Source organism: Allobosea sp. Root670, assembly GCF_001429415.1.
Classification (GTDB): domain Bacteria; phylum Pseudomonadota; class Alphaproteobacteria; order Rhizobiales; family Beijerinckiaceae; genus Allobosea; species Allobosea robiniae.
On sequence record NZ_LMJU01000001.1, the window covers coordinates 793,419 to 848,403 of the forward strand.

At 67.3% G+C, this 54,985-nt stretch carries 57 protein-coding genes (2 of these 57 only partly in view); 18 read left to right on the forward strand and 39 right to left on the reverse strand.

Annotated features, from left to right (window positions below):
- Together ASE61_RS03605 and ASE61_RS03610 are read right to left on the reverse strand one after the other, a co-directional pair.
- Window positions 1–293, reverse strand: the 5' portion of a protein-coding gene (locus tag ASE61_RS03605) for an MDR family oxidoreductase (protein WP_061964677.1). It extends 694 nt beyond the left edge of the window; 293 of the gene's 987 nt are visible here — the first part of the coding sequence; the start codon lies at window positions 291–293; its stop codon lies off the left edge, out of view.
- A gap of 97 nt (window positions 294–390) precedes the next feature.
- Window positions 391–1,623 carry an MFS transporter gene (locus ASE61_RS03610; protein WP_061964679.1) on the reverse strand — a complete coding sequence of 411 codons (1,233 nt, stop codon included), beginning with the start codon at window positions 1,621–1,623 and terminating at the stop codon, window positions 391–393.
- A gap of 330 nt (window positions 1,624–1,953) precedes the next feature.
- Between ASE61_RS03610 and ASE61_RS03615 the strand changes: the two genes are divergently transcribed.
- Window positions 1,954–3,159, forward strand: coding sequence for a cell wall hydrolase (locus tag ASE61_RS03615; protein WP_413813518.1), 1,206 nt, complete (start codon window positions 1,954–1,956; stop codon window positions 3,157–3,159).
- Between the two features lie 592 nt (window positions 3,160–3,751).
- Window positions 3,752–4,345: a hypothetical protein gene (locus tag ASE61_RS03620; RefSeq protein WP_061964683.1), complete on the forward strand. Its 594-nt coding sequence runs from the start codon at window positions 3,752–3,754 to the stop codon at window positions 4,343–4,345.
- A 230-nt stretch (window positions 4,346–4,575) separates the two neighbouring features.
- Here the strand turns inward: ASE61_RS03620 and ASE61_RS03625 are convergent, their stop codons facing one another.
- The 4 genes from ASE61_RS03625 to ASE61_RS03640 all read right to left on the reverse strand — a co-directional run bounded on the left by ASE61_RS03625 (window position 4,576) and on the right by ASE61_RS03640 (window position 7,103).
- Entirely contained in the window at window positions 4,576–4,842 is a 267-nt protein-coding gene (locus tag ASE61_RS03625) for a hypothetical protein (protein ID WP_061964685.1), read from the reverse strand.
- A 4-nt stretch (window positions 4,843–4,846) separates the two neighbouring features.
- Entirely contained in the window at window positions 4,847–5,116 is a 270-nt protein-coding gene (infA, locus tag ASE61_RS03630) for a translation initiation factor IF-1 (RefSeq protein ID WP_061964687.1), read from the reverse strand.
- A 78-nt stretch (window positions 5,117–5,194) separates the two neighbouring features.
- Complete coding sequence (locus ASE61_RS03635; protein ID WP_082617058.1) at window positions 5,195–6,712, reverse strand: DEAD/DEAH box helicase; 1,518 nt, start codon at window positions 6,710–6,712, stop codon at window positions 5,195–5,197.
- A 181-nt stretch (window positions 6,713–6,893) separates the two neighbouring features.
- The gene (locus ASE61_RS03640) at window positions 6,894–7,103 is read right to left on the reverse strand and encodes a cold-shock protein (protein ID WP_061964689.1); all 210 of its coding nucleotides are present in this window, start codon (window positions 7,101–7,103) and stop codon (window positions 6,894–6,896) included.
- Between the two features lie 272 nt (window positions 7,104–7,375).
- Here ASE61_RS03640 and ASE61_RS03645 point away from each other — a divergent pair, with 272 nt between their 5' ends.
- Window positions 7,376–7,870 carry a GFA family protein gene (locus ASE61_RS03645; protein ID WP_061964694.1) on the forward strand — a complete coding sequence of 165 codons (495 nt, stop codon included), beginning with the start codon at window positions 7,376–7,378 and terminating at the stop codon, window positions 7,868–7,870.
- A 36-nt stretch (window positions 7,871–7,906) separates the two neighbouring features.
- Here ASE61_RS03645 and ASE61_RS03650 read toward each other — a convergent pair whose 3' ends face one another.
- From ASE61_RS03650 to ASE61_RS03665, 4 genes are all read right to left on the reverse strand, one after another.
- Window positions 7,907–8,608, reverse strand: coding sequence for an HAD family hydrolase (locus ASE61_RS03650; RefSeq protein WP_061964695.1), 702 nt, complete (start codon window positions 8,606–8,608; stop codon window positions 7,907–7,909).
- A gap of 11 nt (window positions 8,609–8,619) precedes the next feature.
- A complete protein-coding gene (locus tag ASE61_RS03655; RefSeq protein WP_061964697.1) occupies window positions 8,620–9,174 on the reverse strand; it encodes a hypothetical protein in 555 nt (184 codons plus the stop codon).
- 3 nt (window positions 9,175–9,177) lie between these two features.
- Complete coding sequence (ppdK, locus tag ASE61_RS03660; RefSeq protein ID WP_061964699.1) at window positions 9,178–11,862, reverse strand: pyruvate, phosphate dikinase; 2,685 nt, start codon at window positions 11,860–11,862, stop codon at window positions 9,178–9,180.
- A 187-nt stretch (window positions 11,863–12,049) separates the two neighbouring features.
- A complete protein-coding gene (locus tag ASE61_RS03665) occupies window positions 12,050–12,544 on the reverse strand; it encodes a YcgN family cysteine cluster protein (RefSeq protein WP_061964701.1) in 495 nt (164 codons plus the stop codon).
- 239 nt (window positions 12,545–12,783) lie between these two features.
- Here ASE61_RS03665 and ASE61_RS03670 point away from each other — a divergent pair, with 239 nt between their 5' ends.
- The 3 genes from ASE61_RS03670 to ASE61_RS03680 all read left to right on the forward strand — a co-directional run bounded on the left by ASE61_RS03670 (window position 12,784) and on the right by ASE61_RS03680 (window position 16,274).
- Window positions 12,784–14,994 carry a transglycosylase domain-containing protein gene (locus ASE61_RS03670; RefSeq protein WP_061964703.1) on the forward strand — a complete coding sequence of 737 codons (2,211 nt, stop codon included), beginning with the start codon at window positions 12,784–12,786 and terminating at the stop codon, window positions 14,992–14,994.
- Window positions 14,995–15,069: 75 nt separating this feature from the next.
- Entirely contained in the window at window positions 15,070–15,645 is a 576-nt protein-coding gene (locus tag ASE61_RS03675; RefSeq protein WP_061964704.1) for a DUF1214 domain-containing protein, read from the forward strand.
- Window positions 15,642–16,274: a hypothetical protein gene (locus tag ASE61_RS03680; RefSeq protein WP_061964705.1), complete on the forward strand. Its 633-nt coding sequence runs from the start codon at window positions 15,642–15,644 to the stop codon at window positions 16,272–16,274. The genes ASE61_RS03675 and ASE61_RS03680 overlap by 4 nt, the downstream gene beginning before the upstream one ends.
- 1 nt (window position 16,275) lies before the next feature.
- Here ASE61_RS03680 and ASE61_RS03685 read toward each other — a convergent pair whose 3' ends face one another.
- Entirely contained in the window at window positions 16,276–17,040 is a 765-nt protein-coding gene (locus ASE61_RS03685) for a hypothetical protein (RefSeq protein WP_061964707.1), read from the reverse strand.
- On the reverse strand, window positions 17,037–17,246 hold the full coding sequence (locus ASE61_RS03690) for a hypothetical protein (RefSeq protein WP_061964709.1): 210 nt from the start codon (window positions 17,244–17,246) through the stop codon (window positions 17,037–17,039). The genes ASE61_RS03685 and ASE61_RS03690 overlap by 4 nt, the downstream gene beginning before the upstream one ends.
- Before the next feature lie 172 nt (window positions 17,247–17,418).
- On the opposite strand from ASE61_RS03690, the gene ASE61_RS03695 reads away from it, so the two are divergent.
- A complete protein-coding gene (locus ASE61_RS03695) occupies window positions 17,419–18,552 on the forward strand; it encodes a DUF2336 domain-containing protein (protein ID WP_061964711.1) in 1,134 nt (377 codons plus the stop codon).
- A 24-nt stretch (window positions 18,553–18,576) separates the two neighbouring features.
- On the opposite strand, the gene ASE61_RS03700 is transcribed toward ASE61_RS03695, so the two are convergent.
- From ASE61_RS03700 to ASE61_RS03710, 3 genes are read right to left on the reverse strand one after another with little or no spacing between them, the layout of a single operon-like run.
- Entirely contained in the window at window positions 18,577–18,912 is a 336-nt protein-coding gene (locus ASE61_RS03700; RefSeq protein WP_061964713.1) for a DUF1491 family protein, read from the reverse strand.
- Between the two features lie 15 nt (window positions 18,913–18,927).
- Window positions 18,928–19,482, reverse strand: coding sequence for a hypothetical protein (locus tag ASE61_RS03705; RefSeq protein ID WP_061964715.1), 555 nt, complete (start codon window positions 19,480–19,482; stop codon window positions 18,928–18,930).
- 14 nt (window positions 19,483–19,496) lie between these two features.
- Window positions 19,497–21,305, reverse strand: coding sequence for a sensor histidine kinase (locus ASE61_RS03710; RefSeq protein WP_082617060.1), 1,809 nt, complete (start codon window positions 21,303–21,305; stop codon window positions 19,497–19,499).
- Window positions 21,306–21,631: 326 nt separating this feature from the next.
- Here ASE61_RS03710 and ASE61_RS03715 point away from each other — a divergent pair, with 326 nt between their 5' ends.
- Together ASE61_RS03715 and ASE61_RS03720 are read left to right on the forward strand one after the other, a co-directional pair.
- Entirely contained in the window at window positions 21,632–21,901 is a 270-nt protein-coding gene (locus ASE61_RS03715) for a hypothetical protein (protein ID WP_061964719.1), read from the forward strand.
- A 40-nt stretch (window positions 21,902–21,941) separates the two neighbouring features.
- On the forward strand, window positions 21,942–22,370 hold the full coding sequence (locus ASE61_RS03720; RefSeq protein ID WP_061965578.1) for a SufE family protein: 429 nt from the start codon (window positions 21,942–21,944) through the stop codon (window positions 22,368–22,370).
- Window positions 22,371–22,376: 6 nt separating this feature from the next.
- On the opposite strand, the gene ASE61_RS03725 is transcribed toward ASE61_RS03720, so the two are convergent.
- The 3 genes from ASE61_RS03725 to ASE61_RS03735 all read right to left on the reverse strand — a co-directional run bounded on the left by ASE61_RS03725 (window position 22,377) and on the right by ASE61_RS03735 (window position 24,191).
- Entirely contained in the window at window positions 22,377–23,171 is a 795-nt protein-coding gene (locus ASE61_RS03725) for a DUF6456 domain-containing protein (protein ID WP_061964721.1), read from the reverse strand.
- Window positions 23,168–23,536: a helix-turn-helix domain-containing protein gene (locus ASE61_RS03730; protein WP_061964723.1), complete on the reverse strand. Its 369-nt coding sequence runs from the start codon at window positions 23,534–23,536 to the stop codon at window positions 23,168–23,170. Before ASE61_RS03730 ends, ASE61_RS03725 begins: the two co-directional genes overlap by 4 nt.
- Window positions 23,537–23,774: 238 nt before the next feature.
- Window positions 23,775–24,191, reverse strand: coding sequence for a MucR family transcriptional regulator (locus ASE61_RS03735; RefSeq protein WP_061964725.1), 417 nt, complete (start codon window positions 24,189–24,191; stop codon window positions 23,775–23,777).
- A 330-nt stretch (window positions 24,192–24,521) separates the two neighbouring features.
- Between ASE61_RS03735 and ASE61_RS03740 the strand changes: the two genes are divergently transcribed.
- On the forward strand, window positions 24,522–26,693 hold the full coding sequence (locus tag ASE61_RS03740; RefSeq protein ID WP_082617061.1) for a S9 family peptidase: 2,172 nt from the start codon (window positions 24,522–24,524) through the stop codon (window positions 26,691–26,693).
- Here the strand turns inward: ASE61_RS03740 and ASE61_RS03745 are convergent, their stop codons facing one another.
- Window positions 26,694–28,088, reverse strand: a complete 1,395-nt coding sequence (locus tag ASE61_RS03745) for a hypothetical protein (protein ID WP_061964727.1) — start codon at window positions 28,086–28,088, stop codon at window positions 26,694–26,696.
- Between the two features lie 278 nt (window positions 28,089–28,366).
- Here ASE61_RS03745 and ASE61_RS03750 point away from each other — a divergent pair, with 278 nt between their 5' ends.
- Window positions 28,367–28,963, forward strand: a complete 597-nt coding sequence (locus tag ASE61_RS03750; RefSeq protein WP_061964729.1) for a superoxide dismutase — start codon at window positions 28,367–28,369, stop codon at window positions 28,961–28,963.
- Window positions 28,964–29,080: 117 nt separating this feature from the next.
- Here ASE61_RS03750 and ASE61_RS03755 read toward each other — a convergent pair whose 3' ends face one another.
- Both ASE61_RS03755 and ASE61_RS03760 read right to left on the reverse strand, forming a co-directional pair.
- Complete coding sequence (locus tag ASE61_RS03755; RefSeq protein ID WP_162260060.1) at window positions 29,081–30,766, reverse strand: methyl-accepting chemotaxis protein; 1,686 nt, start codon at window positions 30,764–30,766, stop codon at window positions 29,081–29,083.
- A gap of 114 nt (window positions 30,767–30,880) precedes the next feature.
- On the reverse strand, window positions 30,881–31,714 hold the full coding sequence (locus ASE61_RS03760; protein ID WP_061964733.1) for a ChbG/HpnK family deacetylase: 834 nt from the start codon (window positions 31,712–31,714) through the stop codon (window positions 30,881–30,883).
- A 194-nt stretch (window positions 31,715–31,908) separates the two neighbouring features.
- Between ASE61_RS03760 and ASE61_RS03765 the strand changes: the two genes are divergently transcribed.
- Together ASE61_RS03765 and murJ are read left to right on the forward strand one after the other, a co-directional pair.
- Window positions 31,909–32,940, forward strand: coding sequence for a glycosyltransferase family 2 protein (locus ASE61_RS03765; protein ID WP_244492697.1), 1,032 nt, complete (start codon window positions 31,909–31,911; stop codon window positions 32,938–32,940).
- 6 nt (window positions 32,941–32,946) lie between these two features.
- Window positions 32,947–34,473 (forward strand): murein biosynthesis integral membrane protein MurJ, encoded by a 1,527-nt coding sequence (gene murJ, locus ASE61_RS03770; RefSeq protein ID WP_061964735.1) that lies wholly within the window; start codon window positions 32,947–32,949, stop codon window positions 34,471–34,473.
- Here murJ and ASE61_RS03775 read toward each other — a convergent pair whose 3' ends face one another.
- The 4 genes from ASE61_RS03775 to ASE61_RS03790 form a co-directional block, all read right to left on the reverse strand.
- A complete protein-coding gene (locus ASE61_RS03775; RefSeq protein ID WP_061964737.1) occupies window positions 34,474–35,451 on the reverse strand; it encodes an NAD(P)H-dependent flavin oxidoreductase in 978 nt (325 codons plus the stop codon).
- 17 nt (window positions 35,452–35,468) lie between these two features.
- Complete coding sequence (locus ASE61_RS03780) at window positions 35,469–36,341, reverse strand: branched-chain amino acid aminotransferase (RefSeq protein ID WP_061964739.1); 873 nt, start codon at window positions 36,339–36,341, stop codon at window positions 35,469–35,471.
- 126 nt (window positions 36,342–36,467) lie between these two features.
- Window positions 36,468–36,785, reverse strand: coding sequence for an AzlD family protein (locus ASE61_RS03785; protein WP_061964741.1), 318 nt, complete (start codon window positions 36,783–36,785; stop codon window positions 36,468–36,470).
- The gene (locus tag ASE61_RS03790; RefSeq protein WP_061964743.1) at window positions 36,772–37,503 is read right to left on the reverse strand and encodes an AzlC family ABC transporter permease; all 732 of its coding nucleotides are present in this window, start codon (window positions 37,501–37,503) and stop codon (window positions 36,772–36,774) included. Before ASE61_RS03790 ends, ASE61_RS03785 begins: the two co-directional genes overlap by 14 nt.
- Window positions 37,504–37,614: 111 nt before the next feature.
- Here ASE61_RS03790 and ASE61_RS03795 point away from each other — a divergent pair, with 111 nt between their 5' ends.
- Window positions 37,615–38,223 (forward strand): 4'-phosphopantetheinyl transferase family protein, encoded by a 609-nt coding sequence (locus ASE61_RS03795; protein WP_061964745.1) that lies wholly within the window; start codon window positions 37,615–37,617, stop codon window positions 38,221–38,223.
- A gap of 9 nt (window positions 38,224–38,232) precedes the next feature.
- Here ASE61_RS03795 and ASE61_RS03800 read toward each other — a convergent pair whose 3' ends face one another.
- The 8 genes from ASE61_RS03800 to pheS form a co-directional block, all read right to left on the reverse strand.
- Window positions 38,233–38,973, reverse strand: a complete 741-nt coding sequence (locus tag ASE61_RS03800; RefSeq protein WP_061964747.1) for a TerC family protein — start codon at window positions 38,971–38,973, stop codon at window positions 38,233–38,235.
- A 27-nt stretch (window positions 38,974–39,000) separates the two neighbouring features.
- The gene (locus tag ASE61_RS03805; RefSeq protein ID WP_061964749.1) at window positions 39,001–39,705 is read right to left on the reverse strand and encodes a TerC family protein; all 705 of its coding nucleotides are present in this window, start codon (window positions 39,703–39,705) and stop codon (window positions 39,001–39,003) included.
- A gap of 30 nt (window positions 39,706–39,735) precedes the next feature.
- Window positions 39,736–40,812, reverse strand: a complete 1,077-nt coding sequence (locus ASE61_RS03810) for a tartrate dehydrogenase (RefSeq protein WP_061964751.1) — start codon at window positions 40,810–40,812, stop codon at window positions 39,736–39,738.
- Window positions 40,809–41,711 (reverse strand): alpha/beta fold hydrolase, encoded by a 903-nt coding sequence (locus ASE61_RS03815; RefSeq protein WP_061964753.1) that lies wholly within the window; start codon window positions 41,709–41,711, stop codon window positions 40,809–40,811. The genes ASE61_RS03810 and ASE61_RS03815 overlap by 4 nt, the downstream gene beginning before the upstream one ends.
- 236 nt (window positions 41,712–41,947) lie before the next feature.
- Window positions 41,948–44,371, reverse strand: coding sequence for a phenylalanine--tRNA ligase subunit beta (gene pheT / locus ASE61_RS03820; RefSeq protein ID WP_061964755.1), 2,424 nt, complete (start codon window positions 44,369–44,371; stop codon window positions 41,948–41,950).
- Entirely contained in the window at window positions 44,368–44,793 is a 426-nt protein-coding gene (locus ASE61_RS03825; protein ID WP_061964757.1) for an ASCH domain-containing protein, read from the reverse strand. The genes pheT and ASE61_RS03825 overlap by 4 nt, the downstream gene beginning before the upstream one ends.
- On the reverse strand, window positions 44,783–45,964 hold the full coding sequence (locus ASE61_RS03830) for a ceramide glucosyltransferase (protein WP_061964759.1): 1,182 nt from the start codon (window positions 45,962–45,964) through the stop codon (window positions 44,783–44,785). The genes ASE61_RS03825 and ASE61_RS03830 overlap by 11 nt, the downstream gene beginning before the upstream one ends.
- Before the next feature lie 28 nt (window positions 45,965–45,992).
- Window positions 45,993–47,075 carry a phenylalanine--tRNA ligase subunit alpha gene (gene pheS, locus ASE61_RS03835; protein WP_061964761.1) on the reverse strand — a complete coding sequence of 361 codons (1,083 nt, stop codon included), beginning with the start codon at window positions 47,073–47,075 and terminating at the stop codon, window positions 45,993–45,995.
- Window positions 47,076–47,174: 99 nt separating this feature from the next.
- Between pheS and ASE61_RS03840 the strand changes: the two genes are divergently transcribed.
- The gene (locus ASE61_RS03840) at window positions 47,175–47,936 is read left to right on the forward strand and encodes a TIGR00730 family Rossman fold protein (RefSeq protein WP_061964763.1); all 762 of its coding nucleotides are present in this window, start codon (window positions 47,175–47,177) and stop codon (window positions 47,934–47,936) included.
- A gap of 167 nt (window positions 47,937–48,103) precedes the next feature.
- Here the strand turns inward: ASE61_RS03840 and rplT are convergent, their stop codons facing one another.
- Complete coding sequence (gene rplT / locus ASE61_RS03845; protein WP_061964765.1) at window positions 48,104–48,478, reverse strand: 50S ribosomal protein L20; 375 nt, start codon at window positions 48,476–48,478, stop codon at window positions 48,104–48,106.
- 28 nt (window positions 48,479–48,506) lie between these two features.
- A complete protein-coding gene (gene rpmI, locus ASE61_RS03850) occupies window positions 48,507–48,707 on the reverse strand; it encodes a 50S ribosomal protein L35 (RefSeq protein ID WP_061964767.1) in 201 nt (66 codons plus the stop codon).
- Window positions 48,708–48,976: 269 nt separating this feature from the next.
- Here rpmI and ASE61_RS03855 point away from each other — a divergent pair, with 269 nt between their 5' ends.
- A complete protein-coding gene (locus ASE61_RS03855) occupies window positions 48,977–50,002 on the forward strand; it encodes an amino acid ABC transporter substrate-binding protein (protein WP_061964769.1) in 1,026 nt (341 codons plus the stop codon).
- A 65-nt stretch (window positions 50,003–50,067) separates the two neighbouring features.
- Here ASE61_RS03855 and ASE61_RS03860 read toward each other — a convergent pair whose 3' ends face one another.
- Window positions 50,068–51,276: an MFS transporter gene (locus ASE61_RS03860; RefSeq protein WP_061964771.1), complete on the reverse strand. Its 1,209-nt coding sequence runs from the start codon at window positions 51,274–51,276 to the stop codon at window positions 50,068–50,070.
- A gap of 102 nt (window positions 51,277–51,378) precedes the next feature.
- Here ASE61_RS03860 and ASE61_RS03865 point away from each other — a divergent pair, with 102 nt between their 5' ends.
- Window positions 51,379–51,975 carry a TetR/AcrR family transcriptional regulator gene (locus ASE61_RS03865; RefSeq protein ID WP_061965584.1) on the forward strand — a complete coding sequence of 199 codons (597 nt, stop codon included), beginning with the start codon at window positions 51,379–51,381 and terminating at the stop codon, window positions 51,973–51,975.
- Window positions 51,976–52,034: 59 nt separating this feature from the next.
- Here ASE61_RS03865 and infC read toward each other — a convergent pair whose 3' ends face one another.
- Complete coding sequence (gene infC, locus ASE61_RS03870) at window positions 52,035–52,577, reverse strand: translation initiation factor IF-3 (RefSeq protein WP_061965586.1); 543 nt, start codon at window positions 52,575–52,577, stop codon at window positions 52,035–52,037.
- A 108-nt stretch (window positions 52,578–52,685) separates the two neighbouring features.
- Window positions 52,686–53,903, reverse strand: coding sequence for a glycosyltransferase family 4 protein (locus ASE61_RS03875; RefSeq protein ID WP_061964773.1), 1,218 nt, complete (start codon window positions 53,901–53,903; stop codon window positions 52,686–52,688).
- A gap of 107 nt (window positions 53,904–54,010) precedes the next feature.
- On the opposite strand from ASE61_RS03875, the gene ASE61_RS03880 reads away from it, so the two are divergent.
- Entirely contained in the window at window positions 54,011–54,787 is a 777-nt protein-coding gene (locus ASE61_RS03880; RefSeq protein ID WP_061964775.1) for an alpha/beta hydrolase, read from the forward strand.
- Window positions 54,788–54,805: 18 nt separating this feature from the next.
- On the opposite strand, the gene ASE61_RS03885 is transcribed toward ASE61_RS03880, so the two are convergent.
- Window positions 54,806–54,985 carry the 3' portion of a DUF1150 family protein gene (locus ASE61_RS03885; protein ID WP_061965588.1) on the reverse strand. The gene runs 87 nt beyond the window's last position, so the window shows 180 of its 267 coding nt (coding positions 88–267); its start codon lies beyond the right edge, outside the window; the stop codon is at window positions 54,806–54,808.

Consider the following 54,985-nt stretch of genomic DNA (forward strand, 5'->3'; position numbering starts at 1 on the left):
AGATGCGTCTCGCCGGTACCCCAGCCATTGAGCACGACGAGGTCGCCCGGCTTGAAATCGGGATGGTCGGACGCTTCGACCCGGCCGGCAAAGTCGATGCCGGGGATCATCGGCCAGCGGCGCACCACCGGGGCCTTGCCGGTAATGGCGAGGCCGTCCTTGTAGTTCACCGTCGAATGCGTGACGCGGACGGTGACGTCGCCCTCCATCAGGTCACTCTCAGCGAAATCAGTGAAGGCGAGATTGGTCCCCGTCTCGCCCTTGGTCGCCACGAGAGCCTTGAACGTCGTCATCACCATCTCCGAAATGCACAGACACGAAGGCCGACAAGGTTGCAGCGGCGTGGCGCCACCGCAACCCCATCGGCCGTGTGTAGGTCCGTCTTCCCGATCAGGCCGGCTGCGCCTCCGGCCTGTTCACCGGCTTCTCGACGATCGGCAGGTTGATCAGGGCCGAGGCGACACCGAGCGCAACCGAGAGCCACCAGACGAACTGATAATTGCCCATCGATTCGTAGAGCACGCCGCCGAGCCAGACGCCGAGGAACCCACCAACCTGGTGCGAGAAGAAGGCGAAGCCATAAAGCATCGCCATGTATTTCGTGCCGAACATCAGCATGACCAGCGAGGAGGTCGGCGGCACGGTCGAGAGCCAGAACAGGCCGATCACGACGCCGAAGGTGATCGCCGTCGTCGGACTGGGCGGCAACAGGATGAAGGCGGCGATCGCCACCGCCCGGCCGAGATAGATCCAGGCGAGGAGATGGCGCTTCGGCATCCGTGTCGAGAGCCAGCCCGAGGAGAGCGAGCCGACGGCGTTCGCAAGGCCGATCACGGCCAAGGTCCAGCCACCGACCCAGGCCGGCAGGCCGGCATCCTTGAGATAGGCCGGCATGTGCACGGTGATGAAGGCGAGCTGGAAGCCGCAGGTGAAGAAGCCGAGCACGAGCAGCACGTAGCTGCGATGCTTGAAGGCCTCGCCCAGCGCCTGAACGATGGTCTGGTTGGGCAGATTGGCCGCGGCGGCACCGGCCGCAGCGCCGGTCTTGCGCGTCGCCATGACGATCGAGATCGGCAGGATCGGCAGCAGCGTGAAGGCGAAGACGACGAGCGCCTGCTGCCAGCCCAGCGTGTCGATCAGGATGTTGCCGATCGGCGGGAACAGGAACTGGCCGAAGGAGCCGGCGGCCGTGCCGGCGCCGAAGGCCATCGGCCGCCACTGTTCCGGCAGGAGCTTGCCGAAGGCAGCGAGCACGAGGTTGAACGAACAGGCCGAGAGGCCGAAGCCGATCAGCACGCCGGCGCCGAGATGGAGCTCCAGCGGCGTCGTCGCATAGGCCATCATGACGAGACCGCCGGCATAGAGCAGCGCGCCGACGCAGAGCACACGCACTGTGCCGTAACGGTCCGCGATCGCACCGGCAAACGGGGCTCCGAGGCCCCAGAGCAGGTTCTGGATCGCCAGTGCCAGGCTGAACGTATCGCGGCCCCAGTTGAACTGGACCGTCATCGGAATCTGGAACAGGCCGGCGCTGGCCCGCGGGCCGAAGGTGATCAGGGCGATCAGGCAGCCGGCAGCGACGATGATCTCCGGAGCATAGCTGCGCGCTGGAGTGGACGTCATGGATGTCTCCGAAGCATCGAATGTGTGCCTACACGTTAGCGCCCTGCCCGCACGGCAACCAGCGCGATTTCGTGAAATCTCGCATCACGGCGACAGATGAAAGGCAAGAGGCGCGGCGGCCGTTAACCGGCGCTCAACCTTACCGAGGCGATAACGGAATCCAACGAAGGCGCGCGGGTTCGGCTGCGCTTTTCGTTCCGTGCGATCGGGACGGGTTTTGTCGCTTTGAGTCATTGGCGTGTCCACAGGCATGGGCGGAATGCGCGCCCCCTCGGCATCAGATGGGCCGCGAGCACCGTCGCGCCCTGGGCCCTGTCCGTCGGCATGCTCGTGTCCTTCACCGCCTCCGCCGGCCAGAATTTCGGGCCCAACGGCATGCCGTCGAGCGCCATTGCCCGGGTCGCGCCCGGCCCCGTCTCGGAACTGGCCGAAGGTCCGTCCATGCTGGTTGCCGCCAGCGCGTTCCGGCTGCCCGGTCTCGCCCTGACCTCGGCCGTGACGCAGGCGAAACTCTCCTTCGAAGATCCGGAGCGCCGCATCGTCGTCGACCCGCGCGCGCCGCGCGAGGACATGAAGCGCTCCGCCGCAGCGACCTTCCCCGAGGTCGACCGCACCGCCAAGGGCGACATGCTGCCGAGCCTGCGGCCGGGCCTCACCGAACATCCTTCCGTCGAGCTGGAGCGCGTGGTCTTCGGCGAGACCCAGCCGAAACTGATCTCGGGCGGCTTCTCGATCGACGCGATGCGCGCCGCCGAAGCCATCGACGGCCCTCAGATCGGCTTCGAGCTCGACGCCAATGACGAGGGATTGACCGATCCGGCCCTGTCGGATTCGTCGCCGGTATCGCCATTGAAGCCGAAGATCCATTCGGCGCGGCAGGCCGAGCTGCATCTGGAAAGCATCGACGGTTCCTCGCCCCTGGTGCCGACGGCAAGCCAGGTCTCGTCGTCGACGCCGCTCGTCGGCTCCGTCATGGGCACGCTCACGCCGCCGGCCCTGCCCGCTCATTCCGCACCCCAGCAGCAGCGCGCACGCATCGCGCTCGCCTCGGCGCCGGCCGGCCGCGACCTGCGCCTGGCCGAGCCCGGCGTGAAGCAGGACTATACCCAGTTGATCGCGCCGGAGAGCATGGCGAAGGAGCAGCGCTGCCTCGCGGAAGCCGTCTATTTCGAGGCCCGCTCGGAATCGCTCCTCGGCCAGGCGGCCGTGGCGCAGGTCGTGCTGAACCGGGTCAAGAGCGGGCTCTATCCGAGCAGCGTCTGCGGGGTGGTCTACCAGAACAGCAACCGCTATCTCGCCTGCCAGTTCACCTTCACCTGCGAGGGCAAGTCGCTGCGCATCACCGAGCCCGCCTCCTGGCGCGATGCGGTCAGGATCGCGCGCGAGGTCTATGACGGCACGACCTACCTGCCGGATGTCGGGGCCTCGACCCATTACCACGCGAACTACGTGCGTCCGTACTGGGCGAAGAAGCTCAAGAAGATGGACACCATCGGCCAGCACGTCTTCTATCAGCTGCGGCCGGGGCAGACCTGATCGCCCCGAACGGCCGCTGCCAGCCATTGGCGGGCCCGGACCATCGCCTTCCCTGAAACGGCACGGCAGGCGATGAGCTATCCGAACAGGAAATGCCAGACGCCGTAACCGACCACACCGATCCAAGCGAGCGTCACGACCCCAGCCAGGCCGAGGCAGAGCGCGACGAACGCGTTGTCCTTGAGATCGTCCATGTGACCTTCCGGCAAAAGCGACGCAGCGACCTTTTCCCTCAACGAGCCAGCCCGAGGCTGCGGCATGCGTTCGAGCCATGCCTTTCGGGTGTCATAGCGGGACGATCACGGGCTCGGCATCCTTCGTTCGAAGGGCACGGGATCGAGCAGGCCGCAGGCCGCTTCGATCGCCGCCGTTAATACCGGGAGCGCCTCCAGCCGCCCCGCGGGCTGCCCTCCGGATCCCTAAAAAGCAAGCGTTTCCCTTTACTTGAACGCAATCTGCATGAATGCGCGGGCCGCGCCGAACTGGTTAATTTTACCTTGTTTTAGCGTTTACCTTGCGTTCATCACTTCGAGCGGGCTTCCTGTCCTCAACGAACGGCGCCTGGCGCCGAAACCGACAGGTCAGGTCCAACATGGTGCGCTCGCTTTCCTCAGGGTTCATCGCCGCTTCCAGCCTCGCGACGGCGCTTCTGCTCGGCACCTCGGTCGCCCAGGCCGGTGGCGGCTGCCGCGGCTCCGCCTGCTACAACCTGGTTACCGCGCCGCCGGTCTATGGCTCGATCAACGAGACCTACCAGGTTCGCCCGGCACAGGTGCAGCGCCGCGTCGTCCCGGCCGAATACGAGACCGTGACCGACAATGTGATGATCGCTCCCGAGCGCCGCATCCCGCATCACCGCGCCGCCGTCTACGAGACCGTGACGGAGAAGGTGCTGATCTCGGCTGCCGGCCGCCGCTGGGAAGTGACCCGCGACGCCTATGGCAATACGGTCGGCTGCTGGGTCGATGTACCCGCCCGCTACGGCTACCAGAGCCGCCGCGTCGAGGTATCGCCGGCTACCATCGATTACGAGACGGTCCCCGCCGTCTATACGCAACGTCAGCGCCAGGTGATGGTGCGTCCGACCCAAGTCGTGCGGGAAGAGATCCCCGCCGTCTACGAGACGAGGCAGCGCCAGGTGATGGTCAGCCCCGGCTCGCAGTATTGGTCCCGCTCCCGCTACTGAGCGGATCGGGACAGAGTTTCACGCAGACCCTTTTTACCACGGAACGACCACTTTCACCCCGGCCCTCGCGCCGGGGTTTTTTCTTGAGCGGCTTTGCGGGGAAGGGGCCGTCATTCTCGGGCGGAGCGAAGCGCAGACCCGAGAATCTCTCGCAGGGTCGGGGGCCTTTTGGCCAGAGATGCTCGGGTCAAGCCCGAGCATGACGCAAGGACGCCTCGCGCCCTGCCCGCTCAGGCGAACTTGCCGCCGAGCAGGACGACGCAGACGCCGACGACGAAGGCAAGGAAGCGGGCGGGCATGCCGACCAGCGTTCCGGGCGAACGGCCCGTTGCATAGCCGACGAGCAACTCGACGAAGCCCAGCCCGAGCAGCACGATGGCGAAGGGCGGCAGGGCTCCGTCGGATGCAACGAAGCCGGCCTTGACCCCATAGGCGACCACGGCGCCGAGGGCAGCGCCCAGCGCGACGAACAGCAGCTCGTTTCGCGACGGGCGCATGGTGTCAGCGCCGGCGGAAGTTCTGGCGCGGCGGGCCGCCCGGAGCGGGACCAGCCGTCTTCTGACGGAAATTGATGCGGCCACGATCGAGGTCGTAAGGCGACATCTCGACGATGACGCGGTCACCCGCGATGGTGCGGATGCGGTTCTTCTTCATCTTGCCGGCTGCATAGGCCAGGATGATGTGCTCGTTATCGAGCTTCACCCGATAGTTGCCGTCCGGAAGCACCTCGACCACGGTGCCGTCGAATTCAAGCAGTTCTTCTTTCGCCATCTGTCGTCCTTCGTGAGCCCTAGGGCGCGTGGGCGAGCCGTCGTCAAAGAGGCTCGCCCTGTTCTGGCCGATCGCGCGTCAGCGCGCGCGCCGCCGGGCGCCGTTGGTGCGTGGTTGCTGTGTTCTTTGCTGCAAGAACGCGACGCCGCCAAGCCCTTCTTTTGCCGAAACGCCGTCTTTTCGCTGTGCGGCCTGCTCAGGGCGCGGCGCACGCTCGGGATGACGCGGGCGTTCGTGACGCTCCTGGCGCGGACCGCCATTGGCAGGCTGGCTACGCTGGCCGCCCTCGCCGGGCTTGCCGCCGCGCGGCTGCTGTCCTTGCGGACGAGCCTGCTGCTGGCCCTGCGGGCGGGCACCTTGCTGGCCCTGCGGGCGGCCTGGACCGCCACGTCCGCCGCCGTTCTGCTGCTGGCCGCGCCCACCGCCGCGCTGGTTCTGCGGCGGCTTCTTCGGCGTACGGCCGTCCCAGTAGGGAACCTCGCCGATCGGGGTGATCGCGACCTTGGTCAGCTTTTCGATCGCAGCGAGATCGCCGCGCTCTTCCGGGGTGCAGAAGGCGATGGCGATGCCCGCCGCACCGGCACGCGCCGTGCGGCCGATCCGGTGGACATAGGTCTCCGACACGTTCGGCAGGTCGAAATTCACGACATGGCTGATGCCGTCGACATCGATGCCGCGGGCGGCGATGTCGGTGGCGACGAGGATGCGCAAGCTACCGTCGCGGAAGGCGCCGAGCGCCCGTTCGCGCTGGCTCTGGCTTTTGTTGCCGTGGATAGCGGCCGCCTCGATGCCGGACGCGCCGAGCTGGCGCACGACCTTGTCGGCACCGTGCTTGGTGCGGGTGAAGACGATGGCGCGCTCGAGTTCGGGCACGTTCAGCGTCTTCGCCAGCAGCGCCGGCTTGTCGTGGGCTTCCGTGAAGATGACGCGCTGGTCGATCTTCTCGGCGGTGGTCGCGACCGGCGCCACCGCGACCTCGACCGGGTCGGTGAGATAGGCGGAGGCGATCTCGCGGATCGGCTTCGGCATGGTCGCCGAGAAGAGCAGCGTGTGGCGCTCCTTCGGAATCAGGGTCGCGATACGGCGCAGCGCGTGGATGAAGCCGAGATCGAGCATCTGGTCGGCCTCGTCGAGGACGAGGAACTCGATCTCGCGCAGCGAGACGGCACGCTGGTCGACGAGGTCGAGCAGGCGGCCGGGCGTGGCGACGAGGATGTCGACCTTGTCGCCGAGCGCGCGGATCTGTTTGCCGACGGGCACGCCGCCGAAGATCACCGTCGAGCGCAGCGTGGTGAACTGGCCGTAGGTGCGGATGCTCGCCTCGATCTGGGCGGCGAGTTCACGCGTCGGCGACAGGATGAGCGCCCGCACGGCGCGGGCCGGCATCTGGCGCGGCTTGCCGAGCAGCCGATGCAGCATCGGCAGCGAGAAGGCAGCGGTCTTGCCGGTGCCGGTCTGGGCGGCGCCGAGCAGGTCGCGGCCCTGGAGAATGGGGGGGATGGCCTGCGCCTGGATGGGCGTGGGCGTCTCATAACCTTCGGCTGCGAGCGCCTTGAGAAGGGGCTCGGCAAGGCCGAGATCGGTAAACTTGGTCAAGAAAGGGCTTTCTGGGCGCCGTGATCGCGGGGGGCGCATGTGGAATCGGCTGCGCCGCAGGCCCGCATCCGGCCTGAATTCAAAGATAGTCGGACCTGCCGGCGAACCGCTAGCCACAGCGCCGGCAGGCTTGTCGTGGACCGGGATGGCTCAAGGCCCGCCCGGTCGATCAGGTATTGGCTCAGGCGACGACGAGGTTGCCGGCCGAGGTCTTGCCGGTCTTGCGATCGGCAACGAGTTCGAAGGAGACGACCTGGCCGTCATGCAGCTCGCGCAGGCCGGCGCGCTCGACGGCGGAGATGTGGACGAACACGTCCTGGCCGCCGTTCTCAGGGGTGATGAAGCCGTAGCCCTTGGTGGCGTTGAACCACTTCACGGTGCCTTTTTCCATGGCGTAGAATCCTTACGTTTCAGATCCGCGTATCGTTGCGACCCAGAGCTCGACGCGCGGACGCCTTGCAATGGTCTTGTAGCGATGTGTGGTGGATCTGAATCGTGCCCGCCGACCGGATTGCCCGCGCGGAGGATTGGCCAGAACCCGGCCGCATCTCGTCATACATCGGCATGGGTAGCACGAAATGCAAGAACCGTCCAGCAAGGGGGCCATCGCCGCTTGGAACCGAGCCGGCAGGCAGATGGTTGGCAGGAAAAGGAGGCCACATCATGCCGATCACGCTCAAGGGCTCCTGCCGCTGCGGAGCCGTGCATTTCTCGGTCGAAAGCCATGCCCCGGTCCCCTACCAGCTCTGCTACTGCTCGATCTGCCGCAAGACGGCGGGCGGCGGCGGCTTCGCGATCAACCTCTCGGCCGACGCCGCGACGCTGAAGGTCGAAGGCGAGGACAAGATCGGCAGCTTCAGCGCGGAGATCGAGAGCGATGACGGGGCTTGCGAGCGCTCGCAGGCGGAGCGCCGCTTCTGCACCAGCTGCGGCACCGCTCTCTGGCTGTTCGACCCGCGCTGGCCGGAGCTGCTCCACCCCTTCGCTTCCGCAATCGACAGCCATCTGCCGCGCGCACCCGAAAAGACCCACCTGATGCTGCGCTTCAAGGCCGGCTGGGTCGAGCCGGCGATCGGGCCGAACGACCAGAGCTTCGACGAGTATCCCGAGGAATCGATCGAGGACTGGCACCGCAAACGCGGCCTGTGGGTCGATTGATCCCGCGGCCCGCGGAGGTAGCTTGCTACGAACAGATTAGCGAACGAGCTGTTCGATGAGACTGCGCAGCGGGCCGAGATCCGGGATCGCGCGGTAGCGGCCATGTCCCACGGGCTCCGCGGCATGTTCCAACACCCAGGTCAGTTCATGCGGCACATGCACCGCCCATGACCCGGCCTCCAGCGCCGGCAGGATATCGGACTTCAGCGAATTGCCGACCATCATCGCCTGCCCCGCCCCATCGCCATGGCGAGCGAAGATGCGATCGTAGGTATCCGGCTTCTTGTCGCTGACGATCTCGACCGCGTGGAAGAAATCGCCGAGGCCGGACTGGGCGAGCTTGCGCTCCTGGTCGAAGAGGTCGCCCTTGGTGATCAGGACCAACCGGTAATCGCCGGAGAGTGCCGCCAGCGTCTCACGGGCATGCGGCAAGGTCTCGACCGGATGGGCCGCCATCTCGCGGCCGGCGGCGAGGATCTCGCCGATGACGGAAGCCGGCACCTGCCCTCGCGTGACCTCGATCGCCGTTTCGACCATCGAGAGCACGAAGCCCTTGATGCCGAAACCGTAGAACCCGAGATTGCGCTTCTCGGCTTCCAGAAGGCGCCCAGAAATCTCGGCCGCCTCGCCGTGCTCGCCGAGCAGCGCGACGAAGCGATCCTCCGTCATCCGGAAGAACTGCTCATTCTGCCAGAGAGTGTCGTCGGCGTCGAAGCCGATGGTGGTGAGCTTCGGCATCGCTCGCGCCCTCAGCCGGAGGCAAAGCAGGACGGAGGGAGCGTTTGCCCCTCCCATTCGGCATAGGCATCGGGCGGCAGCACCCGAACCGCCACCGGCTTCTCATCGCCCGCGGGCGCCGCGGCCTGGTCGCCGACCTCACCCGGCGGCAGCTTGATGATCTTGTCCTCGATCCGGCCGGGAATCCCGGTCAGGTCCAGATCGAACTGCGGCAGCCGCCACGGGCGGATGATATCGCTCGCCGTCACCGAGAGACGCACGGCCGTGTCGGCCGGAAGCACCAGCGCTCCGCTGACGACACACTCATCGTCGGAGCCCACTCCGCCCGGCTGAAGATAGTCATAGCGCCAGCCTTCCGGAGTACCGGTCGCCAGAATGCGGCGCGCCGGTTCCGGCTCCGGCCTGCCGCCCTGGACAAGCAGCTCCAACGCTTCGCGGCAAGATTTCTGCATCGCGGCAGGCTGCCCGCTGCAGAGATCCGGCGCCTGCGCCTGGGACGGGACGGGAAAGCCACAGCTCAAAGCGAGCAGCAGCCCGCCGAAGCCGATGAACCGCCCGCCCGTCACGGCTCAGCCGTCCTTCGGCTTGATCGCGCCCAGCGCCGCCTGCGCGGCGGCAAGGCGGGCGATCGGCACGCGGAAGGGCGAGCAGGAGACGTAATCGAGCCCGACGCTCTCGCAGAAGCCGATCGAGGCCGGGTCGCCGCCATGCTCGCCGCAGATGCCGAGCTTGATACCGGAGCGGGTCTTGCGGCCGCGCTCGGCGGCGAGCTTCACCAGTTCGCCGACGCCGTCCTGATCGATGGTGACGAAGGGATCGGCGTCGAGCAGGCCCTTGGCGGTGTAGGAGCCGAGGAAGGAGGAGGCGTCGTCGCGGCTGATGCCGAGCGTCGTCTGGGTCAGGTCGTTGGTGCCGAAGGAGAAGAACTCGGCACTCTCGGCGATCTCGGCGGCGCGTAGCGCGGCGCGCGGCAGTTCGATCATCGTACCGACCTGATAGTCGATCTTCGTGCCGCTTTCCTCGATCACCGCTTTAGCCATGGCGTCGATACGAGCCTTGACCAGGTCGAGCTCCGGCTTGCCCATGACGAGCGGCACCATCACCTCGGGGATCACCGGCTTGCCGGTCTCCTTGGCGGCAATGACCGCCGCCTCGAAGATGGCGCGGGCCTGCATCTCGGCGATCTCGGGGAAGGCCACCGCCAGACGGCAGCCGCGGAAGCCGAGCATCGGGTTGAACTCGTGCAGTTCGGCGGCGCGGTGCTTCAGCGCCTCGGGCGTGACGCCGAGCGCGGCTGCGACCTCGCCGATCTCCTTCTCGCCATGCGGCAGGAATTCGTGCAGCGGCGGATCGAGCAGGCGGATTGTCACCGGCAGGCCGCTCATGATGCTGAAGAGCTGGACGAAGTCCTGGCGCTGCACCGGCAGGAGCTTGGCGAGCGCAGCCCGCCTGCCCTTGTCGTCCTGCGCGAGGATCATCTCGCGCACCGCCTGGATGCGATCCCCTTCGAAGAACATGTGCTCGGTCCGGCAAAGACCGATGCCCTCGGCGCCGAATTCACGCGCGGTCCTGGCGTCCTCCGGCGTCTCGGCATTGGCGCGGACCTTGAGGCGGCGGACCTTGTCGGCCCAGCCCATCAGCGTCGCGAACTCGCCGGACAACTCCGGCTTCTGCATCTTGATCTCGCCGAGCAGGACCTGGCCGGTACCGCCGTCGATGGTGACGAAATCGCCGGCCTTCAGCGTGTTCGGGCCGACGGAGAGCGTGCCCTTGGCATAGTCGATGCGGAGCTGGCCGGCGCCGGAAACGCAGGGCTTGCCCATGCCGCGCGCGACGACCGCCGCATGCGAGGTCATGCCGCCCCGCGAGGTCAGGATGCCCTCGGCGGCATGCATGCCGTGGATGTCCTCAGGGCTCGTCTCGACGCGGACGAGGATGACCTTGCGGCCCGCCTTCTTCGCCGCCTCGGCATCGTCGGAATTGAACACGATCTCGCCGGCGGCGGCGCCCGGCGAGGCCGGCAGGCCGGTGGTCAGCACGCGGCGCTCGGCCTTGGGGTCGATGGTCGGGTGCAGGAGCTGGTCGAGCGCGCCGGGCTCGACGCGGCCGACGGCCTCCTCCTGCGTGATCAGGCCCTCGGTCGCGAGCTCGACCGCGATGCGCAAAGCCGCCTTGGCGGTGCGCTTGCCGGACCGGGTCTGCAGCATCCAGAGCTTACCCTCCTGGATGGTGAACTCCATGTCCTGCATGTCGCGATAGTGCTTCTCGAGGATGCCGTAGATTCGGCAAAGCTCGGCATAGGCCTCCGGCATCTCCGCTTCCATCGAGGGCTTGTCGGAGCCGGCCTCCTTCTTGGCGGCCTCGGTGATGTCCTGCGGCGTGCGGATGCCGGCGACGACGTCCTCGCCCTGGGCGTTGATCAGGAACTCGCCATAGAGCGCGTTCTCGCCGGTCGAGGGATTGCGGGTGAAGGCGACGCCGGTCGCGGAGGTGTCGCCCATGTTGCCGAACACCATCGACTGGACGTTGACCGCCGTGCCCCAGCTCGCCGGGATGCTGTTCAACTCGCGATACTTGATGGCGCGGGCGTTCATCCAGGAGGAGAAGACGGCGCCCACCGCGCCCCAGAGCTGCTTCTCGGGGTCCTGCGGGAAGTCGGAGCCGAGCTCCTTCCTGACGATCTCCTTGTATTTCCCGACCAGCAGCTTCCAGTCGGCGGCCGAGAGATCGGTGTCGAGATGCAGGCCCTTGCGCTCCTTGTAGTCCTCCAGCGCCTCCTCGAAGAGGCCGTGGTCGATATCGAGCACGACGTTGGAATACATCGTGATGAAGCGGCGATAGCTGTCCCAGGCGAAGCGCTCGTCGCCCGAGGCCTTCGCGACAGCCTCGACCGTCTCGTCGTTGAGGCCGAGATTGAGGACGGTGTCCATCATGCCCGGCATCGAGGCGCGCGCGCCCGAGCGGACAGAGACGAGGAGCGGATTGGCGGGATCGCCGAAGGTCTTGCCGGTAAGCTTGCCCATGCCGGCGAGCGCAGTCCGGACCTGCCCGTCCAGCTCGGCCGGAAAGCTCTTGCCGTTATCGTAATAGGCGGTGCAGACCTCGGTGGTGATGGTGAAGCCGGGCGGAACGGGCAGGCCCAGATTGCTCATCTCGGCGAGGTTCGCGCCCTTGCCGCCGAGCAGGTTCTTCATGCCTGCCTCACCCTCGGCCTTGCCGTCGCCGAAGGTATAGACCCACTTCCCACCTGCCATCACATAGCCTCTTCTGTTCAACCGGACAGGGCAAACGCCGCGCCGGCTTGAAAGTTTCGTGTGCGTGCCGTCGATGGCCATTGGTCACCGGCAGCGGGGATGAGGCGCTCATGCCCAAACCGACATGAACGATCAATGAGCGTGTGCAGCATCGACTGATGCAGCGCAATAGCACGGCCGGGTTGCGTCAGGCTCCCTTCCCGCGCGCAGCCCGCGGCCAGCGCAGCGGCCAATTGACGATGCGCTCGGCGACCTCCTCCTCAGGCACCTCGTCCTCATTGGCGAAGACGCGGCCGCGCACGGAGACACCGGCCGCGACCACCGTCTCGGGGTCACCGGAGACCAGCGGATGCCACCAGGGCAGGTCCTTGCCTTCGGCGACGAGGCGATAGGCGCAGGTCGGCGGCAGCCAGGGCAGCGTGCGCACATCCTCGGGCGTCAGCGTCACGCAATCCGGCACTTTCACCGAGCGGTTCGGATAATCGCGGCAACGACAGGTGCCGGCCTCGAACAGGCGGCAGCCGACATCGGTCGCGAAGATGCGCCCGGTATCCTCGTCCTCGAGCTTGACGAGGCAGCAGCGGCCGCAGCCGTCGCAGAGCGATTCCCATTGCTCCGTCGACATCGCCTCCAGCGGCGTCGTCAGCCAGAACGGCTGCTGTTTCGGCGGGGTTTGCGTCATGGCAGGCTTATGCGCCCGCAGGCGACAAGATGGAAGGCCGTTGCCTGCCGCCCGTTCATGTCTCGGGCCGGCACAGCCACATGGCGGACGTCCCGCCTTCTCCATGAAATTTACCGTCTCGCCTCTTATCCGGCAGCGAGACGTCCTTATGTGTCCATTCCCCGGCGCTCTTCTGTTGCCAAGATGGCAAGCACGCGGCAGGACTAAGCCGGGGCCATTCAGGAAGCCTGGATAAGGCCATGGAGTTCAGGAAGGCAGGCTGGAGGACGCGGCTGAAGCGCTTCGCGCTCGCCGCAGACTCATGGCTCGATGCCGGCCTGTGGGGCGCCGGGCGCCGCGCCGGCGAAATCCATGAACGCATCCGCAGCACCGCCGACCGCCTGACCGTCACCGGCGGCAAGCGCATCGCTGCCGAATTCGCCAGCGAGGGCCTGAATATCGGCATAGTCGGCGCGCTGATCCTGCTGATGCTGGCCCTGCCGGCCTTTCGGATCGGCAATGACGACGCGCTCAAGAACCAGGTCTTCGCCGTCACCTTCCTCGACCGCTACGGCATGCCGATCGGCCATCGCGGTGCCCGGCACGACGATTCCCTGAAGCTGGAGGAGATGCCGGACCACCTGCTCAAGGCGGTGCTCGCGACCGAGGATCGCCGCTTCTACGACCATTTCGGCATCGACGTGATCGGCACCTCGCGGGCCCTGCTGGTCAACACGCGGGCCTCGGGCGTCGTCCAGGGCGGCTCCTCGCTGACCCAGCAGCTCGCCAAGAACCTCTTCCTCAATAACGAGCGCTCGCTCGACCGCAAGATCAAGGAAGCCTTCCTGGCGCTGTGGCTGGAGGCAAGGCTCAGCAAGAACGAGATCCTCAAGCTCTATCTCGACCGCGCCTATATGGGCGGCGGCACCTTCGGCGCGGCCGCCGCGGCCGAGTATTACTTCGGCAAGTCGGTGAAGGACGTCTCGCTGGCCGAGGCCGCGATGCTCGCCGGCCTGTTCAAGGCGCCGACGAAATACGCCCCGCATGTCAACCTGCCGGCCGCCCGGGCGCGGGCCAATGACGTGCTCAACGCCATGGTCGATGCCGGCTTCATGACCGCCGGCCAGGTCGACAGCGCCAAGCGCAATCCGGCGACGCCGGTCGACCGCAAGCGCGATTCCAGTCCCGACTACTATCTCGACTGGGCCTTCGACGCGGTGAAGGAGCTTGCGAACGAAGGCAAGCTCGGCGCCGACCGCGTGCTGACGGTGAAGACGCCGCATGACACCGCGATCCAGGAACGCGCCGACGAGGCGATCGAGTCGATCCTGCGCCAGCATGGCCCGGCCTATCGGGTGAAGCAGGCAGCGACCGTGGTCATGGACCCGGACGGGGCCGTGCGCGCCATCGTCGGCGGCCGGGACTATGGTGCAAGTCAGTTCAACCGCGCGACCGCGGGGCTGCGCCAGCCCGGCTCCTCGTTCAAGCCATTCGTCTATGCCGCCGCGCTCTCGGCCGGGCTCTACAAGCCGAATACGATCGTCACCGACCGGCCGGTCTGCATCGGCAACTGGTGCCCGAACAATTACGGGCGCTCCTATGCCGGCTCGATGCCGCTCACCGTCGCGCTGGCGAAGTCGATCAATACGATCCCGGTACAGATGTCGATCGCCATCGGCCGCGCGACCGGCGAGACCCATGAGGCGCGCGCGGCCGCGATCGGGCGCAAGAAGATCGTCGAGACGGCCCGCGCCATGGGCCTGACGACGCCGCTGACCGATACGGTCTCGCTGCCGATCGGTGCCGCCGAGGTCACCGTCATCGACATGGCCGCCGGCTATTCCGTGCTCGCCAATGGCGGGCGCCGGGCGAAGCCCTATGCGGCGATCGAGATCGCCAATTCGCAGGGCGAGGTGATCTATCGCCATGACCGCGACGAGCCGGAGCCGAAGCAGGTGCTGAGCTCCCAGGTCGCGCAGGACATGAACTTCATGCTCTCGAAGGTGCCGACCGAGGGCACCGGCCGTCGCGCCGCGCTCGACGGCGTCGTCACCGCCGGCAAGACCGGCACCACCAACGGCTACAAGGACGCCTGGTATGTCGGCTATTCCGGCAATCTCGTCGGCGCCGTCTGGTTCGGGAACGACAATTCCACTGAAACCGCGAACATGACCGGCGGCTCGCTGCCTGCGATGACGTGGAAGGAGATCATGCAGTTCGCCCATCAGGGCCTGGAGCTGAAGCCGATTCCGGGCGTGCCCGTAACCGACCCGAAGGGTGCGGCGGTGGCCAGGGCCGGCAGCGCCCCGAGGCCGGCTGGCGCGACGGCCGGTCATATGCCGCGCCAGTCCTTCGAGGTGCTCTCGGCCGTCGGCTCGATGTTCAAAGCCGTCGAGCCGCGGCGCAGCGCCGGCCGCCCCGTCCAGGTCGGCATCCGCGAGATCTCGGGCAGCGAACCACGGCTGCGCTGAGAGGCAGGCGATTGACGACGACCGGTGCGGTGGCTCAACTCCGCCCGGAACTCCTCTCCCAGGCGGAAGGGCAGCGTGCGGATTCTCGACCTCGCCTATATCCTCGCCCTCGGCGCCGGCCTCGGGCTGGGCTCGGCCCATTGGGCGGTGGCCGGGCGCCCGGCTATCGGCCGGGTCGAGGTCGGCGCCTGGACGGCCTGGCCACGCAGCGGCAGCCGCGAGGTCGATCCCTATATGCGCGCCTATCTCGCCCGCGGCGTCCATCTGCCGTTCGGCTCGGGCGAAGGGCTCGAGCTGATCGCCGAGCGAGACGATGCGGGACAGGCGCTGGACGGGCGTTGCCGCTACCGGCTGTCCGGCGCGACGCCGCCGACGCGCGGCTGGACCATCGGCATCACCGATGGCGACGGCCTGCCGTTCCGCCTGCCCCTGGAGCGTACCGGCTTCACCGATTCGGAGATCGTCCGCCCCGAGGATGGCGGGCTCGCCATCATCGCCGCAGCCACCCCTGAAGCCGGCAACTGGCTGCCCTTGCCGGCGAGCGGGCGCTTCCAGTTTCGCCTGCGGCTCTACGATACGCCGATCTCGAGCCAGACCGGCGAGACACGGGTCGCCAACCTGCCGCGCGTCACGCGCCTCGATTGCCGATGAGCGCCCTCAGCCGCGATCCGACGGAAAAGCGCAGCGCGCCCTTCGCCGGCTGGCGGCCGCGCTTCCGCACCGGCTTCGCGCGCTTCGCGATCACGACACTGGCCGGCCTGATCCTTGCGGGAATCGTCCACATCGTCACGATCCTGGCGATCCCGGCGCTCTCGCTGCGCGACGCTGCTCATGCCTATCGCGAACTTGGCATCGAAGGGCATGCCGAGCCGATCCCCTCTCCCGGCAATGCCCGCGGCCTGCCCGCCCTGCGCGAGGCCGATCCCAATGTCGTCACCGCGATCTGCAGCTACGATCTCTCCGCCGGCCCGATGCGGGTGGTTGCCCGCACGGGCACATTGCCGCTCGGCCTGACGCTGCACCGGCAGGGCGGCGGCGTGCTCTATGCCATCACCGACCGGGCGGCGATCCGCGGCACGCTCGAATTCCTGGTGATGACGGAGACCCAGCGCGACGAACGCATCGCGGCCGACGAGGAGGGCGAGACCAGCCGGGAGCTGCGCATCGTCTCCGATACCGAGCAGGGGCTGATCGTGGCGCGCGTGCTGATGCGCCTGCCCTCCGACCGGGCCGACGCGGAGGGCCTCGCGACGGGCGTCGCCTGCGGGCTGGCGAATTGAGTTAGCCCTTGTAGACCACCGGCCGCTTGCCGCCTTCGCCGAAGGTACCGATGAGCGGCATCTGGCAGAGGGGCCTTGCTTCCATCTCCAGCGCCATGATTGCACGCTCGGCCTTCACGGCTTCGCGCGAGGGCATCTCGACGACCAGGTTGACCAGCGCGTGACGGTAGCTGCGGAGGCGGAAATCGAGGCGTTCGCAGACCCAGAAGACCAGCCCCTCGTTTTCGACGACGCGCGCATAGGCCGGTTCCTGCTTGTCGACGGGCACATCGGGAGAGGCCTCGACGGTGCGCATCCGCACCCGGTCCATGCTCACCACCCGTGCCGCATTGGCACGGAACGGGCCGATCAGCAGGCGATCGGCATTGGCATCTTCCGCCAGCCGGTTGTAGCGCGAGGCCTGGGAGGCGAAGGATATCGAGGTCAGCCCGCGGAAATAGTCGCCGACATCGGTCGACTGGGCCGCGACCGGCAGGATGCGCGTATGGGCAAGGTTGGAGACCTCGCCCTGGAAGACGCTGTTCGGGCTTGCCGGCATGACGAAGCGCCAAGCGCGGTCGCGCATCTGTTCCTCGTCGTCGGTCAGGCGGAAATAGGAACTCTGCTCGCCGCGGGCGGTCGCGGACCAGAAGCCCGTTTCGGGGGCGATGAGCTGCGACCAGACCGTCGGGCGCGGCCGGCCGAGATCGCCCGTGGTGGCGGTGCAGGCGGAAACGGACACAGCCGCCAGCGTGGCGAGCAGCAGCTTGGCCGGGCTTCGTGTCACGCAGGCTGCCTGCGGGCACTTTTCCGCGCAGCGACCTTCCGGGGCCGGGCATTGGCGGATGATTTTGCACCCCGCAGCCGGGCTTCGGACGGGCGCTCGTAGCGCACGCCCGTGAAGAACAGGATGTCCGCCGTCCGTGGCGGAAGGGAACAGGCCGAGGCCTGCTGCAGGCGCCGCTGCGGCGCAAAGGGGATGACGATGGCCATGATGCGCCTCCTTATCCAGCGCCAGAGTTGCAACGCGAGGGGCGGCGAGGTGCGGGCAGCACCGAGTCGCAGGCCCCGCAAGCCCATCAGGCCCGGACATGGTTAACGCAGCCTTAACGGTCGGGGATTAATGCTGTTTCATTATCAGTTTCCCGGTCCCCCCGAGTCCGTCATGCCTGCATCCGTCTCCAAGGAACTCGCCGATCTCGCTCGCCTGGCGCGCGAGGGCGGGCTCGACCTCAGCCCGATCTCGCTGCGCGTCAAAGCGGACCTGCTGCTCTCGACGTCGCATCCCTCGCCCACCGACCTCGCCGCTTTCAACGAGATGGCCGAGGCGCTTCTACCGGGCATCGACGAGGCGACGGCGCTCATCCTGGCGCGCAAGCTTGCCGGCTGGCCGCATACACCCGCGCCGGTCCTCGCCGGGCTTGCCGCGAAGGGCGGCGCCGTGCTGGCGGAGCTGCTTCGCCATGGCATGCCGGTATCGGAGGCCGAGCTCGAAGGTTTGGTCGAAACCGGCGACGAGGCGATGCGCGCGGCCCTGGCCGTCCGCAGCGACCTCACCGCCCAGGCCGTGATCATGCTGGTATCGAGCGCGAATCGCGCGCTCGACCTTGCCCTGATCGCCAATCACAGCGCCCCGATGCCGCGCGCCGCCGTCGACAGCCTGATCGCGCGGGCCCGGACCGAGCCGACCTATCGGCCCGGCCTGCTCGCGCGCCCCGACCTGTCCAACCTCGAACTCGCGCCGCTTTTCCTCCATGCCGGGCCGGAACGGCGCCTCGCGATCCTCGAATCGCTGATGGCGCGCGAAGCCCTGCATCCCAGCGAGAGGCGCCCTGCCCTGTCCGCTGCGACGTTCTCCGGCTGGCTCGACCTCGCGGCCGAGGATCGGGACATCGCCTTCGCCGCCATCGCCGACCATCTCGGCGGTGGTGCGGCGCTGGCCGCCGCCATAGCGGCCGACGCGTCGCGGGATCTGGCGGCGCTCGTCCTCACGGCGAGCGGCACGACGGTCGAGGAAGCGACGCGCTTCCTGATCCGGCTCGGCGACGATACGGCTCATTCGGTCGAGCGCATCTTCGCTCTGGTCGCGCTGATGCGCTCGGTCAGGCCTGCCATCGCCTTCCGCCTGGCCATGCATATCGCCGGCACGATCGTCGCGGCACCGCAGCGGCGCGGCCAGCACCAGCCGTCCATGGACCCGAGCGGGACGCCTTCGCGCGCCGGTCATGCCCGGCCGGAAGCGCAACCGGCGATGTCGGACGTTCTCGGAAAGATCGGCGCCAGGCGCGAGCGCGGCTGAGCCGCCTCGCCTCGGTGGGCCGTATCAGCCGCTCACGAGTGCGAGCCGCGGATCGCCGGCCCGGTTCTCGATCTCGACCAGCCAGAGATCGCTGTCGAAGCGCAGTTCCCGCGCGACACGATCCTCGATCGCCAGCGGATCGGAATCGAGCAGAAGCTGGAAGCGGCGCTCGCCATCCTCCTCGGCCAGCGCCTGCGGCGCCGGGGCGTAGAGCGCGGCGGTGCCGTCAAGCCGGTCGAGCTTGACGAAGATGGCGCCGGCCTCACGCGCGCCACGGCGGCGCAGCACGGCGACCAGGCCATCGAAGGCCGCCTGCCGCAGATAGGCGGAAACCCAGAAATCGCTGGTCAGCCGCGCCATGTCAGGCGCCGCCGATCAGGTGCGCGGGGCTGTGGCTGAACGGCTGGCCGCTCTGACATCCGCAGGCGGGCGCAGGTCGCCGTTGATCAGGTCGGCGATCGGATCGCGCGCGGGAGCCGCTGCAGCGCGCGGCGCAGGTGCAGCGGCCCGCGGCGCGGCCTGAACCGGCGCCGGCGGCCGGGGTTGCGCCTCGCGCGTGGCTTGCGCCTGGGAGAGATCGTTCGGTCGCGCCGGCGGGCGGATCGGCTGCGCTGCGGGAGCCTCGACGGCGGGAGCAGGCGCCGGATGATCGGCGCGGCGCTCGGTCGTCGCCCGCGGCTGCGAGGCCGGCGCTGACGAAGAGAGGATCGGGGCCGGATGGCGCGCCTTCTGGAACAGCAGCGCATTGGCGACGATGGCGATCGAGACGATACCGAAGGTCAGCAGGACGAGCGCCCTGCCCGGCCGCTGCCCGGCGGTGCGGGCGACCCGGCCAAGCCAGGATGTCTTGCGTCGCGCCGGTTGGGCACGGCGCACGGGGGCGGACAGGGAAGCGCCGGAATGGGCGCGGGCGGCCATGGTCACGGACATCGGTCAGCTCGTCTTCAGGCGGTCAGGCGGAGAGGTTCTTTGGTATCGATGCCCCGGCGCGGAGCCCGGGCGAAAGTCACGATCTTGGCCGGCTGTTCGACGCCCTCGATGCCGCCGACCGGCAGCCGGACCGAAACGCGCGTTCCGATGTCCGGCGCGCTCTCGACCGTCAGGCGGCCGCCATGCAGGCCGACGAGCCCGCGCACCACGGACAGCCCGAGGCCAGTGCCCTCATGGCTGCGATCATAGGCGCCCTTGGCCTGGAAGAAGGGATCGCCCAGCCGGGGCAGGTCGGCAGCGGCGATGCCGATGCCGGTGTCGGATACCGAGAGATCGATCGTGTCGCCGTCGCGCACGACGGCAAGCGTCACGCGACCACCGGCCGGCGTGAACTTGATCGCGTTCGACAGGAGGTTGAGCACGACCTGTTTCAGCGCGCGCCGATCGCCTTCCATCGCAGGCAGGGCCGGCCCGGTCACGCGCTCCAGTGCGATGCCGCCAGCCTCGGCCCGCAGCGCCATCAGCGCGCAGCAATCCTGCACCATGGCGGCGAGGTCGAGCGGCTCGCGCTCGATCGTCATCGCGCCGCTCTCGATCTTGGAGATGTCGAGCAGGGTGTTCACGACATCGAGCAGGTGATGGCCGGAGGCGTGGATGATGCGGGCATATTCGAGACGCTTCTGCGCATCGAGCCAGCCATTGTCCTCGGCGCTCAGCATCTCGGAGAAGCCGATGATCGCGTTCAACGGCGTGCGCAGCTCGTGGCTCACCGTCGCCAGGAACTGGCCCTTGATGTCGTTCGCGCGCAGCGCCTCGGCATGGCCGCGCTCGCGGGTTTCCTCGGCGGCCCGGCGCTCGGTCACGTCGCGCATCACGCAAACCACGGCCGCGCCATCGGCGGCAGCGGCGCCGGCAACGCGGCAGGCCTGCATCTCCAGCCAGAGCGAGACCGGCAACCTGGCCTCGCCCGCACCTTCGCGCGGCACGAAGAGCGTCCGGAAGCAGGCGGTCACGCCCTCCCCGCCATGAGCGGCATCGCTCAGCGCCTTCAGGAAAAGCGGCCGGTCGGCAATGTGGACGCGCTCGAACAGGCCGCGCCCGAGCAGTTCACGCGGATCGGCACCAGCCAGCGCCCGCGCCGCGGCATTGGCGAAGACGACCGCGCCGTTGGCCTCATGCCAGGTGACGAGATCGCCGACATGATCGAGCAGAAGCTGAGAACGCGCAGCCGAGACGCGCTGCTCGCGCTCCTCGGCATGGCGCCGGCGCAGCAGAACCGCCGTCACGACCAGGGCCTGGGCCAGCGCGGACATCGCCAGAAGCGGCATCGCCTCGCCGGTCCACACCATCGTTTCGGAGAAAAGGCCGAGCCATTGCAGCCCGATGGCGGCGAACAGCGCGCCGACCGCGATCCAGCCGGCCCGCAGCATGAAGCCGCGCGAACCGAAGAAGGCCGCCTCGACCGGCACGACCGCCAGCCAGAGCAGCAAGGGGGAGGACAGACCGCCGGTCGCGCCCGCAAGCGCCACGATGAAGAGGGACAGCGCGGCGGAGGACAGCGCATGCGCCCGATCGAGACGGCCCGTGCGGGAAACCAGCGCCACGGAGAGAACAGCGAGCGCGGCAGCGACGATCACGGCCGCCTCAAAGACGCCAGGCGCGCCGCGCCAGGCGAGATAGGCCGGAGCAAGGCCGAGCATGCCGCCACCGACGAGCAGGCGCGACAGAACGAAACGTTCGTGACGCCGCCTTTTCGCCGGGTCCGACTGCACCGATGCATGCACCAGTGCTGCCGCCTGTGTCCTCAATGCTGTCATCGCCATACGGAACGCAACGCCTTGCTTTCGCGGATACCCCGATCCGCTTGGCCCAATCTCGCCATGGCCGGTTTAAGCGGGGCTTAAGGCGAAGCGCGGCGAAAGCCCGGGCCAGCGGCGGAAAGCGATTTTTTCTGTCGACTTTTCATGAAGTTAGATAAAATCATCGCGTTTTCTCGGCACGAGCCGATGTTCGCGGCAAGGTGAACGGAAGCTGAAGATCACTTGCGGCATTCGACTCGCATTTGAGCGTTTGGAATGACGCGATTTTTCGATATCCCGGTCTAGGTTGTTCTCGCGGCGCAAGAGAGGCGCCGACGATGGAGACCGACATGGCCTACCTGCTGCGCAAGATCGCGATCATCGGCCTGATCGCCGTGAACTCGCCCGTGCATAGCGGCAAGCCGGCCGACGCCGCATTGCCGCAGGCCATGTGGCAGGCGGCCGAAACGGTCCGGACAGAGACGCGCACGGTCGCGGGCAACCTGACCGCCGCGCGCGAAGCGGCCGAGATCCTCGCGGGAATGGACCCGGCCCTCCGCGAGCGCATCCTGCATGCCGCGGCGACGGCGGTGATCGGGAAGCAGGCGCCGCAGCGCTGAACGCTTGACGCTCTCCCGCAATCGCGGGAAGACGCCGGTCATGACGACAAGCCTCGACGACATCGTCGCGAATTTCGAACTGCTCGACGAGTGGGACGATCGCTATCGCTATCTCATCGAACTCGGCAAGGGCCTGGAGCCCCTGCCCGAGGAGGCGCATGTCGACGCCAACAAGGTGCGCGGCTGCGCGAGCCAGGTCTGGCTCGTTGCCCATCGCGATGGCGGCAGCGGCCCGCAGACGCGGCTTCGCTTCGTCGGCGACAGCGACGCCCATATCGTGCGCGGGCTCGTCGCGCTGGCGCTGGCGATCTTCTCCGGGCGGGAAGCGGCGGAGATCCTCGCGACCGACGCCTTCGCCATCTATGAGCGCCTTGGCCTTGCCGCCCATCTCACGCCGCAGCGCTCGAACGGCGTGCGCGCCATGATCGACCGGATCAAGCGCGATGCCCAGGCTGCCGCCGCAACCTGAGCCGCTTCAGCCGGTGGCCGGGAATTCGCTCGGCCGGGCATCGGCTGCCTGCCAACTGCGCACCCCGCTCTGCCGTGTGCGGCGGTCCAGGCCGTAATGCGTCACCAGGGTCGCCAACGCGACCCGCAGCACGACCTTGGCCGAGCGCGGCGGCCAGCGGCGCTCCTTCTCGACGAGATCGAGCCCCTTGAGAAAGCCGCAGATATCGATCGCGAGACCTGACAGCTCCGGCCCCAGCCGGTCACAGGCGAGCCTGACGCGCTGACGCGCGGCGAGCGCCGTGTCGGACGAGCCGGCGACGTCGCGCGGGCCCGCCCCCGCCTGCTCCGGGGTGAGCGCCGCATCCCAGTTCATCGTCACGCGCGGCAGCATCCCGGCCAGGGTGATATCGGCGCGGAAGCGCTCGCCGGCCGCGAATTCCTCATCGCCGATCTGGGGCGTGCCGTCCTTGCCCGGACGGCGATAGAGCCAGAGCAGTGGACTTTCGCGATCGTCCATCGCGGGAGCAGGCGGCTCGCCCGGCTCGGCTCGGGGCTTTTCCACGACCGGCGCGTCCGGCACCGATGGAGCGAGGCCGAGGCGGGCCGCTTTGGCATCTTTCGACCAGGCGACGAGCCCCTCCGCCGCCAAGGCCTGCACGGTTTCCGACGCGACATAGCCGGCACCCAGGCTTGTGCCGTTCACCGTCCGGTAGAGCGCGATGCGCTCACATCCCAGCGGGGAAACCAAGCCGTAACATCCGGGTTCGGCGAGATGCCTCAGGAGCCGGCCGCGTTCCTTGCGTTCGATTTCAGCGCTCATCGGCGGGCCTCCGCCGGTTGGTCGACCAGCCTCGTCATCGTGGCCAGAAGTGCGGCTTCCAGGGCGGTCAACCCGAACTCCAGCCCCGGGTCGTCGCGGCGATCCTCGATCAGGGCACAGGCATGGCGAACGGTGGTGCGGTCCCGGCCGAAGCAGATGCCGACGCGGGTGAGGCTCAGGCCAAAGGCGACATGGGCGAGATACATCGCCGTCTGGCGAGCCACCGCAATCGACTTCCGGCCTCGATGCGCGGCCCGCAGGCCGGCCAGCGGAATCCGGGTCGCGGCTGCGATGGCCACTTCCGCCAGGCGCGCAACGGCGCTGGCACGCAGGGCAGTTTGGGATTGGTCGCGCTCTTTGTTCATGATATGTTCCTATTCGGAGTCAGCCGCCCCTCCCCGCGAGGCGTGACCGATATAGGATTATATTCTTATATTCCGACTGGCAACCCCGGAGCCGGCTTTATCCCCGCCCCTCCCGACGAGACGCATGAAAAAAGCCGCCGAGATCATCGGCGGCTTTCTCCGGGGTCGGCGTAGCCAGAGCATCTTCTTCCCGCGAACCGAAGTTCACGTCGCTCGAAAATGCTCTATCGCACGCGGCTCAGCGGCGCTTGCGGCGCTGCTGGCCGAGGCCCATCTTCTTCGCAAGCTGCGAGCGCGCCTCGGCATAGTTCGGCGCGACCATCGGATAGTCCGGCGGCAAGCCCCACTTCTCGCGGTACTGCTCGGGCGACATGTTGTACTGCGTACGCAGATGCCGCTTCAGCGACTTGAACTTCTTCCCGTCTTCCAAGCAGATCAGGTAATCGGCCGTGATCGACTTCTTCACGGGGATGGCGGGCTTGGGAGCCTCGGCCTGCACCACAGGCGCGGCGCCACCAATGACCCGGCTCAGCGCCGAATGCACTTCGCTGATCAGTGCCGGCAAATCCGAGGCAGGCACGGAATTGTTGGAGACATAGGCGGAAACGATATCCGCCGTCAGCTCAATGAAGTCCGCTCCGTCGTTCTCGGCCATGGCGATGTTTCTCCTTATCGTTCTTGCTGGCGTTATGCGCTGACCGTCCACCGCCTTGCGCCCGATAGCCTGATGAATATTACCAATAGTGGGTCAAGCACCATCGGCCCAGAATCAGACAACGCGGACTGATCGAGATATGCGTTTATTCCATGCTGTTTAGTTACGCAAGTCAGCAAATTCCAACAATTAATGTATTGAAACGTCAATATTTCGCCATCCGGATGCTGCGTTGCACTGAATGCGAAAATCAAAGCCGCAGATGGCCTCGATGTCTTGCAAGCTGATCCCGCCGCCTCTACGTGTCAGCGCCCCAGATCGGAGATCGTCATGCGCCTGGATCAGGATCGCCACTCCCCAAGCGCCGCGCCACGCAGGTCCCGCCGGATACCCCCGCCGCCGCGCGCCGAGATCCGGACCGCGGAAACGCAGGTCCACGGCGTCACCTTGCGCGACGACTATGGCTGGCTGCGCGCGGGCAACTGGAAGGATGTGCTGCGGGAACCCGACGTCCTGCCGGCCGATATCCGCAGCTATCTCGAAGCCGAGAACACTTTTTGCAAGGCCTTGATGGCGCCAACGCGCGCATTGCAGAAGGAACTGGTCAAGGAGATGCGCGGCCGGATCAAGGAGGACGATGCGAGCGTCCCGCAGCCGGACGGGCCGTTCCTATACTATTCTCGCTACCGCAAGGGAGCCGAGCATCCGTTGATCTGCCGCAAGCCGCGCAGCATGGCGGGAAAGACCGGCCGGGCGGGCGAGCAGATCATGCTCGATGCCGATGCCCTTGCTGAAGACAAGGATTTCTTCGATCTCGGCGATGCCGCGCATAGCCCGGATCATCGCCTGCTCGCCTGGAGCGCCGACGAAGCCGGCTCGGAACTGCATACGATCCACGTCAAGGACCTGGAGAGCGGGGACGATCTGCCGGACCTCGTCAAGGACACGACCGGCGAGATCATCTGGGCCAGCGATTCCCGCTCGTTCTTCTATGTCGCGCTCGATGACGATCACCGCCCGTCGCGGGTGAAGCGCCACCGGCTCGGCGAGCCGGCCGAGCTGGACGCGTTGCTGCATGACGAAGCCGATGCCGGCATGTTCGTCGATATCGACAAGACCCAGTCCGGGCGTTTCCTGCTGATCACGGTTGGCGATCACGAGACCTCGGAGACGCGCATCCTCGACCTGGACCGGCCGGAGGCGAAGCCCGTCCTCGTCGCGGAGCGCGAGCCGGGGCGCCAGTACAGCCTGGAGCACCACGGCGACGTCTTCGCGGTCCTGACCAATGCCGGTGGCGCCGAGGACTTCAAGATCGTCACAGCCCCCGTCGACACGCCCGCTCCGGCGAACTGGCGCGACCTGATCGCGCACAAGCCGGGCCGCCTCATCCTCGATCATGTCTGCCTGAAGGGGCGGCTGATCCGGCTGGAGCGCGAGGACGGGCTGCCGCGCATCGTCATCCGCGATTTCGCCGATGGCGCAGAGCGCAGCATCGCCTTCGACGAGGAAGCCTATGGGCTGGGCATGGATGCGGGCTACGAGTTCGAGACCGATACGCTGCGCTTCATCTATGCCTCGATGGCGCGGCCGGCCGAAACCTATGACTACGACCTTGCCACCGGCGCGCGAACCTTGCTGAAGCGGCAGGAGGTGCCGTCAGGCCATGATCCGGACCGCTACAAGGTGCGCCGGATCTTCGCCACCGCCTCGGACGGCGCGCGCATGCCGATCTCGATCCTGCACCGGACCGATCTTAAGCTCGACGGCAGCGCGCCCTGCCTGCTCTACGGCTACGGTTCCTACGGCTCCGCGATGTCAGCCTCGTTCCGGACGCGGCCGCTCAGCCTGGTCGATCGCGGCTTCGTCTATGCGATTGCGCATGTGCGGGGCGGCACCGACAAGGGCTGGCGCTGGTATCTCGACGGCAAGCGCGAGAACAAGCGCAACACCTTCACCGATTTCATCGCCGCCGCCGGGGCGCTGGCCGATGCCGGTTTCACCCAGCGCGGCCGCATCGTCGCCGAAGGCGGCAGCGCCGGCGGGATGCTGATGGGCGCGGTCGCCAACATGGCCCCCGAACTCTTCGCCGGCATCGTCGCGGAGGTGCCCTTCGTCGATGTGCTCAACACGATCCTGGACGACACCCTGCCGCTGACGCCGCCGGAATGGCCGGAATGGGGCGACCCGATCCGCGACGTGAAGGCCTTCGAGACCATCCGCAGCTATTCGCCTTATGACAATGTCACGGCACAGGCCTATCCGCCGATCCTCGCCATGGCCGGGCTGACCGATCCGCGGGTGACCTATTGGGAGCCGGCGAAATGGGTTGCGCGCCTGCGCGCCACCATGACCGGCGGTGGGCCGGTCCTGCTGCACACCAACATGGAAGCCGGCCATGCCGGGTCGGCCGGGCGCTTCGACTCGCTGAAGGAGACCGCCCTGGCCTATGCCTTCGCCATCCATACGGTGGGCGAAGGCTGGGACGCGGCAAAGGGCGCCTGATCAGACGCCCAGCCGGCTCTTCTCGCTGGCGAGATAAACCTTCAGCTCGTCCATCGAGGCGAAGCTGTATTCGCCATCGGGGGTCCGTGCCCGGATCGAGCCATCGGCGAAGATGGTGAAATGCGCATCGCCGACCTGATAGGCGCCCACGATACCCTCGTCGGAGGCCGGACGGCTGTCGGTCGCGGCCGAAGCCGCCTCAGCCTGCGGCTCGACCGCCTCGACGGGCTCGGACGCCGATTCCGGCTCGACGTTCCCTGCGTCGGATTCGTCATCCTGAAGCGGCGGATCGACGGCATCGGAAACAGCCTCGGTTTCGGCATCGTCAGCCGCAGGCTCGGCCGGTGCATCGAAGGCGTGAGGCTCCGTCCGCGGCGGCCAGAGCGGAGCCTGCACTTCGGCGGACACCTCTTCGGCAGCGGGAGACGTATCGAGCCAGGGCTCCCGGCGCGGCAAAGCGCGGTCCATCCAGGTCTCGGCTTCGGCGAAGGGGTCGGGCTCCTGCGAGAAGGACGGCTCGACGCGCCCGGTTGCCGGCTCCGGCTCGTTCAGGTGGCCCGCCAGGCTCTCGCGCAGGGCGCTGAACTCGTCACGCTCGGCTTCGTCGCCGGCTGCCGCGATGGCCTCCCTCGCCTCGGCAGGATCCACCGCGGGCTCGTCGGCCGGCGGCTCGACCGAAGGCCGGTCGCCGAAGGGAACCGGCGCGTCATGCGCGGCGAAGGCTTCCTCATCGGCCAACGGCTGGATATCGGCCGCAGCGGGCTCTGCCGGCTCATGCTCATCCGCTTCGAAGGCGACCGGCTGGGGAGACGCGGTCGGCTGCGCCTCCTCGAACATGTCGGGCAGCGGCTCGGCTTCTTCAGCCTGGGTCTGTGCCGCTTCAGATGCCGCCTCGGGCTCGTTCTCCGCAGCCGGTTCCGGCTCCTGCAAGTCATGCGCGACGGGCGCGCCGAACAGGTCCCGGTCCCCGGATGAAGCGGGCACCTCGGCGGGAGACGTTGCGTTTTCGTCTTCGGGCCCGGTCAGGGCCTGCGCTACGGCGCTCGTCGCCGCAGCACCGGCGACCGCGCCGATCGCAACCGGGGCCACGGAGCGCGCGAATGCGGTGGCGTCGTCGCGCGGGAGCGACACGGGCGGGGCTTCCACCGCCGAGGCCGCAGGTAACGGCATGGCCGAACGAAGCTCGATCGCCTCGACCAGCGCGCGCCGGGTCGTCCTGACTTCCCTGAGGATCCAGGCGAGCGAGAGCATGATCAGACCGGCGCTGCTCGCGATCGAGCCCATGATGACTTCGGTGAAGCCGCGTTCCAGCACCAGATAGGGCCAGCCGTCATAGATGGCATAGGCGCCACCACCGAACAGGAGCAGACCCAGAATGGTAAAAATCGCGATCAAATCGATATCCTTGGCAGGGCCGGACCAGAGCCGGCCTTTGCGTCACTATCTAACGTATTGAATAAGAGAGAGTTTCCAATCCGGACCGCTTAGAGGGAGAAATCTGGCGCGAATGTGGCGGCCTGTCGAGAAGACATATGCTTTTCGCGATGGCAGCGGTTGTCGACCGGCGCGGAGGCGCTTAACTATCGCAGGGAATGACAGGGCCTCCGCGGCTCCGCCTGTCCCGTACAGGCCATTCTCATTTCAAGCGATTTCACAGCCCAAGGAGAGGCCTCATGTCCTTTACCCTTCCCGATCTTCCCTACGCCCATGATGCGCTCCAGCCCTTCATGTCGAAGGAGACGCTCGAGTACCATCACGACAAGCATCACCTCGCCTATGTGACCAACGGCAACAATGCCATCAAGGGCACCGAGTTCGAGGGCAAGTCGCTGGAGGAGATCGTCAAGGGCTCCTATGGCAAGAACCCCGCGATCTTCAACAATGCCGGCCAGCACTACAACCACCTCCATTTCTGGAAGTGGATGAAGCCGAATGGCGGCGGCAAGATCCCGGGCGCGCTGGAAAAGGCGATCGTCGATTCGTTCGGCTCGGTCGACAAGTTCAAGGAAGACTTCGTCGCCGCCGGCGTCGGCCAGTTCGGCTCGGGCTGGGCCTGGCTCGAGGTCAAGGGCGGCAAGCTCGCCGTCAGCAAGACCCCGAACGGCGAGAGCCCGCTCGTCCACGGCGCGACCCCGATCCTCGGCGTCGACGTCTGGGAGCACTCCTACTACATCGACTACCGCAACCGTCGCCCCGACTATCTCAAGGCCTTCCTGGAGAGCCTGGTGAACTGGGACTACGTCGCCGAGCGCTTCGACGCCGCGAAGTAATTCGGCGGTCTTCCGGATACGAAAACGGGGCCTCACGGCCCCGTTTTTTTATTCGCGGGTGTCTTCCCGCAGGCGCTGCGGCGCGAAGTGCCGCTGCGCAGATGCGGGGCTGCCATCTCAGGCGGCGACGTTGCGCAGGAACTGGTCCACGGTCGAGTCGAGACGCTGGGCCTGGTCGGCGACCTCACCGGCCGCGCCGCGCACCTGCTCGGCCGAGCGCCCGGTCTCCTCGACGCTGTCGGCGAGCACGCTGAGATCGCTCGAGACCGAGAGCGCCGAGGTGCTGGCCATGGCGACGCCGCTGGCGATCTCGCCGGTCGCGATGGCCTGCTGCTCGATCGAGGTCGCGACCGAATTCGCGAATTTCTCGATGGCGTTCATCCGCTCGGCGATGTTCTGGATCGCCCCGACGACCTGTCCGGTCGCGCCCTGGATCGCGGCGACCTGCGCCACGATGCGGTCGGTCGCATCCGCGGTCTGCGCCGCCAGCGACTTGACCTCGGAGGCCACCACGGCGAAGCCGCGGCCCGCCTCGCCGGCACGCGCCGCCTCGATCGTGGCATTGAGAGCGAGCAGGTTGGTCTGGGCAGCGATGTCGCGGATCAGGTTGACCACCTCGCCGATGGCGCGGGCAGTCTCGTCGAGCGCCTGCACGGAGCCTGCGGTATCGCGCGAGACGGAAGCCGCCTCGACGATCTCGGTGCGGACGCGGCGCACCTGGAACTCGACCTCGCGGATGGCCGCGCCCATCTCTTCGGCAGCCTGCGCGGCACTCTCGACATTGCCCGAGGCACCATGGGCATTGTCGGCGGCGCGGGCGGCACGCCCGGACGATTCGGCGGCGACGCGGGCAAGCCCGTCGGAAGCCTCGCGCATCCGCTCGGCATTGCTCTTGAACGCTTCGAGCGCCAGGCCGACCTCGCTGCGGAAAGAGGTGATCGCATGGTCGACGCCCTGCTGGCGCGAGCGCCGTTCGACCTCGGCCACGCTCTGCTGCTGCTCGAGCGTCGCCCGCTCGGCGAGACGAATCTTGAGGACGCCGAGCGCACGCGCGATCGCGCCGATCTCGTCACGCCGGCCCAGCGCGTCGATCGGCGTCGAGAGATTGCCGTCGGAAATGCTGACGATCGCCTTCGTCATGCTGCGCAGCGGCCGCATCGCCCGCGACAACGAGAGCCAGAGCAGCGGGCCGAGCACCAGCAGGATCAGCAGGCCGAGCCCGATCGTCACGAACTGCTCCCAGGCGGCACGCGCCACGAGGCGCGTCTTGTCGAAGCGCAAGGCGACGTAGCCGATCTGCTTCTGCTGGCTACCGACGCTAACAGCGTGAATCTTCGTTAAATAGACATCGTCCTCGACCTCGATCTCGGTGCGCGCCTGCAGCGCCTTCCAAGGCTCTTCACCTAGCCTCTCGGCCAGCCAGCGCGGCGTCAGCGACAGGCGCGCTTCCACGGTACGCCCGGCAGAAGCCAGGGCGGCCATGTCGTCTCCGACGATGCCGGCATCGAAATCGGGGTCGCGCTGCAACGAAGCGAGAATGGAACCGAGCGTGTTGTTGTCCCGCGACAGGATCAGGGACGGCGCGGCGTTGACCACCATCAAGGTCAGCGCCGTGACCTTCTGATCGAGATCGGCGCGCGTGCGGGCATCGTTGTAGCGGGCGATCGCCAGCACCACGAAGACGATGGCGATAGCGACGATCGCCACGGCTGCGGTTGCGATCTGCCGGCTGAGTGAGCCAAGGGCCTGCCTGCCCGGCTGCGCCGGCTCTCCCGCGCCGGCTGCGCGCCTGAACACCTTCATCGAGCCGACCATCTCCAGAACCGGCGCAAACTGCTGCGAAGAGCGGCGCCTCCAACCCGACGCCACAATGGCCGGTTCCGGTAAACAAATCGCTTGCGGCGCGCCGTCTCGCGATCAGTCCTCCAAGGTGGCGAAGCGGCGCAGCGGCAAGCCGGGCGGCGGCACGAAGGCAGCGATGGCGGCGTGCTCGACAGGCCGTGGCGCGACCACCGGATCGAGCGTGGCAAGCTCGTCATCGACGAAGCCTGGATGGCACATGACGAGATGGCGCGGCCCCGGCTCGATCAGGAAACGGGCTAGATCCGCTGCGAAATCCCGTTGCGGATCGAAGGGCGCCACGCCGGAAAAGCCGCGATTGACGCGCAGGCCCCGCTTCAGCGCCGCGCTGCGGAAGCCGGCGGCGAGACCGGCGATGACGAGCGCCTTGCCGACCGCGACGCCGCGTGCGCGAATTGCGGCCAGACGATCCGCCGGATCGCGCACATAGAGCGCCCCCGCCGGATAGCGCCGTGCCAGGGCATCGAGCAGCGCCCGCCGCACGCCAGGCAGAACATGCACATGCTGGTGACCGTCGACGAAATCCGGCCGCCGGCCGAGCGCGTCCTCGAAGGCATCGAGCTGGCACGCGATCTCGGTCGCGATCTCGGCCCGCGCCGCCGGTGACATCGAGGCTGCGCGCGCAACCTCCTTCAGCTTCGGCAGGGCACCGCCAGGCGCCAGCCGTGGCATCGCTGACAGCGGCGCCGCGCAGGTGAGGTTGAGATGCAGGCCGAGATCGGCCTCGCCCGCGAAGACGGCGAGCTCCGGCGCCAGCCGGCGCCAATGCGGGCGATTGGTCATCGCGCCGGTCGCGGTGAGCTTGCCACGTTCGAGAAGGTCGAGGATGGCGCGGCTGACGCCGTCCGTCAGGGCGAAATCATCGGCGCACAGGATGAAGCCCTTCGCCATCGCGCGTATCGTCCCTCGTTGACCGGGCTCGCGCTATAGCGCGATGCCTTCCCGATGGGAACGCACCGCCATAAAGTCGCGCGTTTTACCAGGGCAGTTTTACCGTGCCGGACTTGTCGCCCGGCAAGCTTTGCGGTTCTGTGCGTCGCGCCTCGCCGGAGAGGCGTATGCACCCGCAGTTTGAAAGGTCGTTCGTGACGGATATCGGGTCTCAGCCGGTTCAGCGTACGCCTCGGGCCTCCCGCTGGCCCGAACTCTCGATCGTCGTGCCCGTGCACAACGAGGCCGATAACCTCGCCCTGCTCGTCGAGCGCCTGCGCACGGCGCTCACCGGGGAGGTCGCGTCCTGGGAAATCGTCTTCGTCGACGATGGCAGCCGCGATGAGACCCTTGCCGTGATCCGCGACCTAAATGCGGCCGACCCGCGCATCAGCGCCGTCTCGTTCAGCCGTAATTTCGGCAAGGAGATCGCGATCGCAGCCGGGCTCGACCATGCGCTGGGCGATGCCGTCATCATCATGGACGCCGACCTGCAGCATCCGCCGGAGACCATTCCCGCCTTCCTCGCCAAATGGCGCGAGGGCTATCTCAACGTCTACGGCCAGCGCACCGACCGCGAAGGCGAGACCCGGATGAAGCGCGGCTTCGCCAAGCTGTTCTACCGCATCTTCGGCTATTTCGGCGAAACCCCTCTGCCGGAAGGCGCCGGCGATTTCCGCCTGCTCGACCGCAAAGCCGTCGATGCCCTGCGGGCGCTGCCGGAGCGCGCCCGCTTCTCGAAAGGGCTCTATGCCTGGGTCGGTTTCCGCTCGGCCGGCGTGCCCTTCCATGTCGCCGAGCGCGAGCACGGCCAGTCCAAGTTCAAATACCGCAAGCTGTTCTCCTTCGCTTTCGACGGCTTGTCCTCCTTCTCGACCGTACCCCTGAAGATCGCGACCTGGTCAGGCGCGATCATCGCGGTGATCGCAACGCTGTCGGCGGTCTATTTCATGCTGCGGACGCTGCTCTTCGGCACCGACCTGCCCGGCTTCCCCTCACTGATCGTCTCGATCATGTTCTTCTCGGGCATCCAGCTCGTCTCGCTCGGCATGATCGGGGAATATGTCGGGCGCATCTTCGCGGAGGTGAAGCGCCGGCCGCTCTATCTGATCGGCGAGCGCGTCGGCTTCGACGCCCGCACCGTCGACCACCCGCGCGGCGACGCCCTGCCGCCGCTGATCCGCTAGGCCTTCATGCTCAGAAACATCCTGTCGGTCGGCGGCTACACGCTGATCTCGCGCATCACCGGCTTCGTGCGCGACATCGCGCTCGCGGCTGTGCTGGGCGCGGGCGCGACGATGGACGCCTTTTCGGTCGCGCTACGGCTGCCCAATCATTTCCGGGCGATCTTCGGCGAAGGCGCCGTCAACCAGGCCTATGTGCCGACCTATGCCCAGATCGCCGAGAAGGAGGGGCCGGAAGCGGCCAGCCTCTTCGCCGACCGGCTCTTCACCGTCCAACTGATCGTGCAGGTCGTGCTGCTGGCGCTCGCCTTGCCCCTGATGCCCTGGCTGGTCAGGCTGCTGGCGCCGGGCTTCGCCAAGGACCCGGCGGTGTTCGAGCTCGCGGTCGCGCTGACCCGGATCACCTTCCCCTATCTGCTGTTCGTGACCATGGTCACGTTCCTCGGCGCGACCCTCAATGCGGTCGAGCGCTATGCCGCCTTCGCCGCTGCGCCGATCCTGCTCAATGTCTTCATCGTCGCCGCGCTGGCCGTGCCCTTCCTGTTTCCGAGCGCGGCCCATGCCGCGGCCTGGGGCGTCGCGATCTCCGGCGTGGCGCAATGGATCGTGCTCTATGTCGCGGCCAAGCGGGCCGGCGTGTCCAGCAAGCTGGTGCGGCCGCGCGCGGATGCCGGGGTCCGGCGCTTCCTCAAGATGTTCGGGCCGGCCGTAATCGGCTCGGCCGGCGTGCAGATTTCGATCTTCGCCGACACGATCATCGCCTCGCTATTGCCGCGCGGCGGCTATGCGGCGCTCTACTATGCCGAGCGGCTCTACCAGTTGCCGCTCGGGCTGATCGCCATCGCGGTCGGCACCGTCGCGCTTTCGGCGATGAGCCGCGCCATCGCCAAGGGCGACGATGCGGCGGCCAACCGCGCGCAGAACCGCGCCATCGCGATCTCGCTCGTCGCCAGCGCGCCCTTCGTCGCGGCTTTCGTCGCCGTACCGGAATTGATGGTCGCAGGCCTGTTCCAGCGCGGCGCCTTCGATGCGCAGGCGAGCGCGGCGGCGGGTGCCGTGCTCTTCGCCTATGCGCTCGGCCTGCCGGCGATCGTGATGATCCGCGCGCAGGTCTCGGCCTTCCAGGCGCGCGGCGACACGACGACGCCGATGCTGATCGCGCTGGCGGCGATCGCCTGCAACCTCGCGCTAAAGCTCCTGCTCTGGCGCGACTGGGGCGCACCGGGGCTGGCGCTCGCGACCGCGGCCGGCGCCTGGGTCAATCTGCTGACGCTGTTCGTGCTGGCAAGGCGGCGCGGATGGACCGAGCCGGACCGGCGCCTGCCGGGCTTCGCGGCGATCGTCTGCGCTGCGGCGGCGATCTGCGGCCTGCTGGCCTGGTGGGGAAAGCCGCTGGCGCTCCAGCTCACCGCCACCCTGCCCTTCGAGCCGCTGCTGATGACGGTGCTGCTGGTGTCCGGCGTCGCGGCAATCGTCTACGCCGTGCTTGCCGGCGGGTTGCTAAAGGCGACGGGGCTGCTCAGGTTGCTGCGCTGATCAGGCGAGGAAGCGCTGCGCCCCGCCGAGCAACGCGGCAGCTTCCGCCACCATGCGCTCGACGATCTCACCGGCGCTCGGGATATCCGTGATCAACCCGGCAGCCTCGCCGAAGATGACGGCGGCCTTGTCGGGATCGCCGGCCATGAAGGCCTCGCGATAAGCGGGCCCCTCGGTGGCGATGGCGTCCTTGAGCACGGCGTCGCGGCCGGCCCAGTTGGCGATGAAGGCGTTGGCGGAGACGCGGATGTCGAAGGGCTTCGGCCAATCAAGCTGGCGGGCGATGTCCGGCAATGAGGAGCGCACCGTCTGGTCGCCGGTCGCGGCGATCGCAGCGGCATGATGACGCTCATGGACCATCGCCTCGCGGCTTGCCCAGAAGCGCGTTCCGGCAAGCACGCCATCGGCGCCGAGCATCAGCGCTGCGGCGAGCCCTCGCCCATCGGCTACGCCTCCGGCAGCGAGAAGCAGCGTATCAGGGCTTTCACGAGCGATGAGGTCAGCCACCTCGGGCACGAAGGGCAGCGTCGCGCGGCTGGCACCATGACCGCCTGCTTCAGTGCCCTGCGCAACGATGATCGCGGCACCGGCCTCGATGGCCTGACGGACATGGGCGAGCGTCTGGCACTGGCAGATCAGGGGCACGCCCGCCGCTGCGATCTCCGCAGAGAAGGGGCGCGGATCGCCGAAGGAGAGCATCAGGGCGGCCGGCTTGTGAGCCAGCGCCTGCGTCAGCAGCTCAGGCTTCCTGGCCATCGACCAGGTGATGAAGCCGCAGCCGACCTGCGTATTGCCGGCGGCAGCGAATTCCTGCGCGATCCAGCCGGCGTCGCCATACCCCCCACCGATCAGGCCGAGGCCGCCGGCACGCGTGACCGCCGCGGCGAGCGCCCCGCCGCCTGCCAGCGCCATCGGCGCCGACAGGATGGGGTGGGCGATGCCGAGACGTTCGGTCAGTCGCGTGGCGAGGCGCGCCATGGATCAGGCCTTCCGGCTCAGGCGGCCTTCGGCTTGCTGTGGGCGTAGTCCATGTAGAGCTCGCGGGCGCGACGGAAGAGCGGGCCCGGCTGGAGCGTGCGGTTGTCGATGCGGGTCACCGGCATGCACTTGGAATAGTTGCCGGACATGAAGATCTCGTCGGCCTGCTCGAAATCCTCGTAGCGCAGGCTGCATTCCTCGACCGGGATGCCGCTCTCGCGCATGAGCTTGATGACGCGCTGGCGGGTAATGCCGTTCAGGAAGGTGCCGTTCGGCACGGGTGTCTTCACGACGCCGTCCTTGGCGAGGAAGATGTTCGAGGTCGCGGTCTCCGCGACATTGCCCTGCATGTCGAGCACCAGCGCGTTATCGAAGCCGGCGGCCTTCGCCACCTTCAGCACGCGGGCATTGTTCGGGTAGAGGCAGCCTGCCTTGGCATCGGTCGGGGCGGTCTCGTAGCTCGGGCGGCGGAAGGCGCCCTTGGTCACCGAGAAACCGGCCGTCGGCTGCGGCATCGCCGCCTCGAACAGGCAGAGCGCGAACTGGGTCGATTCCGGATCTGCCATGATGGTGGAGGGACCATCGGCCTCGCCCCAATACATCGGCTTGACGTAGATCGCCGTGCCCGGCGCGAATTTCTTGACGCCCTCAAACATCTTGCCGACGATGAAGTCCGCCTCGACGGTCGGCTTCAGGCCGAGCGCGGTGGCCGAGCGGTTCACGCGGGCGGCGTGCAGGTCGATATCCGGCGCGACGCCGTCGAAATAGCGGCCGCCATCGAAGACCGAGGAGGCCTGCCAGAGCACATGGCTGCGCGGACCGACGATGCCGGGATTGCCCTCATGCCAAGAGCCATCGAACCAGGTCCACGTCTGAGAATACCATGCCATGACGGCGCTCCATTATAGGCGATTTAACTCAGCCGCACCGTCCTCCCCCTACCGCCCGCCGTCAACATGCCGCGACGCATATCGCGATGACGGGATGTGATGGAAGCAATCGGAAGGGGTGATGGATCAGTAGCCGAGCGCGCGCAGACCGGAGATCGCGACCATGCCGACGAGCAGCGCCAGGAGCTCGCTGCGCCGCAGGATCATGGTACCGACCGCCGCGAGAAGCGCGAGCGCCGCAGCCCAGCCCAGTCGCTCGATGAGCGGTAGCACCGTCGCCACCACGATCGAGCCCGGCAAGGCCGCGAGCCCGCGCCGGACATGGGGCGTCAGCGGGATGATGCTCATCAGGGCCACGCCGGAGATGCGGCAGAGATAGGTCGCCGCCGCCATCGCGGTGATGGCGATGAGCGGCCCCCAGGTGCCGAGGTCAGGCAGCGTCATCGCGGAACGCCCCCGTGATCGCGCCGGCAAGCGAACCGACGATGATGAAGGCGTAGCCATCGACCAGCCGGGCCGTGACCAGCGCAACGAGGCCGGCGACGACCCAGGGCACCATGCCGCGCTTGCCGCGCCAGAGCGGCACGATCATCGCGGCGAAGAAGATCGGCATGACCAGATCGATGCCGTAGCGGCGCGGGTCGCTGACCAGCGCGCCGAGCATGTAGCCGCCACCGGTCGCGACGACCCAGACCAGCCACAGCGCCAGGCCAGCGCCGACCAGCACGCCGAGATCGCGCCCGCCCTCGGCCCGGTAGCGCGTGCCGATCAGCCAGTTGGCATCGGTGAAGAAGAAGAGGTGGAAGGCATTGAGCGCCTTGGGATATTTCGCGAACCAGGGTTGCAGCGAGGCGCCCTGCAGCACCATGCGCGCATTGACGGTCGCGGTGACCACGGCGATGCCGGCAATGGCGCCCCATGTCCATTCGGGACGCCACAGCTCCAACGAAACCAGCTGCGCGACGCCGGCATAGACGAAACCGCTCATCAGCAAGGTCTCGAACAGGGAGAGCCCCTTCGCAGCCGCGGCCGCGCCGAAGGCGACGGCGAAGACGACGATGCCCGGCATCAGCACGGAGACCTTGCGCAGTCCGAGCATCATTCCGGCTGCGGTGATCGGCGCTTCCCCGGCGGCCGGCGGCGTGTTTGGTTCGGCTGACATCACTCTCCAGAAGCGGAAAGCCCGCTTGAACGTCAACGCGCATGAACAGCGCGGCTGCATGAATTCCGCGCAGGACGCGACAGCATGCGGCGGGAGCACTACAGATGGGCCATGCACTGGTTCGACAACGCCGATGCCATCGCTCCTGCCCTGCCCGCGATCTGGCTCGTCCGGACGGGCGTCAATCCGCGCAACCTGACCGAACGCGCAGCGCTGCGGCGCGGCACCGCGCGGCAGGTGCTGGCGCGCCAGCTGGGTTGCCGGGAAGACGATGTCGTCATCGATCACGACAAGGCCGGCCGGCCGCTCCTTGCCCTTCCTGAAACGCCAGGCCTTCACGTTTCGCTGGCGACGCGAGCCGGAGGGGTCGCCATCGGTCTGGCACGGCATCCGCTTGGGGTGGACGTCGAAAGCGTCGAGGCCAGGGCCATTGCGCCGCTCGACCTGCTGCATCCGGACGAGCAGCGGTTTCTGGAAGCGACCGCCCCCTCCATTCGCCCCCTCGTCTTCGCCCGCCTCTGGGCCGCGAAGGAAGCCTATGTGAAGGCAATCGGCACCGGCTTCGTCCGGCCACCCGAGAGCTTTTGCGTCTCGCTGCCGTCAGAGACGCGCTTCAACGTCTTCGACCCACTGTCGGGGACGGATCACCAGGGTGAGCTCCGTCTCATGAAAAACGGCGGCCAGGATGTCCTGGCCGCCGCTGCGATCGTTCTCGATTGAGCCTGAGGCTCAGCCCGGCTGGTCGGCCGGCTTCTTCTTCAGGACATAGCCGACGATGCAGACGAAGACCGCGCCGATCACCGCCGCCGCGTAGTGCGGCACATTCGCCGGGCCGATGCCGAGCGGGCTGACGTCGGTGGGAACCGGCACCACCCAGGTCGACCAGTTCGCCTGCAGCCAGCGCAGCACCGCGATGTCGCCGAGGATCATCTCGGCCGCGATCCAGCCGAGCAGCGCCGCGCCGAGCCAGACCAGGATCGGGAAGCGCTCGATGATCGAGGTCAGGAGCTGGGCGCCCATGATGATCAGCGGGATCGAGAGCAGCAGGCCGAAAACGAAGAGCTCGACATGTCCACGCGAGGCGGCGGCAATGGCGATGACATTGTCCAGGCTCATCACCGCGTCGGCGATGGCGATGGTCCGCACGGCCTTCCAGAGGCTTTCGCTCGCCTCGATGTTACCGTGCGCCTCCTCCTCGCCGACGGCGAGCTTGATCGCGATCCAGAACAGCAGGATGCCGCCGATCACCTTCAGATAGGGCACGCCGAGCAGATAGGTCACGACCAGCGCGAAGAGGATGCGCAGGCCGACCGCCGCACTGGCACCGAGCCAGATGCCGACCTTCCTGCGGTTCTCCGGCAGCGAGCGGCAGGCGAGCGCGATGACGATCGCGTTGTCGCCGGAGAGCAGCAGGTCGATCCAGATGATCTGCAGCAGCGATACCCAGAAGGTGGAGGAGGAAAAATCCATCGTTGTTCTTGCCCTTTTGCCGGATGGTCAGTGGGCCGGATCGGGCCGGCGCGATTTGATGAGGTAGCCGAGGCCGACCACGAGCAGGGCGCCCAGGATCGCGGCCGGGTATTCCAGCTTGTGGAGCAGTTCCTCGCCGAAGCGGGCGATCAGCCAGGGGTCGCTCTCGAACATCTCGCCCGCGACCCAGCCCAGCAGCGCCGCACCCGCCCAGACCAGGATCGGGAAGCGCGTCAGCAGGTTCGTGATCAGCGAGGCGCCGAGCACGATCAGCGGGATCGAGATGACGAGACCGGCGATCAGCAAGGGAATCGAATCCTTGGCGACGGCAGCGATCGCCAGCACGTTGTCGAGGCTCATGACGATGTCGGCGATGGCGACCGTCTGCACCGCCTTCCAGAGCTTGCTGCTGGCGGTGATCGAATCCTCGTCCTGACCTTCGTCCTCGACGATGAGCTTCACCGCGATCCAGATCAGCAGGCCGGCGCCGACAATGCGCAGGAAGGGCGTGTTGAGCAGCGAGGCGATCAGCACCGTGAAGAGGACGCGCAAGACCACTGCGACGCCGGCGCCGAGCGCGATGCCCTTGGTGCGCTGCGCCGGAGCGAGCGCGCGGCAGGCGAGCGCGATGACGACGGCGTTGTCGCCCGAGAGCACGATATTCAGCAGGATGATCTCGGCCAGCTTGCCCCAGACAAGCGGGTCGACAATGGAAACCGACGACAAATCCATGTCTTCAAACCTTTAAGTTCAAATTCCTGCTCAAAGCGCCTGCTCGACCGCCTTGCCGGCGGCTTCGGTACCCAGCGTGCCGCCAAGATCCCGCGTGCGGGTCCGGGCATCGCCGAGCGCGCGCTCGATCGCGGCCTCGATGCCCTTCGCAGCCTCGTGCTCGCCGAGATGGTCGAGCATCATCGCACCCGACCAGATCATGCCGACGGGGTTGGCGATGCCCTGCCCGGCAATATCGGGCGCCGAGCCGTGGACGGGCTCGAACAGGGAGGGATGATCGCCCGTCGGGTTGATGTTGCCGGAGGGCGCGATGCCGATCGTGCCGGTGCAGGCCGGGCCAAGATCAGAGAGGATGTCGCCGAAGAGGTTCGAGGCGACGACCACGTCGAAGCGGTCCGGATTGAGCACGAAATGCGCGGTCAGGATGTCGATATGGTACTGATCGACGGCGATATCCGGATAGTTCTTCGCCATCTCCTTCACCCGCTCGTCCCAGTAGGGCATGGTGATCGAAATGCCGTTCGACTTGGTGGCCGAAGTCAGCTTCTTGCGCGGGCGGCGCTGCGCCAGCTCGAAGGCGTATTTTAGCACGCGGTCGACGCCGACGCGGCTCATCACCGTCTCCTGGATGACGATCTCGCGCTCGGTGCCGGCATACATGCGCCCGCCGACCGAGGAATATTCGCCCTCGGTGTTCTCGCGCACGACGAAGAAGTCGATATCGCCGGGCTTGCGACCCACGAGCGGGCCGGGAACGCCCGGCATCAGGCGGACGGGGCGCAGGTTGACGTACTGATCGAACTCGCGCCGGAACAGCAGCAGCGAGCCCCAGAGCGAGACATGATCCGGCACCTGCTGGGGCATGCCGACGGCGCCGAAATAGATCGCGTCATGGCCGCCGATCTTCTCTTTCCAGTCGTCGGGCAGCATCTTGCCATGCTTAGCGTAGTAGTCGCAGGAGGAGAAATCGAACTGGTCGAGGCGCAGCTCGAAGCCGTATTTCTTCGAAGCGGCCTCGAGCACCCGCAGGCCCTCGGGCATGACCTCCTTGCCGATGCCGTCGCCGGGGATCACGGCGATGCGGTAAACGCGGTTGGTCCCGGTCATGCGGTTTCTCCGAAGAAGGCCTTGAACTCCGCGGCGACGAGATCGGGGACCTCCTCCGCGAGATAGTGACCACCCGGCAAGGCATGGCCGCGCACATCCTGCGCACGCTCGCGCCACAAGGCCAGAGGGTCGAAGCATTTCCCGATGATGCCGCGCTCGCCCCACAGCGCCAGCAGCGGACAGGCGAGCTTTCTGCCGCCATCGGCATCGTCATGGGCGATGTCGATCGTCGCCGCCGCGCGATAATCCTCGCAGCTCGCATGGATCATCGCAGGATCGCGGAAGCAGCGCAGATATTCGGCAAGCGCCTCCAGCTCGAACAGACGCATGTCCGAGGCGCGCCGGCTCGTCCAGTAGAAATCCGGATCGCTCTCGATCATGCGCTCCGGCATCGGCGCGGGCTGGATCAGGAAGAACCAGTGCCAGTAGCCGCGGGCGAAGGCATCGGTGGTGTTGCGATACATCTCGCGCGTCGGCGCGATGTCGAGGGTCGCAAGCTTCAGCACGCGCTCGCCATGGTCGAGCGCCAGACGATGCGCGACGCGGGCGCCGCGGTCATGCGAGCCGACGAAGAAGCGCTCATGCCCCAGCGCGCTCATGACCTCGGCCATGTCCTGCGCCATGGCGCGCTTCGAATAGGGCGCGTGATCGGCGGCGGTCGGCGGCTTGTCGGAATCGCCGTAGCCGCGCAGGTCCGGGCAGATCAGGGTGTAACGCTCAGCCAGCAGCGGGGCGACCCGGCGCCACATGATGTGCGTCTGCGGATAGCCGTGCAGCAGCAGCAGCGGCGGCCCCTCCCCGCCCGCCCGCACGCGAATCCGCGCGCCCGACGTCTGAACGTCGAGCAGGCGAAAACCGGAGAACAGATTGTCCGTGGCGGGACGTTCGGTGAGAACCATAGGACCGCGAAGATGCAAGAATGCGTCAGCGCTTACCCCGAAAGCGCAGGGATTTCGCGCACGGATTATTACACAATCCTGATCAATGGTGGGAAGGGCGCCCCCGCGCGGCGTCATTCTCGGGCGCCGCGAAGCGGTAACCCGAGAATCTCCGGCCGAAACGAGCGCGGGAGCCTCATCCGGCACGGGATGCTCGGGTCAGGCCCGAGCATGACGCACGTTATTGGATGACGCTATCAGCCGCGCAGGGTCGCGCCGTAGCGCTTGCCGATCTCGGCGACGATCTTGCTGCCGACGGCTTCGATCTCGGCCTCGGTCAGCGTCTTCTCGGTCGGCTGCAGCGTGACCGCCAGCGCGACCGACTTCTTGCCGGCCTCGACGCCCGCGCCTTCATAGAGATCGAAGACGCCGACATTGGCGATCAGCGCGCGATCGGTGCCCTGCGCCGTCTTGACCATGTCGCCGGCCGCCACCGCCTTGTCGACGATGAAGGCGAAGTCGCGCGTCACCGGCTGGAAGTCGGACAGCGCGAGCTTCGGCTTGACCTTGGTCGGCTTGGCCTTGGGCAGCGGCAGCGCATCGAGATGGATCTCGAAGGCGACCAGCGGCCCCTTCACGTCGAGCGCCTTGAGGATCTTGGGATGAACCTCGCCGAAGGCACCGATGACACCCTTGGGGCCGAACTGGAGCGTGGCCGAGCGGCCGGGATGGGCCCAGGCCGGACCGCCGGCGACAATCTGGAGACCGCCGGTCGGAATGCCGAGCCCCGAGAGCAGGCCGAGCACGTCCGCCTTGGCATCGAACAGGTCGACGGGCTTGGCGCCACCATCCCAGCGGCGGCCGACGCCGTCGAGACGGGCACTGCCGCGGCGCAGGCCAGCCGCCGCGATGAGCTGGCCTTCCGGCTCGTCGCTCTTGAAGATCTGGCCGACCTCGAACAGCGCGACATCGGGATAGCCGCGATCGGCGTTGCTCTGTGCGCCGCGGATCAGGCCCGGCAGCAGCGAGGGGCGCATGTCCGAGAGATCGGCTGCGATCGGGTTGGCGAGCGCGAGCCTGGGCGAACCACCGCCGAAGAGCTTGGCCTGATCATGCGAGATGAAGGACCAGGTCACGGCCTCGACGAGGCCGCGCGCCGCGAGCGTGCGCTTGGCGACGCGCGTGCGCTTCTGCAGCACGGTGAGCACCGGCTTGATCACCTCGCCCTTGATGCGCGGCAGCAGCGTCGAGGCGACGCGATCGAGGCCGGCAATGCGCACGATCTCCTCGACGAGATCGGCCTTGCCGCCGACATCGGCACGCCAGGACGGCGCCGCCACCTTGACGCGGTCGCCAGCGCCCGAGACGTGGAAGCCGAGCGAGGTCAGCGCCAGTTTCATTTCCGCCTGCGGCAACTCCAGCCCCGTCAGGCGCTTGACCTCGGACCAGGGGAAGTCGATCGCGCCGGGGCTATCCGGCAGGTCGCCGACGAATTCCATCTCGGACGCTTCGCCGCCGCAGAGCTCGATCACCAGCGCAGTCGCGAGGTCGAGGCCGGGGCGTGTGAAATCGGGATCGACGCCGCGCTCGAAGCGATAGCGCGCATCCGAATTGATGCCGAGCGCACGGCCGGAGCGGGCCGTGTTCAGCGGGTCCCAGAGCGCGCTCTCGATCAGCACATCGGTGGTCGCCTCGCTGCTGCCCGAGGCTTCGCCGCCCATGATGCCGGCAAGCGATTCAACGCCATGCTCGTCGGCGATCACGACCTGCTCGTCGGTCAGCGTATAGGTCTTGCCGTCAAGCGCGAGGATGGTCTCGCCGGGCTTCGCGCGGCGCACCGTGAGGTTGCCCTTCACCTTGGCGGCGTCGAAGACGTGCAGCGGCCGGTTCCGGTCGAGCGTCATGAAATTGGTGATGTCGACCAGCGCGTTGATGGGGCGTAAGCCCACGGCGCGCAGGCGCGCCTGCAGCCAGTCCGGCGAGGGGCCGTTCCTGACACCGCGCACCAGGCGCAGCGCGAAGGCCGGGCAGAGCTTGCGGTCTTCCTCGGCGAAGTCGAGCGTGACCTTGACCGGGCATGGGAAGGAGCCGCGCACCGGCTGAATGACCTGCGACTTGAGCTTGCCGATACCGGCGGCAGCAAGGTCGCGGGCAATGCCAGCCACGCCGAGCGCATCGGCGCGGTTCGGCGTCACCGCGATCTCGATCACGGCATCGTCGAGGCCGGCATAGGGAGCGTAGGGCTGGCCGACCGGCGCATCGGCTGGCAAATCGATGATGCCGTCATGATCGTCGGAGAGTTCGAGCTCGGCTTCCGAGACCAGCATGCCGTTCGATTCGACGCCGCGGATCACGCCCTTGCCGAGCGTGACCTTCTTGCCGGGGATGTAGCTGCCCGGCGGCGAGAACACGCCCTTCATGCCGGTGCGGGCATTCGGCGCGCCGCAGACGACCTGAACGGGTTCGCCCGCGCCGGTATCGACCATGCAGACGCGCAGGCGATCGGCGTTCGGATGCTGCTTTGCCTCGATGACATAGGCGATGGTGAAGGCGGAGAGCGCCGCCGCGCGATCCTCGATCGCCTCGACCTCGAGGCCGACGCGGGTCAGGGCATCCGTGATCTCCGTAACGGAGGCGTCGGTGTCGAGATGCTCTTTGAGCCAGGAAATCGTGAACTTCATGCGTCTACGTCCATCGGGGCGAGCACTTCCACCAGACGGAAGCGTTCGCAAAGCAAGGGCACGTCGGGGCTGAAGACACCGATGCGCCGAAAATAGGTTTCGTGGGCGTCCCGCCACGAGGCAAGGGTGCGGTCGCCCTCCCCTTCGTCGAAGGCGAAGGCCTCGTCAACTTCGTCGAAGCGCCGCGGGATGAGTTCGAGCGTCTCGATGACGCAGACGGGCCAGCCCGAGCCATCGAGCACGATCCAGAGCTCATTGAGCTTCGGGCAATCGGGCGCATCGAGCGTGTTCACCGTCGCGATCTTGCGGCCGCTGACGACCAGCGCCGCGAGTTCGGTCGCCAGCTCCGGACTGTCGCCGAAGGAAAAGCTCGGGCAGCCGCGATAGCGCTCCGGCAGGGACGCGGTCAGGTCAGTGGCCATCGCGCCCTGCCTGTGCTGGTGCAGCCGGCACCGCATCGTTGAGCTTGTTGGCGCCGTCGGTGCGGATCTTCATGGCGTTGCCGCGCCAGCTCACCTCGCCCCCGACGAAGGCATAAACCCAGATGCCGGGAAAGGCGATGTCGCGCGCCAGCATGGCGAAGGGCGAACGCCAGTTCAAGAACCAGCCGACGCTGGCCGAGAGCACGATATCACCGGCATACCAGACCAGCAGCACGAGCAACGGCGCCAGCCAGACCGGCAGGCCGAGAGCGGAAGCCCCAAAAGCGGCAAGCAGAGCCGCCAGGAAGGGCGTCGCCAGAATTTCCAGCGCAAAGAAGGGCAGGAAGGTCACGCGCCGGAGCCGCGCCCAGCGGAACTGGCGCTGCACGGCGTCCCTCAATCGCCGCCGGCCGAGCGGCTGCTCGAAGGGCTGGCCGACGAGATGGACCTGCCGGCCGGTATTGCGCACCAGCTTGGTCGAGGCCGCGTCCTCGGCGATCTCGGCGCCGAGCGCGGCGATGCCGCCGTTCGCGTCGAGGAAGGGCTTGTTCCAGAGCATCGACTTGCCCTGCGCGAAGCCGAGGCCCAGCGCCTCGCCGACATATTGCCAGCGCGCCTGGAAGGCGTTGAGGAAGGCGCATTCGACTTCGGCGCCGAAGCATGCCGGCCGGGAGCCGGCCGGTGTCGAGCAGACCAGACCGGTCGTCGGCTGCCAGGCGGCCAGCATGCGCTGGATATAGTCCCTGGGCATCAGCACGTTGGAATCCGCGAGGATGACCCAGTCGGTCGTTGCTGCCTCCCAGCCGCGCACGCAGTTGTTGAGCTTGGGATTGGCGCTGACGGGTACGTCGCCAACGATCAGGCGAATCTTCTCCGCGCCGTGGATGCCGATCAATTCCTCGATCAGCGGGATGATCGGGTCATGCGCGTCGGCGACGCAGAAGATCGTGCTGTAGCGGGGATAGTCGAGCTCGAGACCGGAGACGGCCGTCTCGCGGCTGAAGGCCTCGATGCCGCGCAACGGACGGACGATGGTGACCGGCGGTAAGGTATCGAGCAGGGCCGAGCCTTGCAGGGGCCGGCGCAGCCGCCAGAGCGCGATGGCCTGGCTGACCAGGTTCATCGCGACCAGCAGCACGGCAATCGCCGCCGCCCAGCCCGCAGGCGTCATCGCGCCCTCCCCTGTCCGGCCCGTGCCGTCACGAGGAGAGGCCGCCCGTCAGCGTCGGCAGGTCGAGCGGACGGAAGCCGTAATGGGCGAGCCAGCGCACATCCGCCTCGAAGAAGGGGCGCAGGTCCGCCATGCCGTATTTCAGCATGGCGATGCGGTCGATGCCCATGCCCCAGGCGAAGCCCTGATAGACCTCCGGGTCGAGCCCGCAGTTCTTCAGCACGTTCGGGTGGACCATGCCGCAGCCGAGGATCTCCAGCCAGTCGTCGCCTTCGCCGAAGCGGATCTCGCCGCCCTTGCGCGAGCACTGGATGTCGACCTCCATCGAGGGCTCGGTGAAGGGGAAGAAGGACGGGCGGAAGCGCATCTTCACGTCGTCGATCTCGAAGAAGGCCTTGCAGAACTCTTCCAGAACCCATTTCAGGTGGCCGAGATTGGCCGACTTGTCGATGACGAGCCCCTCGACCTGATGGAACATCGGGGTGTGGGTCTGGTCGGAATCGTTGCGATAGGTCCGGCCCGGGCAGACCACGCGGATCGGCGGCTCCTGCGCCAGCATGGTGCGGACCTGCACCGGCGAGGTGTGGGTGCGCAGCAGCTTGCGCTCGCCATTCGAATCCGGCGCGAAGAAGAAGGTGTCGTGCATCTCGCGCGCGGGATGGCCGACCGGGAAATTCAGCTTGGTGAAGTTGAGGTCGTCGGTCTCGACATCCGGCCCTTCGGCGATGGCGAAGCCCATATCGCCGAAGATCGCGGTGATCTCGTCGATGACCTGGCTGATCGGATGGATGCGGCCGCGCGCTTCCGGACCCTCCTGCACGGGCAGCGACACGTCGACGCGCTCGGAAGCGAGCCGGGCTTCCAGAGCGGCCTCGCCCAGCGCTTCCTTGCGGGCCGCGATGGCGCCCTGCACGCGGTCGCGCAGGCCGTTGATCTGCGGGCCCTTCTCCTTGCGCTCGTCCGGCGTCATCGCGCCAAGCGTCTTGAGCAGGGCCGATATCGAGCCGGATTTGCCGAGCGCGGCGATGCGCAGATCCTCGACGGCGGCTTCGTCGGCGGCAGTATCGATCGCGGCGAGGACGTCGCGTTCCAGAATGGCGATATCGGTCATGAATTTAAGTCGCAAGCGTTTGAAGGCGTGGGAACGGGCGCGTTCTAGCGGGAACGGCCGGCTTATGCCAGAGCGAAGCGACGACTTGAGGAGGATGCCTTGACCGACAATACCGCCCAGAAGGATTCGCCGTCCTATCGGCTGGCCGCGCTCGACCCCGATTTCATCCTGGGCGATTCGACCCGCGGTGCTCGCTTCATGCTGGAATACCAGAAGGCGGAGGACCAGCTCAGGGCACGCGGCGTCGTCTCGACCATCGTCGTCTTCGGCTCGGCGCGGGTGCGCGAGGGCAATCCCTGGTACGAGGCCGCCAGGCAGTTCGGCCACATCGCCTCCGAACGCGGCGGCGCGCTGCAGGATGGCGAGGCCGGCCGCCATCACGTCATCGCCACCGGCGGCGGCCCCGGCATCATGGAAGCCGCGAACCGCGGCGCAACCGAAGCCGGCGCGATCTCGATCGGCTTCAACATCACCCTGCCGCACGAGCAGGAGCCGAATGCCTGGTCGACTCCGGATCTGACCTTCCTGTTCCACTATTTCGCGATGCGAAAGATGCATCTGGCGATGCGTGCCGCGGCGCTGGTGGTGTTTCCCGGCGGCTTCGGCACGCTCGACGAACTGTTCGAGATCATGACGCTGGTCCAGACCGGCAAGATGGGGCGGGTGCCGATCGTGCTCTACGATTCCGGCTACTGGAAAGGCCTGCTGAACCTCGATGCGATGGCCGCGGCCGGCTTCATCCGGCCCGATGACCTCAAGCTGTTCAGCTACGCGGATTCGCCCGAGGAGGCTTATGATCGGATCGTCGAAGGCGCCGGCGAAGGCTGGAATCCGCCGAAGAACGGCAGCGTGCAGACGTAACACGCGCTGTGCCGTCATGGTCGGGCCTGTCCCGACCATCCACGTCTTCGCCGGTCGAAGCGTGTTCGAGACGTGGATGCTCGCCACAAGGGCGAGCATGACGTTGGAGCCAAAGAAAAAGGCCGGCGTCACCGCCGGCCTCTTCCAATTCAGCGATGCAAGGCTGCTCAGGCGGCCTTGGCTTCGGCGCCCAGCACGCCCTTGACCGTCTCGACCACGGCAGCGAACGAGGCTGCATCGTCGATGGCCATGGCCGACAGGGTCTTGCGGTCGAGTTCGATGCCCGACTTGATCAGGCCACCGATGAAGGCCGAATAGGTCAGGCCGTGCTCGCGCACCGCAGCGTTGAGACGCTGGATCCAGAGCGCACGGAAGGTGCGCTTCTTGTTCTTGCGGTCGCGATAGGCGTACTGCATCGAGCGATCGACGGCCGCTTTGGCGGCGCGGATCGTATTCTTGCGGCGGCCATAGAAGCCCTTGGCGGCCTTGAACGTCTTCTTGTGCTTGGCGTGGGCTGTTACGCCCCGTTTCACGCGAGCCATGTCATGATCTCCGGAATGTCAGGTGGCGTCAGCCGTTGGGAAGGAAGAACTTCTTCACGTTGGCCGCATCGCCCTCGAACAGGACGGTGGTGCCGCGGTGATTGCGGAGCTGCTTGTTGGTCCGCTTGATCATCCCGTGACGCTTGCCGGCCTGGGCGTACATCACCTTGCCGGTTCCGGTGATCTTGAAGCGCTTTTTAGCGCTCGACTTCGTCTTGATCTTGGGCATTTGAGCTCCTCAATGGTCGTGGCTGCGCGTCTTTCGAACGCGTTGCCAATGTCTTGCTTTCAGGAAGCAAAGCACGATCGCCACGGCAGCCCTTATCAGCCGGGCGATCGAAGGCCGGGCCTATCGCAGAAAATGACCGCTATTGCAAGTGCGAAGCCGGCAATAACCGGTGAGGCTGCCCGGAAAAGCAGCAGCCCTTCGTCTGCCTTCTTCAAACGATCGTCACGCCGTAAGGTCAACAGGCGTGTTCCGCATCTGGAGACAGTTCCGTGAAGAAGCTTCTGCTCAATCTCGCCGCAGGCCTTGCCCTGACGGCCGCCGCCTCCGCTCCCGCGCTTGCCCAGTCGACGCTCGACAAGATCAAGGCGCGCGGCAACATCATCTGCGGGACCAGCGAGGGCGTCCCCGGCTTTTCGCTGCAGGACAATGGCGGGGTCTGGAAGGGCTTCGACACCGATTTCTGCCGCGCTCTGGCGGCGGCGATCTTCAACGACCCGAACAAGGCGAGCTATCTCTCGCTGTCGAGCAAGAACCGGCTCGTCGCGCTGCAGAGCGGCGAGATCGACGTGCTCGCCCGCACCACGACCTGGACGCTCGGCCGCGACATCGGCCAGGGCCTCACCTTCACCGCCGTCAACTACTATGACGGCCAGGGCTTCATCGTGCGCAAGAAGCTCGGCGTGACCAACGTCAAGGATCTCAACGGCGCCTCGGTCTGCGTGGCGCAGGGCACCACGACGGAGCTCAACCTCGCCGATTACGGCCGCACCAACGGCATCAAGTTCGAGACCGTCGCCTTCGCCACGCTCGACGACACCGTCCAGGCCTACGAGGCCGGCCGCTGCGACGCCTATACCACCGATCTCTCGGCGCTCTCCGGGACCCGCAGCCGGCTCAAGGACCCCGAGGAGCACATCCTCCTGCAGCAGGTCATCTCCAAGGAGCCCCTCGGCCCCTGGGTGCGCAAGAACGACGCGGCCTGGTTCGACCTCGTGCGCTGGACGGTCTTCGCCCTGATCAATGCCGAGGAGCTCGGCGTGACCCAGGCCAATGTCGAGGAGATGGCGAAGTCCTCGCAGAACCCGGAAATCCGCCGCATGCTCGGCAGCGAGGGCAAGTTCGGCGAATCCCTCGGCCTCAGCAATGACTGGGTCGTGCGGATCATCAAGGCCGTCGGCAATTACGGCGAGAGCTTCGAGCGGCATTTCGGCGCCAATACCCGCACCTCGCTGCCGCGAGGCGTCAACAAGCTCTGGACCCAGGGCGGCCTGCAATACGCCCCGCCGATCCGCTGAGGTCGGACCGACTGAAATCGGGCCGCTCCTTTTTTGGGGGGGGCGGCCCTTGTCGCCGGCGGCTCTCAGGCGGCTTCGCAGACCAGGGCTTCGGCGCGTAGGCCGAGCAGGCGGCTGTAGCCTGCAAGGACCACAAACAGCGCCGCAGCCCCCGCGCCCACCGAGATCCAGAAGCCGCTAGGGGCGCCGAAGGCATCGATCAGCACGCCGGCGGCCGAAGCGCCCGCGGCCATGCCGATGCCGATCCCGGTGATGCCCCAGGTCATGCCCTCGGTGAGCTGGCGCGGCGGCACCAGACGCTCGATCAGGCCCATGGCGATGATGATCGTCGGCGAGACCGCCGCGCCCGCCATGAAGAAGACCAGTGCCAGCGAGGCGAGCCCGGTCACGGCGAGCAGCGGCAAGGTCGTCGCTGCCGCGAGTGCAACCGCCGCGAGGAATTGCGTGGCGAGCGAGGCCCTGAGCCTGAGCGCCCCGAAGACGAGGCCGACGATCAACGAACCTGCCGCGTAAACGGCGAGGACGAGGCTTGCCGCCGCCTTCTGGCCCTGCGCTTCCGCGAAGGCGACCGCGGTGATCTCGGCCGTGCCGAAGATCGCGCCGATCGCGATCATGGCGAGCACGACGACCTGGACGCCGCCGAGCCGGATGACCGAGGTATCCAGTCCTGCGATATCGGCGCGAACCGGGGGCTCGGTGCGCCGCTGGGCGCAGAGCAAGGGCACGCCGACGACCAGGAAGATCAGGGCGGCGAGCGGCCCCGCTTCAGGAAACACGCTGACGCTGAGCCCGATCGCGACGATCGGGCCGACGATGAAGATGACCTCGTCGACCACCGATTCGAAGGCGAAGGCCGTGCGCAATTGCGGGGTGTCGCGATAGAATTCGGTCCAGCGCGCCCGGACCATCGCGCCGATGCTCGGCATCAGACCGGCGAGCAATGCAAAGACGAAGAGCAGCCAGCTCGGCGCGCCCGCCCAGGTCGCGACCATCAGCCCGCCGAGCGCCAACGCCCCGGCCGCGGCGGCGGGCATCAGCACGCGACGCTGGCCGTAGCGGTCGACCAGACGCGAGACCTGCGGCGTGATCAGCGCGCTGGCGAGCGCGAAGGTCGCGGCCACCGCGCCAGCGATCGCATATTCCCCGCGTCGCTCCGACAGCATGGTGACGATGCCCAGCCCGACCATCGAGGCCGGCAGGCGGGCGATGAAGCCGGCGGAGGAAAAGGCGAAGGCGCCGGGCGCCTGGAAGATCTCGCGATAGGGGTTAGGCATGGCTCGGACCGGATAAGGCGGACATACGCCGCGTATGTCAGTGGGTAATTGCATACGCCTCGTATGTCAATTAACATACGGGGCGTATGTGAAGAGGATATGATGGCCCGCAGACTTCGTGCCGACATGATCGCGGAAACCCGCGCCAGCCTGATCGCCGCCGGGCGCGAGGCGTTCGGCACGATCGGCTATGCGGCAGCCTCGATGGATGAGCTGACGGCGGCAGCCGGGCTGACACGCGGCGCGCTCTATCACCATTTCGGCGACAAGAAGGGCCTGTTCGCCGCCGTGCTCGACCAGATCGATGCGGAGATGACGGTCAGGCTGCGCGCGGTCTCGGCCAGGGCCGAGGATCGCTGGACCGGCTTCCGCGACGAATGCGCCGCCTATCTCGCCATGGCTCTGGAGCCGGAAATTCAGCGTATCACGTTGCGCGACGGGCCGGCCGTGCTCGGCGACCCCTGGAGCTGGCCGATCCAGAACGACTGCATCCGGATGATGACCCGGGGTCTGGACGAGCTCGTCACCGAGGGCGTGCTGGCGCCGCTCGATCCCGAGGCCGTGGCGCGCCTGATCTTCGGCGCGACCCAGCATGCGGCGCAGTGGATCGCGCATGCGCCGGAGCCGGAGGCGGCCCTGAAAAGCGCGACCGACGCCTTCGACGCGATGCTCGACGGCCTTCTGAGCAAGCCGACATGAAAAAGGGCGCCCGAGGCGCCCTTTTTCTGCATCTCGCCTGAGAAGCGATCGCTTGCGCCTCAGCGCGGCGCGAGCACCATCACCATCTGGCGGCCTTCGAGCTGCCAGTCGCTCTCGACCTTGGCAACCTCGGCGGTATCGACCTTGACGCGCTCGAGCACCTTCACGCCGAGATCCTGATGCGCCATCTCGCGGCCGCGGAAGCGCAGGGTGACCTTCACCTTGTCGCCTTCCTCGAAGAAGCCGTGCATGGCCTTCATCTTGACGTCGTAGTCATGCGTGTCGATGCCGGGACGCAGCTTGATTTCCTTGATCTCGATGGTGCGCTGCTTCTTGCGCGCCTCCGAGGCCTTCTTCTGCTCGAGAAAGCGGAAGCGACCATAATCGAGGATCTTGCAGACCGGCGGAACGGAGTTCGGGGCGATCTCGACAAGGTCGAGACCGGCATCCTCGGCGAGCTTCAGCGCATCGAAGAACGAGACCACGCCACGGTTGGCGCCGGTATCGTCGATGAGCTGAACATCACGCACTCCGCGAATGTCGCGGTTCGAGCGGGGACCTTCCTTGGTCGGGGTCGGGGCAGCGCGGTACGGACGACGAATGGGGTATTCTCCTGTATCTGGCGCGCTTCGCGCCGTTGTTGCAGACACATTGCACAATGATGCGCGTTGTCAATGCATGACACCGCGATGGCGGGCATTCCCGCCGGCTTAGCCTCCGAGCAGCGCGCAATAGACGTCGAGCGTCTCGGAGACCATCGCCTCCAGCGAGAAATGCCGCTCGACATGCACCCGCGCGCGTCGCGCCAGCGCATCCCTGGCGGATGGCCGGAGCGCCAGCGCCTCGTTCAGGCCGGCCGCGAGAGCCGGAGCATCACCCGGAGGCACGCGCCAGCCGGTTCGTTCGCCAGGCTGAGCCTGCGGCGGTGCCAGAACCGTCTCGGGCACGGCGCCGAGATCCGAGACCACGACGGGTGTGCCCATCGCCTGCGCTTCGACCGCAACGCGACCGAAGGCTTCGGGGTCCGTCGAGGGCACCGCGACGACCGCCGCCGAGAGCATCGCCGCTGGCATGTCGCTGCAGTGGCCGACACGCTTCACACGGCCCTCGAGGCCGGCCTTGGCGATCAGCGCATCGAGTTCCTTGACGTAGCCGTCCCTCCCCTGCGCATCGCCGGCAAGGATGAAGGCCGTATCGGTGTCCCCGCCGTCGCGCATGATGCGTGCGGCCTCGATCAGGACGCGCTGGCCCTTCCAGTTGGTGAGGCGACCGGGCAGCAGCACGATGCGCTGATGCGGTTCGACGCCCCAGGCGTTGCGCAGCGCCTGCACCCGTTCCGCCCCGACCGCAGCCGGCGCGAAGGCGGAGAAATTGGTACCGCGATTGACGACCCTGACGCGGTCGCCGGCCACCGGATGCTTCGCCATGATCAGGCCGGCCGTATAGACGGAGTTGGCGATGACCACGTCGCCGCGCGCCATCACCGAATTATAGAGCGTCTTCACCGTCGAGCGGCTGTTGTAGGAGCCGTGATAGGTGGTGACGAAGGGCAGCTTCAATAGCCTCGCCGCACCCAACGCGACCCAGGCCGGGGCGCGGGAGCGGGCATGGATCAGCTCCACCCCTTCCTGCTTGCAGAGCAGTGCGAGCTTGCGGATGTTGAGGAGCATCGCGACCGGGTTCTTCGAGGCCGCCGGGAACGGCAGCCAGACCCCGCCCTTGGCCTGCAATTCCGCGACGAGGCGCCCGCCTTCGGTCGCGACCAGCGCACGCGCGCCGGCATCGGTCAGTCCCTTGGCGATATCGACGGCGGTGCGCTCGGCCCCGCCGGCTTCCAGCTCGGGAATGATCTGCAGGATCGTCCGCCCCGCCAGCGGATGCGTTTCGGTCGAAGGCAGTGAAAGGTGGGCACCCGGCTTGAAGGACATTCGCTCTCGGTCTGGACTTTCGTAAACGAGGGCGAATATGCCCCTATCGATTGCTAGCCGCAGCCTTTAATCGCCGCGGCCGGATGATTCGTCACAGGAGATTTGCCTTGGAGCGCCAGCCGCCGCAATGGCTCGAGGTCGGAGACGGCCCCACAAAGCGCCGCCTCGCCTATCTCCTGCAGGAGGGAACCGGCGCCCCGATCGTCTGGCTCGGCGGCTTCCGCTCCGACATGCGTGCGACCAAGGCCGAGGCTCTGGCGGAGTGGGCCCGCACCAACGGCCGGGCCTGCCTGCGCTTCGACTATGGCGGCCACGGCGAGAGCGATGGCGATTTCGGCAGCTTCACCCTGTCGGACTGGCTCGACGACGCGATCGCTGCGATCGAAAGCCAGTGTCGTCAGCGCCCGATCCTGGTGGGCTCGTCGATGGGCGGCTGGATCGCGCTGCTCGCGGCACGCCGCCTGTTCGGCACACCCATGCAGCCTTCCGGGCTTGTCCTGATCGCACCTGCGGTGGATTTCTCCGAGGACCTGATGTGGGCGCAGATGCCCGATTCTATCCGCCGGACGATCCTCGACGAGGGCGTCTGGCTGCGGCCTTCGGAATACTCGCCCGATCCGACGCCGATCACCCGCGCCCTGATCGAGGACGGGCGCCAGCACCTGATGTTCGGCGGCGAGATCAAGGCCGGCTGCCCCGTGCATATCCTGCAGGGCATGCGCGACCCTGACGTGCCCTGGCGCCAGGCGCTGAAGCTGGTCGAGCATCTCAGCGGCGACCCGGTCGTGCTGACGCTGATCAAGGATGGCGATCACCGCCTGTCCACGCCGGACGATATCGTGAGATTGCAGTCGGCGGTCGCCGGGATGGCGACCGCGCCCTGAAGATCGGAATGGCCGGCGTCAGTGGACGCTGACCATCCTCAGATCGTGCTCCCAGGCATTGGCCGTGGCGGCCTCGCGCGAATCCGTGACGAGGATCGGCGCACCGTCGGCCGAGAGCAGGGTGAAGAGCTGCAAGCCGGACTCGATCTTGGGAGCCTGCGGGAAGATCCGCATCAGCTCGTCCGAGCTCATCGACTT

Bases quoted from the DNA above. Each gene is read 5' to 3' on its own strand.
- ASE61_RS03740 (WP_082617061.1), top strand. From the start codon at position 24,522: ATGCGCCTGGATCAGGATCGCCACTCCCCAAGCGCCGCGCCACGCAGG.
- ASE61_RS03860 (WP_061964771.1), bottom strand. From the start codon at position 51,276: ATGCCTAACCCCTATCGCGAGATCTTCCAGGCGCCCGGCGCCTTCGCC.
- ASE61_RS03810 (WP_061964751.1), bottom strand. From the start codon at position 40,812: ATGACCGGGACCAACCGCGTTTACCGCATCGCCGTGATCCCCGGCGAC.
- ASE61_RS03720 (WP_061965578.1), top strand. From the start codon at position 21,942: ATGACGACAAGCCTCGACGACATCGTCGCGAATTTCGAACTGCTCGAC.
- ASE61_RS03705 (WP_061964715.1), bottom strand. From the start codon at position 19,482: ATGTCCGTGACCATGGCCGCCCGCGCCCATTCCGGCGCTTCCCTGTCC.
- ASE61_RS03690 (WP_061964709.1), bottom strand. From the start codon at position 17,246: ATGGCCATCGTCATCCCCTTTGCGCCGCAGCGGCGCCTGCAGCAGGCC.
- ASE61_RS03750 (WP_061964729.1), top strand. From the start codon at position 28,367: ATGTCCTTTACCCTTCCCGATCTTCCCTACGCCCATGATGCGCTCCAG.
- ppdK (WP_061964699.1), bottom strand. From the start codon at position 11,862: ATGGCAGGTGGGAAGTGGGTCTATACCTTCGGCGACGGCAAGGCCGAG.
- ASE61_RS03680 (WP_061964705.1), top strand. From the start codon at position 15,642: ATGAGCGCCCTCAGCCGCGATCCGACGGAAAAGCGCAGCGCGCCCTTC.
- ASE61_RS03830 (WP_061964759.1), bottom strand. From the start codon at position 45,964: ATGACGCCTGCGGGCTGGGCGGCGGCGATTGCCGTGCTGCTGGTCGCG.
- ASE61_RS03610 (WP_061964679.1), bottom strand. From the start codon at position 1,623: ATGACGTCCACTCCAGCGCGCAGCTATGCTCCGGAGATCATCGTCGCT.
- ASE61_RS03715 (WP_061964719.1), top strand. From the start codon at position 21,632: ATGGCCTACCTGCTGCGCAAGATCGCGATCATCGGCCTGATCGCCGTG.
- ASE61_RS03620 (WP_061964683.1), top strand. From the start codon at position 3,752: ATGGTGCGCTCGCTTTCCTCAGGGTTCATCGCCGCTTCCAGCCTCGCG.
- ASE61_RS03875 (WP_061964773.1), bottom strand. From the start codon at position 53,903: ATGTCCTTCAAGCCGGGTGCCCACCTTTCACTGCCTTCGACCGAAACG.
- rplT (WP_061964765.1), bottom strand. From the start codon at position 48,478: ATGGCTCGCGTGAAACGGGGCGTAACAGCCCACGCCAAGCACAAGAAG.
- ASE61_RS03815 (WP_061964753.1), bottom strand. From the start codon at position 41,711: ATGGTTCTCACCGAACGTCCCGCCACGGACAATCTGTTCTCCGGTTTT.
- ASE61_RS03785 (WP_061964741.1), bottom strand. From the start codon at position 36,785: ATGACGCTGCCTGACCTCGGCACCTGGGGGCCGCTCATCGCCATCACC.
- ASE61_RS03790 (WP_061964743.1), bottom strand. From the start codon at position 37,503: ATGTCAGCCGAACCAAACACGCCGCCGGCCGCCGGGGAAGCGCCGATC.
- ASE61_RS03640 (WP_061964689.1), bottom strand. From the start codon at position 7,103: ATGGAAAAAGGCACCGTGAAGTGGTTCAACGCCACCAAGGGCTACGGC.
- rpmI (WP_061964767.1), bottom strand. From the start codon at position 48,707: ATGCCCAAGATCAAGACGAAGTCGAGCGCTAAAAAGCGCTTCAAGATC.
- ASE61_RS03805 (WP_061964749.1), bottom strand. From the start codon at position 39,705: ATGGATTTGTCGTCGGTTTCCATTGTCGACCCGCTTGTCTGGGGCAAG.
- ASE61_RS03730 (WP_061964723.1), bottom strand. From the start codon at position 23,536: ATGAACAAAGAGCGCGACCAATCCCAAACTGCCCTGCGTGCCAGCGCC.
- ASE61_RS03665 (WP_061964701.1), bottom strand. From the start codon at position 12,544: ATGACGCAAACCCCGCCGAAACAGCAGCCGTTCTGGCTGACGACGCCG.
- ASE61_RS03650 (WP_061964695.1), bottom strand. From the start codon at position 8,608: ATGCCGAAGCTCACCACCATCGGCTTCGACGCCGACGACACTCTCTGG.
- ASE61_RS03670 (WP_061964703.1), top strand. From the start codon at position 12,784: ATGGAGTTCAGGAAGGCAGGCTGGAGGACGCGGCTGAAGCGCTTCGCG.
- ASE61_RS03735 (WP_061964725.1), bottom strand. From the start codon at position 24,191: ATGGCCGAGAACGACGGAGCGGACTTCATTGAGCTGACGGCGGATATC.
- ASE61_RS03755 (WP_162260060.1), bottom strand. From the start codon at position 30,766: ATGAAGGTGTTCAGGCGCGCAGCCGGCGCGGGAGAGCCGGCGCAGCCG.
- ASE61_RS03825 (WP_061964757.1), bottom strand. From the start codon at position 44,793: ATGGCCACTGACCTGACCGCGTCCCTGCCGGAGCGCTATCGCGGCTGC.
- ASE61_RS03725 (WP_061964721.1), bottom strand. From the start codon at position 23,171: ATGAGCGCTGAAATCGAACGCAAGGAACGCGGCCGGCTCCTGAGGCAT.
- ASE61_RS03780 (WP_061964739.1), bottom strand. From the start codon at position 36,341: ATGGCATGGTATTCTCAGACGTGGACCTGGTTCGATGGCTCTTGGCAT.
- ASE61_RS03865 (WP_061965584.1), top strand. From the start codon at position 51,379: ATGGCCCGCAGACTTCGTGCCGACATGATCGCGGAAACCCGCGCCAGC.
- ASE61_RS03775 (WP_061964737.1), bottom strand. From the start codon at position 35,451: ATGGCGCGCCTCGCCACGCGACTGACCGAACGTCTCGGCATCGCCCAC.
- ASE61_RS03760 (WP_061964733.1), bottom strand. From the start codon at position 31,714: ATGGCGAAGGGCTTCATCCTGTGCGCCGATGATTTCGCCCTGACGGAC.
- ASE61_RS03800 (WP_061964747.1), bottom strand. From the start codon at position 38,973: ATGGATTTTTCCTCCTCCACCTTCTGGGTATCGCTGCTGCAGATCATC.
- ASE61_RS03645 (WP_061964694.1), top strand. From the start codon at position 7,376: ATGCCGATCACGCTCAAGGGCTCCTGCCGCTGCGGAGCCGTGCATTTC.
- murJ (WP_061964735.1), top strand. From the start codon at position 32,947: ATGCTCAGAAACATCCTGTCGGTCGGCGGCTACACGCTGATCTCGCGC.
- ASE61_RS03795 (WP_061964745.1), top strand. From the start codon at position 37,615: ATGCACTGGTTCGACAACGCCGATGCCATCGCTCCTGCCCTGCCCGCG.
- ASE61_RS03700 (WP_061964713.1), bottom strand. From the start codon at position 18,912: ATGGCGCGGCTGACCAGCGATTTCTGGGTTTCCGCCTATCTGCGGCAG.
- infA (WP_061964687.1), bottom strand. From the start codon at position 5,116: ATGGCGAAAGAAGAACTGCTTGAATTCGACGGCACCGTGGTCGAGGTG.
- ASE61_RS03695 (WP_061964711.1), top strand. From the start codon at position 17,419: ATGCCTGCATCCGTCTCCAAGGAACTCGCCGATCTCGCTCGCCTGGCG.
- pheT (WP_061964755.1), bottom strand. From the start codon at position 44,371: ATGAAGTTCACGATTTCCTGGCTCAAAGAGCATCTCGACACCGACGCC.
- ASE61_RS03625 (WP_061964685.1), bottom strand. From the start codon at position 4,842: ATGCGCCCGTCGCGAAACGAGCTGCTGTTCGTCGCGCTGGGCGCTGCC.
- ASE61_RS03710 (WP_082617060.1), bottom strand. From the start codon at position 21,305: ATGGCGATGACAGCATTGAGGACACAGGCGGCAGCACTGGTGCATGCA.
- pheS (WP_061964761.1), bottom strand. From the start codon at position 47,075: ATGACCGATATCGCCATTCTGGAACGCGACGTCCTCGCCGCGATCGAT.